Annotated in this window: 48 protein-coding genes and 2 tRNA genes (2 of these 50 only partly in view); 19 read left to right on the top strand and 31 right to left on the bottom strand. The window is 72.5% G+C overall.

Annotation, left to right across the window (positions count from 1 at the left end; all coding sequences use genetic code 11):
- A protein-coding gene (gene leuC, locus QCD66_RS29530) for a 3-isopropylmalate dehydratase large subunit (RefSeq protein WP_364208221.1) crosses the window boundary here: on the bottom strand, positions 1 to 839 show its 5' portion. The gene continues 616 nt to the left of window position 1, outside the view; 839 of the gene's 1,455 nt are visible here — the first part of the coding sequence; the start codon lies at positions 837 to 839; the stop codon falls past the left edge of the window.
- A 49-nt stretch (positions 840 to 888) separates the two neighbouring features.
- Between leuC and QCD66_RS29535 the strand changes: the two genes are divergently transcribed.
- A complete protein-coding gene (locus QCD66_RS29535) occupies positions 889 to 1,575 on the top strand; it encodes an IclR family transcriptional regulator (protein ID WP_344141965.1) in 687 nt (228 codons plus the stop codon).
- A gap of 516 nt (positions 1,576 to 2,091) precedes the next feature.
- On the opposite strand, the gene QCD66_RS29540 is transcribed toward QCD66_RS29535, so the two are convergent.
- The 3 genes from QCD66_RS29540 to QCD66_RS29550 form a co-directional block, all read right to left on the bottom strand.
- A tRNA-Glu gene (locus tag QCD66_RS29540) sits at positions 2,092 to 2,164 on the bottom strand.
- Positions 2,165 to 2,259: 95 nt separating this feature from the next.
- Positions 2,260 to 2,331, bottom strand: a tRNA-Gln gene (locus QCD66_RS29545).
- A 229-nt stretch (positions 2,332 to 2,560) separates the two neighbouring features.
- Positions 2,561 to 3,364 (bottom strand): fumarylacetoacetate hydrolase family protein, encoded by an 804-nt coding sequence (locus QCD66_RS29550; protein WP_357532677.1) that lies wholly within the window; start codon positions 3,362 to 3,364, stop codon positions 2,561 to 2,563.
- A 140-nt stretch (positions 3,365 to 3,504) separates the two neighbouring features.
- On the opposite strand from QCD66_RS29550, the gene QCD66_RS29555 reads away from it, so the two are divergent.
- Both QCD66_RS29555 and QCD66_RS29560 read left to right on the top strand, forming a co-directional pair.
- The gene (locus QCD66_RS29555; protein ID WP_375733886.1) at positions 3,505 to 4,659 is read left to right on the top strand and encodes a hypothetical protein; all 1,155 of its coding nucleotides are present in this window, start codon (positions 3,505 to 3,507) and stop codon (positions 4,657 to 4,659) included.
- Positions 4,660 to 4,762: 103 nt separating this feature from the next.
- Positions 4,763 to 5,653, top strand: coding sequence for a 3-methyladenine DNA glycosylase (locus QCD66_RS29560; protein ID WP_375733885.1), 891 nt, complete (start codon positions 4,763 to 4,765; stop codon positions 5,651 to 5,653).
- Between the two features lie 4 nt (positions 5,654 to 5,657).
- Here QCD66_RS29560 and arfB read toward each other — a convergent pair whose 3' ends face one another.
- The 8 genes from arfB to QCD66_RS29600 all read right to left on the bottom strand — a co-directional run bounded on the left by arfB (position 5,658) and on the right by QCD66_RS29600 (position 12,597).
- Positions 5,658 to 6,083: an alternative ribosome rescue aminoacyl-tRNA hydrolase ArfB gene (gene arfB / locus QCD66_RS29565; protein WP_364208233.1), complete on the bottom strand. Its 426-nt coding sequence runs from the start codon at positions 6,081 to 6,083 to the stop codon at positions 5,658 to 5,660.
- Between the two features lie 165 nt (positions 6,084 to 6,248).
- Positions 6,249 to 7,529 carry a sensor histidine kinase gene (locus tag QCD66_RS29570; protein ID WP_375733884.1) on the bottom strand — a complete coding sequence of 427 codons (1,281 nt, stop codon included), beginning with the start codon at positions 7,527 to 7,529 and terminating at the stop codon, positions 6,249 to 6,251.
- Positions 7,526 to 8,209: a response regulator transcription factor gene (locus QCD66_RS29575; protein WP_364208239.1), complete on the bottom strand. Its 684-nt coding sequence runs from the start codon at positions 8,207 to 8,209 to the stop codon at positions 7,526 to 7,528. The genes QCD66_RS29570 and QCD66_RS29575 overlap by 4 nt, the downstream gene beginning before the upstream one ends.
- A gap of 95 nt (positions 8,210 to 8,304) precedes the next feature.
- Entirely contained in the window at positions 8,305 to 9,198 is an 894-nt protein-coding gene (locus QCD66_RS29580) for a trypsin-like peptidase domain-containing protein (RefSeq protein WP_364208242.1), read from the bottom strand.
- A gap of 130 nt (positions 9,199 to 9,328) precedes the next feature.
- On the bottom strand, positions 9,329 to 10,291 hold the full coding sequence (locus QCD66_RS29585; protein ID WP_357532689.1) for a VWA domain-containing protein: 963 nt from the start codon (positions 10,289 to 10,291) through the stop codon (positions 9,329 to 9,331).
- A 13-nt stretch (positions 10,292 to 10,304) separates the two neighbouring features.
- Complete coding sequence (locus QCD66_RS29590) at positions 10,305 to 11,342, bottom strand: DUF58 domain-containing protein (RefSeq protein WP_375733895.1); 1,038 nt, start codon at positions 11,340 to 11,342, stop codon at positions 10,305 to 10,307.
- Entirely contained in the window at positions 11,342 to 12,379 is a 1,038-nt protein-coding gene (locus QCD66_RS29595) for a MoxR family ATPase (protein ID WP_357533411.1), read from the bottom strand. Before QCD66_RS29595 ends, QCD66_RS29590 begins: the two co-directional genes overlap by 1 nt.
- Positions 12,380 to 12,402: 23 nt before the next feature.
- A complete protein-coding gene (locus tag QCD66_RS29600; protein ID WP_364208251.1) occupies positions 12,403 to 12,597 on the bottom strand; it encodes a hypothetical protein in 195 nt (64 codons plus the stop codon).
- 191 nt (positions 12,598 to 12,788) lie between these two features.
- Between QCD66_RS29600 and QCD66_RS29605 the strand changes: the two genes are divergently transcribed.
- Positions 12,789 to 13,763, top strand: a complete 975-nt coding sequence (locus QCD66_RS29605; protein WP_375733893.1) for an endonuclease/exonuclease/phosphatase family protein — start codon at positions 12,789 to 12,791, stop codon at positions 13,761 to 13,763.
- A gap of 29 nt (positions 13,764 to 13,792) precedes the next feature.
- Here the strand turns inward: QCD66_RS29605 and cimA are convergent, their stop codons facing one another.
- A complete protein-coding gene (gene cimA / locus QCD66_RS29610) occupies positions 13,793 to 15,379 on the bottom strand; it encodes a citramalate synthase (protein ID WP_364208254.1) in 1,587 nt (528 codons plus the stop codon).
- 350 nt (positions 15,380 to 15,729) lie between these two features.
- On the opposite strand from cimA, the gene QCD66_RS29615 reads away from it, so the two are divergent.
- The 3 genes from QCD66_RS29615 (at position 15,730) to QCD66_RS29625 (ending at position 17,431) form a co-directional block, all read left to right on the top strand.
- Positions 15,730 to 16,284: a peroxiredoxin gene (locus QCD66_RS29615; RefSeq protein WP_357532695.1), complete on the top strand. Its 555-nt coding sequence runs from the start codon at positions 15,730 to 15,732 to the stop codon at positions 16,282 to 16,284.
- Between the two features lie 3 nt (positions 16,285 to 16,287).
- Positions 16,288 to 16,818, top strand: a complete 531-nt coding sequence (locus tag QCD66_RS29620; RefSeq protein ID WP_364208258.1) for a carboxymuconolactone decarboxylase family protein — start codon at positions 16,288 to 16,290, stop codon at positions 16,816 to 16,818.
- Positions 16,819 to 16,936: 118 nt separating this feature from the next.
- Complete coding sequence (locus QCD66_RS29625) at positions 16,937 to 17,431, top strand: PRC-barrel domain containing protein (RefSeq protein ID WP_375733883.1); 495 nt, start codon at positions 16,937 to 16,939, stop codon at positions 17,429 to 17,431.
- 72 nt (positions 17,432 to 17,503) lie between these two features.
- On the opposite strand, the gene QCD66_RS29630 is transcribed toward QCD66_RS29625, so the two are convergent.
- Entirely contained in the window at positions 17,504 to 18,790 is a 1,287-nt protein-coding gene (locus QCD66_RS29630) for an MFS transporter (protein WP_375733882.1), read from the bottom strand.
- A 127-nt stretch (positions 18,791 to 18,917) separates the two neighbouring features.
- Here QCD66_RS29630 and QCD66_RS29635 point away from each other — a divergent pair, with 127 nt between their 5' ends.
- Positions 18,918 to 19,613, top strand: coding sequence for a tyrosine-protein phosphatase (locus QCD66_RS29635; RefSeq protein WP_375733892.1), 696 nt, complete (start codon positions 18,918 to 18,920; stop codon positions 19,611 to 19,613).
- 85 nt (positions 19,614 to 19,698) lie between these two features.
- Here the strand turns inward: QCD66_RS29635 and QCD66_RS29640 are convergent, their stop codons facing one another.
- Complete coding sequence (locus tag QCD66_RS29640; RefSeq protein WP_364208264.1) at positions 19,699 to 20,796, bottom strand: branched-chain amino acid aminotransferase; 1,098 nt, start codon at positions 20,794 to 20,796, stop codon at positions 19,699 to 19,701.
- A 240-nt stretch (positions 20,797 to 21,036) separates the two neighbouring features.
- On the bottom strand, positions 21,037 to 22,068 hold the full coding sequence (locus QCD66_RS29645; RefSeq protein ID WP_364208829.1) for a 3-isopropylmalate dehydrogenase: 1,032 nt from the start codon (positions 22,066 to 22,068) through the stop codon (positions 21,037 to 21,039).
- Positions 22,069 to 22,251: 183 nt separating this feature from the next.
- Here QCD66_RS29645 and QCD66_RS29650 point away from each other — a divergent pair, with 183 nt between their 5' ends.
- Positions 22,252 to 23,109: an FAD:protein FMN transferase gene (locus QCD66_RS29650; protein ID WP_375733881.1), complete on the top strand. Its 858-nt coding sequence runs from the start codon at positions 22,252 to 22,254 to the stop codon at positions 23,107 to 23,109.
- 280 nt (positions 23,110 to 23,389) lie between these two features.
- The gene (locus QCD66_RS29655) at positions 23,390 to 23,743 is read left to right on the top strand and encodes a hypothetical protein (RefSeq protein ID WP_364208270.1); all 354 of its coding nucleotides are present in this window, start codon (positions 23,390 to 23,392) and stop codon (positions 23,741 to 23,743) included.
- A gap of 92 nt (positions 23,744 to 23,835) precedes the next feature.
- Here QCD66_RS29655 and serA read toward each other — a convergent pair whose 3' ends face one another.
- From serA to QCD66_RS29685, 6 genes are all read right to left on the bottom strand, one after another.
- Positions 23,836 to 25,434: a phosphoglycerate dehydrogenase gene (serA, locus tag QCD66_RS29660; protein ID WP_364208273.1), complete on the bottom strand. Its 1,599-nt coding sequence runs from the start codon at positions 25,432 to 25,434 to the stop codon at positions 23,836 to 23,838.
- 208 nt (positions 25,435 to 25,642) lie between these two features.
- Positions 25,643 to 26,881, bottom strand: coding sequence for a mannosyl-3-phosphoglycerate synthase (gene mpgS, locus QCD66_RS29665; RefSeq protein WP_364208276.1), 1,239 nt, complete (start codon positions 26,879 to 26,881; stop codon positions 25,643 to 25,645).
- 193 nt (positions 26,882 to 27,074) lie between these two features.
- Positions 27,075 to 28,088, bottom strand: a complete 1,014-nt coding sequence (ilvC, locus tag QCD66_RS29670) for a ketol-acid reductoisomerase (protein ID WP_364208279.1) — start codon at positions 28,086 to 28,088, stop codon at positions 27,075 to 27,077.
- 41 nt (positions 28,089 to 28,129) lie between these two features.
- Positions 28,130 to 28,645, bottom strand: a complete 516-nt coding sequence (gene ilvN, locus QCD66_RS29675; RefSeq protein WP_357532712.1) for an acetolactate synthase small subunit — start codon at positions 28,643 to 28,645, stop codon at positions 28,130 to 28,132.
- Positions 28,646 to 28,673: 28 nt separating this feature from the next.
- Positions 28,674 to 30,530, bottom strand: a complete 1,857-nt coding sequence (locus QCD66_RS29680) for an acetolactate synthase large subunit (protein WP_364208282.1) — start codon at positions 30,528 to 30,530, stop codon at positions 28,674 to 28,676.
- Positions 30,531 to 30,744: 214 nt separating this feature from the next.
- On the bottom strand, positions 30,745 to 33,078 hold the full coding sequence (locus QCD66_RS29685) for a putative bifunctional diguanylate cyclase/phosphodiesterase (RefSeq protein ID WP_375733891.1): 2,334 nt from the start codon (positions 33,076 to 33,078) through the stop codon (positions 30,745 to 30,747).
- 224 nt (positions 33,079 to 33,302) lie between these two features.
- Between QCD66_RS29685 and ilvD the strand changes: the two genes are divergently transcribed.
- Entirely contained in the window at positions 33,303 to 35,150 is a 1,848-nt protein-coding gene (gene ilvD / locus QCD66_RS29690; protein WP_364208285.1) for a dihydroxy-acid dehydratase, read from the top strand.
- Positions 35,151 to 35,462: 312 nt separating this feature from the next.
- Here the strand turns inward: ilvD and QCD66_RS29695 are convergent, their stop codons facing one another.
- The 5 genes from QCD66_RS29695 to QCD66_RS29715 form a co-directional block, all read right to left on the bottom strand.
- Positions 35,463 to 36,362, bottom strand: a complete 900-nt coding sequence (locus QCD66_RS29695) for an ROK family protein (RefSeq protein WP_364208288.1) — start codon at positions 36,360 to 36,362, stop codon at positions 35,463 to 35,465.
- A gap of 131 nt (positions 36,363 to 36,493) precedes the next feature.
- Complete coding sequence (locus tag QCD66_RS29700; protein ID WP_375733880.1) at positions 36,494 to 38,980, bottom strand: glycoside hydrolase family 2 protein; 2,487 nt, start codon at positions 38,978 to 38,980, stop codon at positions 36,494 to 36,496.
- A complete protein-coding gene (locus QCD66_RS29705; protein WP_357532721.1) occupies positions 38,977 to 39,885 on the bottom strand; it encodes a carbohydrate ABC transporter permease in 909 nt (302 codons plus the stop codon). The genes QCD66_RS29700 and QCD66_RS29705 overlap by 4 nt, the downstream gene beginning before the upstream one ends.
- Positions 39,882 to 40,817 carry a carbohydrate ABC transporter permease gene (locus tag QCD66_RS29710; protein WP_375733879.1) on the bottom strand — a complete coding sequence of 312 codons (936 nt, stop codon included), beginning with the start codon at positions 40,815 to 40,817 and terminating at the stop codon, positions 39,882 to 39,884. The genes QCD66_RS29705 and QCD66_RS29710 overlap by 4 nt, the downstream gene beginning before the upstream one ends.
- Positions 40,814 to 42,085, bottom strand: a complete 1,272-nt coding sequence (locus QCD66_RS29715) for an extracellular solute-binding protein (protein WP_364208297.1) — start codon at positions 42,083 to 42,085, stop codon at positions 40,814 to 40,816. The genes QCD66_RS29710 and QCD66_RS29715 overlap by 4 nt, the downstream gene beginning before the upstream one ends.
- 272 nt (positions 42,086 to 42,357) lie before the next feature.
- Between QCD66_RS29715 and QCD66_RS29720 the strand changes: the two genes are divergently transcribed.
- Entirely contained in the window at positions 42,358 to 43,380 is a 1,023-nt protein-coding gene (locus QCD66_RS29720; protein ID WP_375733878.1) for a LacI family DNA-binding transcriptional regulator, read from the top strand.
- Positions 43,381 to 43,401: 21 nt separating this feature from the next.
- On the opposite strand, the gene QCD66_RS29725 is transcribed toward QCD66_RS29720, so the two are convergent.
- Positions 43,402 to 46,047, bottom strand: coding sequence for a putative bifunctional diguanylate cyclase/phosphodiesterase (locus QCD66_RS29725; RefSeq protein WP_375733877.1), 2,646 nt, complete (start codon positions 46,045 to 46,047; stop codon positions 43,402 to 43,404).
- A 129-nt stretch (positions 46,048 to 46,176) separates the two neighbouring features.
- Here QCD66_RS29725 and QCD66_RS29730 point away from each other — a divergent pair, with 129 nt between their 5' ends.
- Positions 46,177 to 46,551: a PH domain-containing protein gene (locus QCD66_RS29730; protein WP_357532728.1), complete on the top strand. Its 375-nt coding sequence runs from the start codon at positions 46,177 to 46,179 to the stop codon at positions 46,549 to 46,551.
- A 19-nt stretch (positions 46,552 to 46,570) separates the two neighbouring features.
- Here QCD66_RS29730 and QCD66_RS29735 read toward each other — a convergent pair whose 3' ends face one another.
- Both QCD66_RS29735 and QCD66_RS29740 read right to left on the bottom strand, forming a co-directional pair.
- Positions 46,571 to 47,497: a 2-hydroxyacid dehydrogenase gene (locus tag QCD66_RS29735; protein WP_364208307.1), complete on the bottom strand. Its 927-nt coding sequence runs from the start codon at positions 47,495 to 47,497 to the stop codon at positions 46,571 to 46,573.
- 96 nt (positions 47,498 to 47,593) lie between these two features.
- Positions 47,594 to 49,201, bottom strand: coding sequence for an ArnT family glycosyltransferase (locus QCD66_RS29740; RefSeq protein WP_375733876.1), 1,608 nt, complete (start codon positions 49,199 to 49,201; stop codon positions 47,594 to 47,596).
- Between the two features lie 129 nt (positions 49,202 to 49,330).
- On the opposite strand from QCD66_RS29740, the gene QCD66_RS29745 reads away from it, so the two are divergent.
- The 3 genes from QCD66_RS29745 to QCD66_RS29755 are packed head-to-tail and all read left to right on the top strand — an operon-like array spanning position 49,331 to position 52,968.
- Positions 49,331 to 49,855: a PadR family transcriptional regulator gene (locus tag QCD66_RS29745; RefSeq protein WP_357532732.1), complete on the top strand. Its 525-nt coding sequence runs from the start codon at positions 49,331 to 49,333 to the stop codon at positions 49,853 to 49,855.
- On the top strand, positions 49,852 to 50,571 hold the full coding sequence (locus QCD66_RS29750; RefSeq protein WP_364208314.1) for an ABC transporter ATP-binding protein: 720 nt from the start codon (positions 49,852 to 49,854) through the stop codon (positions 50,569 to 50,571). The genes QCD66_RS29745 and QCD66_RS29750 overlap by 4 nt, the downstream gene beginning before the upstream one ends.
- A gap of 54 nt (positions 50,572 to 50,625) precedes the next feature.
- Positions 50,626 to 52,968, top strand: a complete 2,343-nt coding sequence (locus tag QCD66_RS29755) for an FtsX-like permease family protein (RefSeq protein ID WP_375733875.1) — start codon at positions 50,626 to 50,628, stop codon at positions 52,966 to 52,968.
- Positions 52,969 to 53,012: 44 nt separating this feature from the next.
- On the opposite strand, the gene QCD66_RS29760 is transcribed toward QCD66_RS29755, so the two are convergent.
- Positions 53,013 to 53,648 (bottom strand): GNAT family N-acetyltransferase, encoded by a 636-nt coding sequence (locus QCD66_RS29760; protein ID WP_375733874.1) that lies wholly within the window; start codon positions 53,646 to 53,648, stop codon positions 53,013 to 53,015.
- Positions 53,649 to 53,861: 213 nt separating this feature from the next.
- On the opposite strand from QCD66_RS29760, the gene QCD66_RS29765 reads away from it, so the two are divergent.
- The 3 genes from QCD66_RS29765 to QCD66_RS29775 form a co-directional block, all read left to right on the top strand.
- Positions 53,862 to 54,947 (top strand): hypothetical protein, encoded by a 1,086-nt coding sequence (locus QCD66_RS29765; RefSeq protein ID WP_364208323.1) that lies wholly within the window; start codon positions 53,862 to 53,864, stop codon positions 54,945 to 54,947.
- Between the two features lie 199 nt (positions 54,948 to 55,146).
- On the top strand, positions 55,147 to 56,322 hold the full coding sequence (locus QCD66_RS29770; protein WP_364208326.1) for a PQQ-dependent sugar dehydrogenase: 1,176 nt from the start codon (positions 55,147 to 55,149) through the stop codon (positions 56,320 to 56,322).
- Between the two features lie 77 nt (positions 56,323 to 56,399).
- Positions 56,400 to 57,671, top strand: partial view of a metallophosphoesterase gene (locus QCD66_RS29775; RefSeq protein ID WP_375733873.1) — the 5' portion only. 339 nt of this gene lie beyond the right edge of the window; 1,272 of the gene's 1,611 nt are visible here — the first part of the coding sequence; the start codon lies at positions 56,400 to 56,402; its stop codon lies off the right edge, out of view.

Here is a 57,671-nt window from a genome sequence, read left to right on the forward strand (position 1 = left end):
TACTCCAGCGCGGCGTCCCAGTCCGCGCCCTGCGGCGCGTTCGGCCGTCCCTTGAGGTACGCGTACGTCGTCTCGTCCGGCGCGATCATGCCGGCCTTGGCACCCCACTCGATCGACATGTTGGCGATCGTCATGCGGCCCTCCATGGACAGCGCGCGGATCGCCTCGCCGCGGTACTCGACGATGTGGCCGCGGCCGCCGCCGGTGCCGACCTGGGCGATCAGGGCGAGGACGAGGTCCTTCGCCGTGACGCCGGGCGCCAGTTCACCGACCACGTTGACCGCCATCGTCCTCGGCCGGGCCTGCGGCAGCGTCTGGGTCGCCAGCACGTGCTCGACCTCACTCGTGCCGATGCCGAACGCCAGGGCGCCGAACGCGCCGTGGGTGGCGGTGTGCGAATCGCCACAGACGATCGTCAGGCCGGGCTGGGTCAGGCCGAGCTGCGGGCCGATGACGTGGACGATGCCCTGGTTGTCGTCGCCGAGCGCGTGCAGCTTGACGCCGAACTCGGCGCAGTTGCGGCGCAGCGTCTCGATCTGGGTACGCGACGTCGGGTCGGCGATCGTCAGCAGGTCACCGCGGCGGGCGTTGAACGACGGATCGTCGTACCCGGTCGGGGTGTTGTGGTCCTCGGTCGCGAGCGTGAGATCCGTACGTCGCACGCGGCGGCCGGCCATCCGCAGGCCGTCGAACGCCTGCGGGCTGGTCACCTCGTGGAGCAGATGCAAATCAATGAAGAGCAGATCCGGCTCACCCTCGGCGGATCGCACCACGTGAGCGTCCCAGACCTTCTCGGCCAGGGTCCTGGGCGATGTTGGCTTCGGAGTGACTCCCACCATCTGGACATCCTAAATTCTGGGAGGTATGTTTCGGCTTGTGGGACACAGTATGAGCGGTGTCGGCGTTCTCGACAAGGCGGTCGTCATCCTCGCCGCCTGCGTCGACGGCGCCAGCCTGGCCGAACTCGTCGACCGTACGAAGCTGCCGCGGGCCACCGCGCACCGCCTCGCGCAGGCGCTGGAGATCCACCGGATGCTGGTCCGCGACACCCAGGGACGCTGGCGCCCCGGCCCCCGGCTCGGTGAACTCGCCAACGCCGCCCCCGACGTGCTGCTGACCGCCGCCGAGCCGCTGCTCGCCGCACTGCGCGACGCCACCGGCGAAAGCGCCCAGCTCTACCTGCGCCGCGCCGACGAACGCATCTGCGTCGCCGCCGCCGAACGGGCCAGCGGGCTACGCGACACCGTCCCGGTCGGCTCCGTACTGCCGATGACGGCCGGCTCCGCCGCGCAGATCCTCCTCGCCTGGGAGCCGCCCGAGGCGGTCATGCCACTGCTGCCCCGCTGCAAGTTCACCGGCCGCACCCTGGCCGAGGTACGCCGCCGCGGCTGGGCCCAGTCGGTCGCCGAACGGGAGGCCGGTGTGGCGAGCGTCTCCGCCCCGATCCGCGACCGGACCGGCCGGGTCATCGCCTCGATCAGCGTCTCCGGTCCGCTGGAGCGCCTCGGCCGCCGCCCCGGCGACCGCCACGCGATGGCGGTCGTCCGCGCCGGCCAACGCCTGAGCGGCCTCTGACACTCCCCCTCTTTGATCCGCGTGATCAGGGATTGAATCGCGCGTGTCGCCGGCGCGGCGCCTGTCGTACTCCCTGATCACCGGGATCAAGGAGGACACCACCCACCACCGCCCTGCCACCTCGGCCACCGGCCCGCAGTCCGGCTGGCCCGCCGGACTGCCGGACTGCCGGACTGCTGGGCCGCCGGACCGCCAGACCGCCCGCCCGCCGAACCGCTGGCCCCGGCCCGCCGGACCGCTGGGCCGCCGGCCCGCCTCGGCCCACAGGAGCGGTCCAGCCCAGCCGCCACCGGACCAGCCGGCCCTCGGCAGCACTTCGGGGCGCGGACGCCCCGCCAGCTCAGCCTTCCTTGATCCCGGTGATCAGGGAGTACGACACCCGACACACCGGCGACACACGCGACTTAATCCCTGATCACGCGGATCAACGGGGGTGAAGGGGGTATGAGGGGGACGCGAGGGAGTCCAGAGAAACCGAAAAGTCCGTGCCACCGGAGTGGCACGGACTGTCGACTGTAGCCCCGACGGGATTCGAACCCGCGCTACCGCCTTGAGAGGGCGGCGTCCTAGGCCGCTAGACGACGGGGCCAGGACTTTCTTCACTTTTTGCCGTTTTCCCTTGCGGTCCAACGGTGCTGAACTCTATCAGAGGCCAGCGCCGGCGCCCTATTCGGACATCGGTTGCTGGGGTACCAGGACTCGAACCTAGACTAACTGAACCAGAATCAGTTGGGCTGCCAATTACCCCATACCCCATTGGTGCCTATGGCCTTCCTGCTCACAGCGTTCCCACTTGTTGCGCTGTTACTCAAGTCGGTGTGACTTGATGCAACGCGACTGATGCAACTCGTGGTCCTGCTGCTTGCGGCACCGGGGGTGAACTTTACCGGACCCGGTGGAGGGTGCCAAATCCGATCCCCCCACCGGCCCCCAAACCACCGTGGCCTGCGCCGGCGCACCGCGCCGGCAGGGGCACGGGCCCGACTCAGTCGAGCGCGACGACGGGGTTGGCCAGCTCGCCCAGCCCTTCGATCCGGACGACCACGGTGTCGCCGGCCGTGACGGGACTCACCCCGGCCGGGGTGCCGGTCAGCACCACGTCGCCGGGCAGCAGCGTCATCACGTGCGAGATGTACGACACCAGGGCCGGCACGTCGAAGACCATGTCCTTGGTCCGGCCTAGCTGGCGTACCTCCATCTCCTCGGGCTTGCGCCCCACCTCGCAGCGGACCTCGAGGTCGCTGACGTCGAGGCCGGTGACGATCCACGGCCCGAGCGGGCAGAACGAGTCGAACCCCTTGGCCCGCGTCCACTGGCCGTCGGAGCGTTGCAGGTCCCGCGCGGTGACGTCGTTCGCGCCGACGTACCCGAAGATGGCCTTCTCGGCCGCGGCCCGGTCGGCGCGACGGGCGCCCGGCGGGCCGATGACGACGCCGAGTTCGGCTTCGTGCTCGACCTGCTTCGACTGGACCGGCAGCCGGATCGCGTCGCCGGGGCCGATCACCGACGTCGACGGCTTGAGGAAGAGCAGCGGCTCGGCCGGGACCTCCGCGCCGTGCTCGGCGGCGTGGTCGGCGTAGTTGCGCCCGACACACACGACCTTGCTGGGCAGGATCGGCGAGAGCAGGCGTACGTCGGCGAGCGCCCACCGCTGGTTGGTGAACGTGATCCGGCCGAACGGGTGTCCCTCGATCTCGGCGACGGTCAGCCCTTCCGGGCCGGCTCCGGCCTCGCCTTCGACGACCCCGAACGACATTCCACTGGCATGGGCAAAACGAGCGATTCGCACCTGCCCAATCTAGTCCGCCGGGCCGGTGGCCTGGGCGGCGGAGCGTACCAGCGGGGCCCCGGGCGGTTTCCGGAACAGACCTTTCTCGCATAACGCACCGACGTCCGGCCTAGCGTCGGTGCGGGAGGTCCCGAACCGAGATGACCCGATCCTCGCTCCGCCTGGCCGCGCTGACCGTCCTGGCGTCCGTCGCCATCCCGGCCACAGCCGTAGCGGCCGGCTCCACCCAGACACCGACCAGCGCGGCGCGGACCGGCGCCCACGCCGTCACCGTCAAGGTCTCCAGCAGCGGCGGCTCCGCCCCGTACTACCGCGCCGAGGTACACAACGAGAGCCCGGAGCCGCTCGACGTGGTCGTACGGCAGGGTGTGCCGGCGGGCACCGCCGTCGCCGCGGTGAGCGACGGCGGCTACCCCGCACGTGACGAGGTCACCTGGCGGGTCCGGCTCGTGCCGGGCGAAACCCTCCAGCGCAGTACGTCGCTCGCCCCGGCCGGCACCATGCGCGAGGTCGTCGTACCCGTCTGCGCGTACCCGACGCAGGGCGACCAGCCGTACGACTGTGCCTCCGCGACCTGGGCCGCACCCCCGCTCCCCGTCGTGAAAGCGGCGCCACCGTGGTGGATGACGCTGCCCGCCCTGATCGCCTCGATCGGCGTGGTGCTGCTCGCCGCCGCGATTCTCACCTGGCGGCGGTGGAGCAAGCCCCGCCGGCTCGCCCGCGCCGAACGGTTCCGCCGCGAGATGCCCCGCTACACCTGGCGGTACGGCCCTCCGGTGTGGACACTCGTGCTGCTGTCGGCCGCGCTGGTGACCGCCGTCGGCGCGCTCGCCGCCTGGCAGGGCGTGGTCCGGTTCAACCGGGCCAGCGAGACGACCCGGGCCGCGCTGGAGGAGGGCAAGGGCTGGATCGGCGACACCACGCTGGGCCAGCTCGGCGCACCGATGCGGGAGCAGTACTTCGAGTTCGCCGTCTACCGGATCACCTGCGAGCCGCCGGCGGGCGGCAAGGGCCGGTGCCTCGCGGTCGTCGGGCTGCGCAACGTCAGCGGCGAGAGCCAACCCTGGTACGGCATGCTCCAGCGGGCGTACCAGCCGAACGGCAACTGGGTCAGCGTCGACGAGGAGGCGACCCGGGCGGTCAACGGCGGCCGGGACCTGTTCGCCACCCCGGTACCCGCCGGCGAGAAACTGCTCTTCCCGCTCGCGTTCACCGTCGACGGCGGGACGCGGCCGGACCGGATCGAACTGCGCGGCGGGGTCTTCTCCGCCGGGGTCACCGTCCGCCTGCCGTAGCCGCGGCACCGCCGGCCACGCTGCCCATGGGGCGCAAGGCCCGCCCCGCCGGTGCCGGAAAGGCCCGCCGGGTACGGCGATCCGCCCGCCGTACCCTGGGTGGGTGACCGCTCCCGCCGCGACCGTCGCCGTGCTGCCACCGGCAGTGTGGCGGGCCCGGCGTGCCGCACACGAGGAGCGCGTCGACCGGTGGCTCACGCCGCACCTGGAGCGTCGCCGGACCGGGGTGCGGCATCCGGTCGAGGACTTCCTGTTCACCTACTACTCCTACCGGCCGGCGCAGTTGCGGCGCTGGCATCCCGGCGCCGGGGTGGCGCTCGACGACGCCGACGTGGCCGGGTTCGGCCGCGACTACCGGGTCACCCCGGACGGGGTGACGGTCGACACCGAGGCGCTGCGGGGGCGCCGGGCCGAGTCGGTCGCCTGGATCCACGACCTGCTCACCCGCACCGCCGGCCGGCCGGCGCACCTCGGCTGTTTCGGCATGCACGAGTGGGCGATGGTCTACCGCCAGACCCAGGACGAGATACGCCACAACGCCTGGCCGCTGCGGCTGTCGCCGGCGGAGACGGCGGCCACGGTCGAGGCGAACCGGATCCGGTGCAGCCACTTCGACGCGTTCCGGTTCTTCACCGCACCGGCCCGGCCGCTGAACCTGTTGCAGCCGACCCGGGCGGCGCAGGCCGCCAACGAGCAGCCCGGCTGCCTGCACGCCAACATGGACCTCTACAAGTGGGCGTACAAACTGTCGCCGCTGGTGCCGGCCGAACTGGTGGCGGACTGCTTCGAGCTGGCCCGCGAGATCCGGACGCTCGACATGCGGGCGTCGCCGTACGACCTGGCGGCGCTCGGTCATCCGCCGGTCCGGGTGGAGACCCCGGAGGGCCGTTCCGAGTACGCCGTACTGCAACGCGGCTTCGCCGAACGCGCCGCCCCTCTGCGGGAACGTCTCGTCGCGGAGTGCCGGCGGCACCTTCCCGCGTCGGACGGGTGAACCGCTACTCGCCCACCGCCCCGCGGCCGCGCTTCAGTTGGGACTGGCGGCGTTTGGCCTCCAGGCGGCGTTCCTTGGCGGCCCGGCTCGGCCGGGTCGGCTTGCGGGCCGGCGGGGGCGGCGCGACGGCGTCGGCGAGCAGGGCGGCCAGCCGGGCCCGGGCCGCCTCCCGGTTGGCGAGCTGGGCGCGGTGCTCGCGGGCGGTGATGGTCAGTACGCCGTCGACGAGCCGGCCGGACAACCGGTCGAGGGCCCGTTCCCGCATCCAGTCGGGCAGGGTCGGCGAGGAGCCGACGTCGAAGGAGAGCTCGACGCGCGAGTCGGTGGTGTTCACCCCCTGGCCGCCCGGACCGGACGACCGGGAGAAACGCTCGCGCAGCTCACCACCGGGGATGGTGAGCCGGTCGTTGATCCTCAGTTCGTCGGCCATGCTCCGAGCATGCCCTACCCCGCCAGTGATTAACCGCGCGCCCGACCGCCGCGCTGATCAAGGGGATCATCGTCCCGAAGCGGGCGGGATTCCCCACGGTTGCTCCTCGATCGACGCGCCACCGGGCATGGACGCGCCGGAGGGCATCGACGCGCGAGAAGACGGTCAGCCGGAGGGTTGGGCGGGGATGCGGCCGAGGTCGATCACGGCGTCCGGGCGGGGACCCCGCGTCCCGTCCAGCGGTGACGACGCCGGCGGTGGCAGCTCGTCCGCGCGGTCCGCGGCCGGCAGCCACAGCAGGAACGTGCTCCCGCGGCCCAGCGTGGAGAAGACCGCGACCTGCCCGCCGTGCGACTCGGCGATCTGCCGCACGATCGCCAGCCCCAGCCCGGTACGCCGCTCCCGGGAACCCGACGGGCCGCTCTCGCCGCGCCAGAACCGGTCGAAGACGCGGGGCTGGTCGGCGTCGGCGATCCCCGGCCCCTCGTCGGTGACGGCGAGCCACAGCCAGCCGCCCGTCCGTCCGGTGGTGACGGTGACCGCGCCACCGGCCGGGGAGAGCCGTACGGCGTTGGAGAGCAGGTTTCCCGTGGCGCGGCGCAGCGCGTCGTGGTCGCCGATGAGGTCGAGGCCGTCGCGTACGGCGTACCGCAGGTCGATCCGGCGTTCGGCGGCGACGGCGGCGAACTCGTCGGCGGCCTCCCGGGCGACGGCGCCGAGGTCGACGTCGGTGTCGGCGAGGCCGGTGGCGTCCCGGCGGGCGGTGGCGAGCAGATCCTCGACCAGCCGGGACATCCGGTCGGTGGCCCGGTCGATGACGGCGATGGCGCGGTCGCGTTCGGCGCCGGTCGCCTCGGCGGCGTCGATCAGGGAGGCGTCGAGGTTGGCCCGGATGATGGCGAGCGGGCTGCGCAGTTCGTGGGAGGCGTCGTCGATCAGCTGGCGCTGGGCGCGGAAGGCGTCGTCGAGGCGGTCGAGCATCGAGTCGATGGTGTCGGCGAGTTCGCGCAGCTCGTCGCGGGCGCCGTCGAGCCGGATGCGCCGGGACAGGTCGGTGGCCTGGATCTCGCGGGCGGTACGGGCGATGGCGCCGACCGGGCGCAGGGCCCGGCCGGACAGCACCCAGCCGATGCCGAGGCTGGCGACGAACAGCCCGCCGAGCGCGATCGCCGAGTAGTTGCGCATGGTCTTCAAGGTGTTGAAGTTGACCGCCGACTCGATCTCGTCGACGTCGGCGACATCGACGGTGCCGACCGGGATGACCTGGCCGTCGGACTTCTCCTTGACGATGCGGGCCTGCTGGGCCGTGATCGGCTTCGGGTCGGTGGTGCGTTCGACGGCGACGTACGTGACACCGAGCGCGGTGGCGGCGAGCGCGAACAGCAGCGTCGAGTAGAGCAGCGTCAGCCGGAACCGGATCGACTGGAACAGGCGCGGGGTCCTCACATCGCCTCCTTGAGGCGGTAGCCACGCCCGACCACGGTCTCGATGAGCTGGGTCGGGCCGAGCTTGCGGCGCAGGGTGCCGACGGTGACCCGTACGGTCTGGGTGAACGGGTCGGCGTTCTCGTCCCAGACGTGTTCGAGGAGTTCCTCGGCGGAGACGACGTGGCCGGGCCGGGTCATCAGATACTCGAGCACGCCGAACTCCTTCCGGGTCAGGTGCAGGGCGTCGCCGTCGAGGCTGGCCGCGTGCCGGGCCGCGTCGAGCCGCAGGGCCCCGACCTGCACGACGGCGGTGGTGCCGCCGGTGTCCCGGCGCAGCAGGGCGCGTACCCGGGCCAGGAGTTCGGCCAGCGCGAACGGTTTGACGAGATAGTCGTCGGCGCCCTCGTCGAGGCCGCGGACCCGGTCGTCGAGGCCACCGCGGGCGGTGAGCATCAGCACCCGCAGGTCGGCACCGCCCTGCACCTCGATGGCGCCGGAGCGGATCTCGCGGCAGAGGTCGAAGCCGTTGTCGTCGGGCAGGTTCAGGTCGAGCAGCATCAGGTCGTACGCGTTGACGGCCAGCCGGTCCCGGGCGCCGGCGGCCGCGCCGGCCACGTCGACCGCGTAGCCGGCGCGTACCAGCCGCAGGCGGACCGCCTCCGCCAGGTCTTCCTCGTCTTCCACCACCAGCAGGCGCATCCGCGCAACCCTCGCCTTCCGCACCGCCCCGCTCCCGGGCCGTCGCACCACCCGGGTCCGCCGCCGCACGGCGGCGGACCCGGGACCTTCCGAAACTAGCCGCCCCGACCGATGATGCCGTCCGCCGACTGTTGGGCCCGTTCGATCGGGATCGCGAAGCCGATTCCGATCGAGCCGCCGCCCTCCAGGGTGGCGATCGCCGTGTTCACCCCGACGACCTCGCCCCGCGCGTTGACCAGCGGGCCGCCGGAGTTGCCCGGGTTGATCGACGCGTCGGTCTGGACCGCCTTCTGCCGCCCGCCGGTGCCGAGCCTCACCTCGCGGTCCAACGCGCTGACGATGCCGGCCGTGACGGTTCCGGACAGACCGAGCGGTGACCCGACGGCCAGGACCGGTTCGCCGACGCTGGTGGTGCCGGGCGCGGCGATGGCGAGCGGGGTCAGGTTCGCGGCCGGGTCGACGCGCAGGACGGCGATGTCGCTGCCCGGGTCGCGGCCGACGACCTCGGCGGGGAACGTCCGCCCGTCCGGTGCGACGACGATGACGTCGTCACCGCTGCCGGCGTCGAGGATGTGGTCGTTGGTGATGATGTGCTGCTTGTCGTCGATCGCGAACCCGGATCCGCCGGCGGTGCCGCCGTTGCCGCGTACCTGCACCGAGACGACGCCGGGCAGCGCGGTCGCGGCGGCCGCGACCAGGTCCGGTGGCACGTTGGCGACCGCCGGCGTCGGGCTCGGCTGGGCGGCGACGCTGGCCCCGGGCCGGGGCGGGTCGCCGCCGCTGGCGACGTAGCCGCCGGCGAGCGCGCCGGAGACCGTCGACAGGGCGACCACGGCCAGGCCGGCGAGCAGGGTCCGCCGCCACCGCGCGGCCCGCGCCACCGCCGGCTGCTCCTCCGGTACGTCGACGCGGGGCGGCCCGTACGGGTCGATCCGGGGCGAGACGAACCACGGACCACGCGGCTCGCCGAGCCCGGTTGGTGTGCTCATCGATCCCCTCCTTCGTGGGATGCCGTGGGGGCGGCGGGGCGGGTTCTGTCCGGCGGCCGGGCCGGGTCAGGGTGGCCGGGCGGACCGGCCGGGTCGGGTCAGGGCGGCCGGGCGGGCCGGCCGGGTCGGGTCAGGGCAGCCGGGAGAACCAGAGCATCGAGCCGGCCCCGGCGGCGAGCGCGAGCAGCAGCCCGAACCCGATGAACCGGGCGGAGACGTCCTGGCGTTCGACCTCGTAGCCGACCGAGCTGCCGATGTCGGCGTAGACGGCGCGCAGTTCCTCGCTGCTGCCGGCCTCGTAGTAGCCGCCGCCGGTCTGTTCGGCGACGTCACGCAGGCTCTGGCCGTCGACCGGTACCCGCATCGGCCGGCCGGTGCCCTGGCTGATGTAGCCGGAGTCGGTGCCGAACGAGATGGCGTCGACCGGTACGCCGGCCGCGACGGCGTCGGTCGCCGCCTCGTCCGGTTCCCGGCCGGAGGTGTTGGCGCCGTCGGAGAGCAGCACGATCCGGGCCGGCGGCGGGTCGTCGGCGGCCTTGGCGTCCAGCGAGCGGATGGCCTCCAGCGAGGTGTTGATCGCCTCCCCGATGGCGGTGCCCTGGATGCCGGTGCTGCCCTCGGCGAGCCGGTCGATGCCACCGGCGATCGCCTCCCGGTCGGTGCCGGGTGCGACGAAGACGGACGCGTTCCCGGCGAAGGCGACCAGTCCGACGTTGAACTGGTCGGGCAGCCCCTCGACGAAGCTGAGCGCGGCCGACTTGGCGGCGGCGAGGCGGTCCGGGCTGACGTCGGTGGCGAGCATCGACGTGGAGACGTCGACGGCGATGACGACGGTGGTGCGTTCGCGCGGCACCTGTACGTCGTCCATCGGGCGGGCGAAGCCGACGACGAGCAGGGCCAGCATGGCCAGGAAGAGGCTGGCCGGCACGTGCCGGCGCCAGGCGGGCTGTTTCGGGGCGACCCGGTCCAGCAACCGCAGGTTGGTGAACCGCACGGCGTAGCGGCTGCGGCGGCGCTGCATGAGGACGTACCCGCCGGCCAGGGCGAGCACGCCGAGCAGCAGCCAGAGCCGCTCGGGTGACTGCCAGTTCATCTCGATCCCCCTCTCATGCCGCACCGCCGGGATCCGAGCCGGGCGTACGGCCGCGCGGGGTGCCGGCGAGGCGGCGCTGTGCCTGCACGTGCCGTACGAGGTCGGCGACCCAGTCCCGGTCGGTGCGCAGCGCCAGGTGGGTCGCGCCGCTGCGGCGCAGTGCCCGGCGGACGAGCTGGCGCTGCCGGGTCGCGGCGGCCGCGTACCGCTCGCGCAGCCGGCGGTCGCCGGTCGACACCTCGCGCCGCTGTCCGCTCTCCGGGTCGACCAGGGTGATCAGGCCGACGTCGGGCAGTTCGAGTTCGCGCGGGTCGGTGATCTCGACGGCGAGCACCTGGTGCCGGGCGCCGAGCCGGCGCAGCGGTGTCTCCCACGCCGGTTCACCGATGTCGTCGTCGGGCAGGCCGTCGAGGAAGTCGGAGACGACGACCATCAGCCCGCGCCGGGCGGTGGACCGGTGCAGGCCGTCGATCGCGCCGGCCAGCGCCGGGGCCGGCCCGGCCCCGTCGAGCCGCGGGGCGGCGAGCAGCAACCGCAGTACGGCGAGCAGGTGGTTGCGGCCGCCGCGGGCCGGGAACCGGCGTACGGCCTCCTGGGTCACCACGTGTGCGCCGAGCCGGTTGCCGATCCCGGCGGTGAGGAAGCCGACCGCCGCGACGGCGGCCACCGCGAGTTCGCGTTTCTCCAGGTCGGCGGTTCCGAAGTCCATGCTCGGGGTGCCGTCGACGAGCAGCCAGGTGGACAGTTCGCGGTCGGCGTCGACCTGCCTGACGTGCGGCACGGCCGTACGGGCGGTGACCGCCCAGTCCATCCGGCGCACCTCGTCCTCGCCGGGCCGGTACTCGCGGCTGCCGGCGAATTCGCTGCCGGAGCCGGGCAGCAGGCCGAGGTACTGGCCGTGCAGCAGCCCGTCGAGCCGCCGGGTGATGGTCAGTTCGAGCCGGCGCAGCCGCCGTTCGGGAGCCAGCTCGTGGATGGTCGCCGGGCCGTCGCCGCCCGCCGCGCCACCGCCGCGGGTCCCCGCCGGGCCGCGGCCGGCCGTCCCGGGCATCATGCCGCCGCCGGCATACCGACGCGGCGGACGTCCTGGGCCGGGGCGATCCGGGGCGGCGGGACGACCTCGACGACGCGGCGCACGATCGACTCGGCGGCGACGCCGTCGGCGACCGCGTCGAAGGAGAGCACCAGCCGGTGCGCGACGACGTCGACGGCCAGTTCCTTGACGTCCTCCGGCAGCACGTAGTCGCGGCCCCGCAGCAGGGCCAGGCCGCGCGCGGCGGCGACCAGCCCGAGGGTGGCCCGGGGACTCGCCCCGTACGCCAGCAGTGGCACCACCTCCGGCAGGCCGAACCGGGCCGGGTCGCGGGTGGCGAGCACCAGCCGTACGACGTACTCGGCCAGCGCGTGGTGCACGAACACGCCACGGGCCGCCTCCTGGAGGGTGCGCAGCCGGTCGGTGTCGAGGACCCGGCGCGACGCCGGGCGGGCGGTGCCCATCCGGTAGAGGATGCCGAGTTCCTCCTCGTCGCTCGGGTAGCCGACGACGACCTTCATCAGGAACCGGTCCCGCTGCGCCTCCGGGAGCTGGTAGACGCCCTCGGACTCGATCGGGTTCTGGGTGGCCAGGACGAGGAACGGGTCGGGCACCGGATAGCTGCGGCCGCCGATGGAGACCTGGCGTTCGGCCATCGCCTCCAGCAGCGCCGACTGCACCTTCGCCGGGGCCCGGTTGATCTCGTCGGCGAGGACGAGGTTGGCCATGACGGGGCCCAGCTCGACATCGAAGTCCTCTTTGGACGCCCGGTAGATGCGGGTGCCGACGATGTCGGACGGCACCAGGTCGGGGGTGAACTGGACCCGGGAGAAGGTGCCGCCGACCGCGGTGGCCAGGGTCTGCGCGGCCAGCGTCTTGGCCACCCCGGGTACGCCCTCCAGCAGGCAGTGCCCCTCGGCGAGCAGCGCGGTGAGCAGCCGCTCGACCAGCCGGTCCTGCCCGACGATGACCCGCTTGACCTCGAAGAGGGTCTGTTCGAGTTCGGTGGCCGTACGGCCGTCGGTCTTGGCCCGGTCGATGGTGGCGACCGGGATCTCGCCGGTCGCGTCGGCGGCGCTCACAGGTCGGCCGCCGGGGTGTCGGTGGCCTTCCCGGGGCAGTCGCGCCCGGCGCCCGGCTCGGGCGCGTCGGTCACGATCTGCAGCACGGGTTCCGGGTGCCACTGGTCGGCGGCGTGGGCGATGCCGCCGAAGGTCCCGGCCGCGGCGGCCGCCCCGGCGAACGCCAGCCCGGCGATGGTCTTGATCCGCATCGTGTCGGTTCCCCTCCGTCGCGCGTGTGGCGCCCCCGGCCGGCAGGCCGGTGCGCCCGTCTGCCACATGTCACCAGGACGGACCGAAAGCGGGCCGAAGGAAGCGGGACGGTTTCCCGGCCGGGCGGATGACGGGGTCGGCTACCGTGCGCCGGGTGAGCGTGGATGTGGGGCGGGCGGGCGTCGAACGGGTGTCGGCGCGGCCGGCCCGCCGGGGCGCCCGGGCGCTGGCGGTGCTGTGCTGGCTGGTCGCCGTACCCGGGCTGCTCTGGGCCGTCGTCCGGCTCTTCGGGCTGGAGCGGGGGCCGCTGGTGCAACTGGTCGCCTTCACCCCGTACGTGGCCGCGTGGAGCGTGCTGCCGGTGGTCCTGGCGCTCGCGCTGCGCCGGTGGTGGGCCGCCGGCGTGGCGGCGGTCGCCGCGCTGGCGCTGCTGGGCGTGGTCGTGCCGCGGGTCGTGCCGGACCGTGGACCGGTGCCGGACGGTCCGGCCCTCAGGGTGCTGACCAGCAACGTGCTCGCCGGGGCGGGCGATCCGGCGGCGGTGCTCGCGCTGGTGCGGGCGGAGCGGGTGGACGTGCTGGCGGTGCAGGAGTTCAGCCCGGAAACGCAGGCCGCCCTCGACGCGCTGGGGGTCGCCGACGTGCTGCCGCACCGGGTGACCAACCCGATGGTCGGCACGCAGGGTTCCGCGCTCTACTCCCGGTTCCCGTTGACCGACACCGGGATCCGGTGGAACGACGGCGGCTTCAGCCAGGCGTACGGCACGGTCCTGGTGCCGGGCGGGCCGGCGGTGGTGGCCGAGTCGGTGCACCCGGCGGCGCCGTACGCCCTGTCGGTGATCGACGACTGGCGCACCGACCTGGCGGCGCAGCCGGTGGCCACCCCGGACGGGCCGCTGCGGGTGCTGGCCGGCGACTTCAACGCCACCCTCGACCACGCCCCGCTGCGGGACCTGATCGACACCGGGTACGTCGACGCGGCCGCCGCCCGGGGTGCCGGGCTGCTCGGCACCTGGGGCCCGTACGACGGCGACCCGATCCCGCCGGTGGCCATCGACCACGTGCTGGTCGACCGGCGGATCGGGGTGCGCGCGGTCGCCGTGCACCCGGTGGCCGGCAGCGACCACCGGGCGGTGCTGGCCGAGCTGGCCCTGCCGGCCGGATAACGCCCGTCCGGCCGGCAGGGCCGTGGGCGTCAGGCCGCCGGGGTCCGGGCCAGCCCGTACGTCAGCGCGTCGACCAGCGCCCACCAGCTCGCCTCGACCACGTTCTCGTGCACGCCGACCGTGGTCCAGTCCCGACCGCCGTCGTCGGCGGTCTCGACCAGCACCCGGGTGATCGCGCCGGTGCCGTGCGTGCCCTCCAGGATGCGGACCTTGTAGTCGGCGAGTTCGAAGCCCTTGAGCTGCGGGTAGTGGCGCAGCAGGGCCAGCCGCAGCGCTTCGTCGAGGGCGTTGACCGGGCCGTTGCCCTCGGCGGTCGCGATGACGCGTTCGCCGCGTACCCGGACCTTGACGGTCGCCTCGGAGACGACGGCGCCGTCCTCGCGGTGCTCGACGATGACCCGGTAGGACTCCAAGGTGAACGGCCGGACCACCTCGGCGCCGGGGAGTTCGGAGCGGACCAGCAGTTCGAACGACGCGTCGGCGGCCTCGAACGACCAGCCGCCGGCCTCCATGTCCTTGACCCGGTTGGTGACCCGGGAGACGGCTTCGGGATGGCCGGCCAGGTCGAGCCCGAGCTCGCGGCTCTTCAGCTCGATGCTGGCCCGGCCGGCCATCTCCGTCACCAGGATCCGCATGTCGTTCCCGACCACCGCCGGGTCCACGTGGTTGTAGAGCAGCGGATCCACCTTGATCGCGCTCGCGTGCAGCCCGGCCTTGTGGGCGAAGGCGGCGGCCCCGACGTAAGCCTGGTGGGTGTCGGGGGCGATGTTGGCGATCTCGGCGATGGCGTGCGAGACGCGCACCATCTGTTCCAGGCAGCCGTCCGGTAGGACGGGCAGCCCGAGCTTGAGTTGCAGGTTGCCGACGACGGCGAACAGGTCGGCGTTGCCGGGGCGCTCGCCGTATCCGTTGGCGGTGCCCTGGAAGTGGGTGACGCCGGCCTCGACGGCGGCGACGGTGTTGGCGACGGCGCAGGCGGTGTCGTTCTGGCAGTGGATGCCGAACCGTTCGGCGGGTACCCCGAGCCGGTCGACCAGTTCGCCGATCACCCGGGTCACCTGCGACGGCAGCATGCCGCCGTTGGTGTCGCACAGGACCACCCGTTCGGCGCCGGCCGCCAGCGCGGTGGCGACGACCGAGCCGGCGTACGCCGGGTCGTGGCGGTAGCCGTCGAAGAAGTGTTCGCAGTCGAGGAAGACCCGGCGGCCCTGCGCGACGAACCAGGCGACGGTGTCGCGGACCATGTCGAGGTTTTCCGCCCCGGTGGTGCGCAGGGCCCGTTCGACGTGCCGGATGTCTGACTTGGCGACCAGGCAGACCGCCGGGGTCTGCGCGTCGAGCAGGGCGCGTACCTGGGGGTCGTCCCCGACGGCGACGCCGGCCTTGCGGGTGGCGCCGAAGGCGACCAGGACGGCGTGTTTCAGGTCGAGTTCGGTGCGGGCGCGGCGGAAGAACTCGGTGTCCTTGGGCATGGCCCCGGGCCAGCCGCCCTCGATGAAGCCGACGCCGAACTCGTCGAGCAGGCGGGCGATGGCGAGCTTGTCGGCGACGGAGTAGCTGATTCCCTCGCGCTGTCCCCCGTCGCGCAGCGTCGTGTCGTACACCTGGTAGGTCATGGGAGGTTCCTTTCGAGCCGGTTGGGCGGCGATTCGCGGCGGGTCCGGACCAACAAAAAGACCCCCCGCGGATGCGGGAGGTCTGCGCGCTCGGCGAGGGGGCTGCCGGCGCGCTAGGTGCCAATAATGAGGGCGAGGCTGTTCACCCGTCACACTCTGCCACCTCCGCCAGGATTCGAGAGCAGGAATCCATATTTCGGGAAGCCCGATTCGGGACGCAGTGGACCCCGTCGATCGGTCCGTTTTGTCAGCCCGTGACAGGATTCACACTTCATCACTGCACCATCGGACCGAAACAGGAGCCGGGCAAAATCTGGATCGAATCCAGATACGGCCCACCAGGAGGTACCGTGCTCACCGTCGGTGACCACTTCCCGCAGTACGAACTCGCCGCCTGCGTCTCGCTCGACGCCGACGACGCCTTCACGACGATCACGAACAAGAGCTACGAGGGCAAGTGGCGGGTCGTCTTCTTCTGGCCGAAGGACTTCACGTTCATCTGTCCGACGGAGATCGCCGAGTTCGGCCGCCTGAACGGCGAGTTCGCCGACCGCGACGCCCAGGTGCTCGGCGTCTCGGTCGACTCCGAGTTCGTGCACTACGCCTGGCGCAAGGACCACCCGGACCTGCGCGACCTGCCGTTCCCGATGCTGAGCGACATCAAGCGGGAACTGTCCGCCGCCGCCGGCGTGCTCGGCGAGGACGGGGTGGCCCAGCGGGCTACGTTCATCGTCGACCCGAACAACGAGATCCAGTTCGCGATGGTGACCGCAGGTTCGGTCGGCCGCAACGTCTCCGAGGTGCTGCGGGTCCTCGACGCGCTGCAGACCGACGAGCTGTGCCCGTGCAACTGGAACAAGGGCGGCGAGACCCTCGACGCCAAGAAGCTCCTCGCGGGCGCCTGATCCATGGGCCTCGACGTCATCAAGGCGGCCCTGCCGGACTACGCCAAGGACATCAAGCTCAACCTCGGCTCCACCGTGGGCACCTCGACCCTGAGCCCGGAACAGTCCTGGGGCACCGCACTGGCCTGCGCGGTGGCCGCCCGCAACCCGGTCGTGCTGCGGGAGATCGCCGCCGAGGCCGCCGGCACGCTCAAGCCCGAAGCCGTCGAGGCGGCCAAGGGCGCGGCGGCCATCATGGCGATGAACAACGTCTACTACCGGGCCAAGCACCTGATCGGCGACGAGTCGTACGCGACGATCCCGGCCCGGCTCCGGATGCAGATCATCGCCCGGCCCGGCGTCGACAAGGGCGACTTCGAACTGTGGTGCCTGGCCGTCTCCGCGATCACCGGCTGCGGGGTGTGCCTGGAGTCGCACGAGAAGACGTTGCGCGGCACGGGATTCACCCGTGAGCAGGTGCACGAGGCGCTGCGGATCGCCGCCGTCGTGCACGCCGCCGCGGTCACCCTCGACGCCGAGACCGCCCTGGCCTGACCCCGACGCGTCCCGGCCCGGCGGCACGTCCGTCGATGAAGATGTGTCGCCGCGGCCGGACCGGGGTAGGAATCCTCTCGACCGAGGAAAGTCAACGTCGAGAAGAGGAGGCAGCCAGATGACCCGGCTCGACCCTCAGACGACCCCGTACGGCACCCAGGATCCGGTGCACCCGACACAGGACCCGATGTACGACGGCGCCCAGGGCGTCGTTCCGGGCGGTCCTCCCGCGGGCGCCTTCGATCCATGGAGCTACCGCGAAGACGCCGGGGTCACCGGTGCCGACCTGGTCGGCTACAAGGTGGAGGCCACCGACGGCGGGATCGGAAAGATCGATTCCGCGAGCTACGAGGTGAACTCGAGCTACCTCGTGGTCGACACCGGACCGTGGATCTTCGGCAACAAGGTGATGTTGCCGGCCGGCGTGGTCAACCACGTCGACCACGATGACCAGAAGGTCTACGTCAACCAGGACAAGGCACACATCAAGGCCGCACCCGAGTTCGACCCGGACCGGCACCACGATCCGGCGTACCGGGAGAAGCTGGGTGGCCACTACGGCGACTCGTACGGCTCCCCCGGCACGACCGCCCTGCCTCCGCAGATCATGTAGGCGGCGGACCGAACCTTCGACGGCCGGCGGGGCCTCGCCCCGCCGGCCGTCGGCGTCTCCCGAACTGTCCGCTCAGGCCGCCGGTACGGCGACTTTGGCCGCCGCCGGGGCTGGCTCGGCGGCCGGCCCCGGATCGCTCAGGCGCATGTTCCGTACGCCCGGCGAGCACAGGGCCGCCAGCGTCGACAGCACGATCAGCCCGGCGCAGGCGATCAGCGTCGGGCGGGCGCCGAACACCGCCGCCGCCGGGCCGGCGACCAGCAGCCCGACCGGCCCGAACATCAGCGAGCCCAGGGCGTCGTACGAACTGACCCGGCTCAGCGCGTCCGGCGGGATCTCCCGCTGGAGGCTGGTCTCCCACAGCACGCCGAAGATGTCGAAGCAGATGCCCATCACGACCGCCCCGAGCACCACCATCCACAGTGGTGCATAGATCCCGAGCAGCAGGTAGGGCAACGCGGTCGGCACGGTCAGCAGCACGGACACCAGCATCGGCCGGCGCGGCCGGATGCGGATCGCGATCACCACTCCGACGACCATGCCGACCGCCTCGCCGGCGAGCACCGCCGACCAGGCCGCCGCCCCGCCCATCTCCTCCTTGGCCACCACCGGGCCGAGCACCCCGTGCGCCGCCTGCAGCGCCATGACGAGGAACGCGAACTGGAGCACGATGACCCAGATCCACTGCCGCGAGACGAACTCCCGCCAGCCGTCGCGCAGATCGGCGAGCGGGTTCGTCCCCGTTCCGGTCGCCGACCGTACCCGCGCCGGCAGCCGCAGCGCGGCGATCAGCAGGGCCGACCCGGCGAACATCGCGGCGCTGACGGCCAGCGCCGGCCCCGCCCCGACCAGCACGACGGTGGCGCCGGCGAGGGCGTACCCGGCGATCCGGGCGAAGTTCGTGCCGAGCCGCAGCAGCCCGTTGGCGGCCTGGAGGCGTTCGGCGGCGACCACCTCCGGCACGATCCCGACCAGCGACGGGTAGAACAGCGCCACCCCGATCCCGGACAGCACCGCGCCGACGACCAGGCCGGGCAGCGGCGCCCACCCGGTCACCAGCATCGCGGCGAGCACCGTGTACGCCGCCGCGCACAGCACCTCACCGGCGATCATCACCCGGTAGCGCGGGAAGCGGTCGGCGAGCACCCCGCCGGCGAGCATGAACACGACCTGGGGAATGGCCTGGGCGGCCAGCACCACCGACAGGGTGGTGGCGTTCGCACCGGCCAGTTCCAGTACGCCGAAGGCCAGCGCCACCGGGGCGAAGGCGCTGCCGAGCACGGAGACCGTACGGGCGGCGAGCAGGAGGGCGAAGCGCCTGTCGCGCAGCAGTTGCAGGTCCCGGCGATAGCTGTGCACGACGTACGGTAAGCACCGGACGGGGCCGCGGTCATTCCGTTTTCCGGTGTCCCGCACCACACCCGGCCGGCGCTACGGTGAGGGCGTGGATGTCACCCCGGTCAACCGTTCCCTGTCCTTCTCGACCATGTTCAATTTCCGCGACATCGGCGGCTACGCCGGTCTCGACGGCCGTACGGTCCGCTGGAAACGGCTCTACCGCTCCGACTCGCTGCACCGCCTCGACGGTGCCGACCGCGACGCGTTCGCGCTGCTCGGCGTCAGGACCGTCATCGACCTGCGGCGGCCCACCGAGGTGAGCCGCGACGGGCGGGTGCCCGACTTCGTCGGCCTGGACTACCGGCACATCCATCCCGAGCACCGGGACTGGATCGAGATCCCGTACGACGAGACGCTGGGCGTCGGCCGCTACCTCGCCGACCGCTATCTCGAACTCGCCGAGACGGGTGCGGCCGGGGTCGGCCGGGCGGTGGGGATCGTCGCCGACGCCGACACCGCGCCGGCCGTGGTGCACTGCGTCGCCGGCAAGGACCGGACCGGCGTGGTGTGCGCGCTGACGCTGTCGACGCTCGGGGTGAGCGACGAGGACATCGCCGCCGACTACGCGCTGACCTCGGCCGCGTCGGAACGGTTCGCCGCCTGGATCCGCGGCAAGTTCCCGGACCACCCGATCCCGGCGCCGTTCCTGGCGTCGCCGGCCCAGGCGATGCTGCTGTTCCTCACCGAGTTGCGGACCCGGCACGGCTCGATCGAGAACTACCTGCTGGGCGCCGGCGTCACCCCGGCCCAACTGGAGGCGATGCGGACCCACCTCCTCGAATGACGAAGATCCCCGTGATCAGGGACCTTTTCCGGCGCGTCGTCGGCGCGCCGCGCGACAAGGTCCCTGATCACGCGGATCAAGCGGATCAGAACACCCGGTGGACCCAGCCGTACGGGTCGTCGGTCCGGCCCCGCTGGATGTCGACCAGCCGCTGCCGGATTCCCATGCTGACCTCGCCCGGCCCGCCGTCGGCGACCGCGAACTCGCCCTCCGGGAACCGCACCCGGCCGATCGGCGTGATCACCGCGGCGGTCCCGCAGGCGAACACCTCCCGCAGCCTGCCGCTGGTCGCGTCGGCCTGCCACTCGTCGAAGGCGACCGGCCGCTCGACCACCTCGTGCCCGGCCTCCCGGGCCAGGGTGATCACCGACTCCCGGGTAATGCCCGGCAGGATCGTCCCGGTCAACGGCGGGGTGACCAGCGTGCCGTCGTCGTAGACGAAGAAGATGTTCATCCCGCCGAGTTCGTCGACGTAGCGACGCTCGACGGTGTCGAGGAACACCACCTGGTCGCAGCCGTGCTCGATCGCCTCGGCCTGGGCGACCAGCGAGGCGGCGTAGTTGCCGCCGCACTTCGCGGCCCCCGTGCCGCCGGGCGCCGCCCGGGTGTAGTGCGGCGACACCCAGACGGTGACCGGCTTGACGCCGCCGGAGAAGTACGACCCGACCGGCGAGGCGATCAGCACGTACAGGTATTCGGCGGCCGGCCGGACCCCGAGGAAGACCTCGCTGGCGTACATGAACGGGCGCAGGTAGAGGCTGCCGTCGTCGCCGGCCGGGATCCACTCGCGGTCGACCTCGACGAGGTGCCGCAGCGAGTCCAGGAACGCCGGTTCGGGCAGCGGCGGCATCGCCATCCGGCGGGCCGAGGCGGTGAACCGGGCGGCGTTGGCCTCCGGGCGGAAGAGCGTCACCCCGCCGTCGCCGGCGTGGTAGGCCTTGAGCCCTTCGAAGATCTCCTGGGCGTAGTGCAGGACCGCGGTGGCCGGGTCCATCGGGATCGGCGCGCGGGCCTCGACCCGGGCGTCGTACCAGCCTTTGCCGTCGGCGTAGCGGATCGTGACCATGTGGTCGGTGAAGATCCGGCCGAATCCCGGGTTGGCCATCAGCGCGGCTCGTTCGGCGGCGGATACCGGCGCAGGATTCGGACGGATCTCGAAGTCGAGCTTGTCACCACCGCTCATCGCGTTTGACCTCCAGATTGCTGGGCGCGTGCGAACACGGGCACGCCAGGGGAACGGGACTGGTGCCTGGAATCTACCCCGAACGGTCGTTCATGGGCGATGGCCCGGCCAGGTGCGTCGACGGCGCGGTGACGGTCGCGGACGGCCGGTGGAGTCCCCGGTCGGGGTGGGCGAAACAGATCGGTACGGGCCGGCCGGACCGTGGTCCGGCCGGCCCGGCCGGCGGTTTGCGGGGCGGGGTCAGCCGGCCGCGTGGGCGGCGAGCCGGTCGCCGACCTCTTCGGTACGCAGCGGTGCTCCGGGTACGCGGGCGGCGAGTTCGGCGGCGACCGCCTCGGATACCCGGTGGGCCGCCTCGGGGTGGCCGAGGTGGTCGAGCAGCAGCCCCGCGGACAGTACGGCGGCGGCCGGGTCGGCCACGCCCTTGCCGGCGATGTCGGGCGCCGAACCGTGTACCGGCTCGAACATCGACGGGTAGGCCCGCTCGGGGTTGATGCAGCCGCTGGCGGCCAGCCCGATGCCACCGCTGACGGCGGCGGCGATGTCGGTGAGGATGTCGCCGAAGAGGTTGTCGGTGACCACGACGTCGTAGCGCTGCGGCTGGGTGACCAGGAACATCGCGGCGGCGTCGACGTGCTGGTACTCGGTGGTGACGTCCGGGTGCTCGGCGGCGACCGCCTGGAACGCCCGGGCCCACAGCGAACCGGAGTGGGTCAGCACGTTGGTCTTGTGGACCAGGGTCACCTTGCGGCGCTCGCGGCGCTCGGCGCGGGCGAACGCGTCCCGGATGACCCGCTCGACGCCGTGCCGGGTGTTGAGGCTCTCCTCGGTGGCGACCTCGGCGGGGGTGTCGCGGTGCAGCGAGCCGCCCGCGCCGGTGTACAGCCCCTCGGTGCCCTCGCGGACCACGACGAGGTCGATCTCGCCCGCCTTGACACCGGCGAGCGGGCTCGCGGTGCCCGGCCACAGCCGGGAGGGGCGCAGGTTGACGTACTGGTCGAAGGCGAAGCGGAGCCTGAGCAGCAGGCCGCGCTCCAGGACGCCCGGCGGGACGCTGGGGTCGCCGACGGCGCCGAGCAGGATCGCGTCGTGTCCGGCGAGTTCGGCCAGCACGGAGTCGGGCAGCACCTCGCCGGTGCGGTTGTAGCGGGCGGCCCCGAGGTCGTACTCGGTCGCCTCCACTCCGGGCAGTACGGCGTCGAGGACCTTGCGGGCCTGGGCGACCACCTCGGTCCCGATGCCGTCACCGGCCACCACCGCGATCCGTGCCACCGACACGTCGAACTCCTTAGCCCTCGCTGTTTACCGAACGTTAGGCGATCGTCCCGTCCTCCGGTACGCGCTTCCCAAGGTTTGGAAAGTTCTGCCGTACAGAAGCTTCACAGCGAAAATCCACCACGAGGTCACGTCCGGCGCCTAGGTTGGGTGACGTCCGGCAGAGGGGGGCCGAAGGCAATGCCGATCCACCGCACCACCCGCAACACCGACACCGTCCGAACCATCGCTCCCGGTGACCAACCGGCCAGACCCGACGTACGCCTCGGCGGCCCGGCCGCGAGGTCCCGGCCAACGAGTGCCGGCGCCGGTCCCGACCGGCTGGTCGCCCGGCACACCGTGCAGACCTCGACTGCGGACTACTCGCTGGTCCTCAACGGGCCGGCCTGGATGACCCGGCGGATGCTGAGCGAGGCGATCGGTGACGCGGTCGCCGAACTGCGGGCGATCGACGTGACCTACAGCCCGCTGCGCGAGGGCAGCCTGGTGTCCCGGCTGCGCCGCGGCGAGGTGGCCCCCGAGGCCTACCCGCCGCTGCTCGACATCGTCGAGCGGTGCAACGCGATGCGGGCGGCGACCGACGGCTGGTTCGACGCCTGGGCGGTGCCGGGCGGGTTCGACCCCAGCGGCCTGATCAAGGGCTGGGCGGTCGAGCGGGCCGCGGCCCGGTTGCGCGCCGCCGGCATCGAGGACTACGCCGTGGTCAGCGGGGCCGACCTGACCGTACGCGGGCACGCGCCGCACGGCGGGCCGTGGCGGGTCGCGATCCACCACCCCTACCAGACGAAGCGGCCACCGATCATGCTGGCGATGACCGGGGGTGCGGTCGGCACCTCGGGGGTGGCCGGCCACCAGAACCACGTCGTCGACCCGCACACCGGCGAGGCGGTCCACCACCTCGCGGCCGCCACCGTGACCGGCCCGGACCTGGCCGTCGCCGACGCCTACGCGACGGCGCTCTTCGCCGCCGGCCGCGCCGGACTGGCCTGGTTTCCCACCGCGGACGGCTACCGGGCGCTGCTCGCCCCGACCCGCTGAGCGGACGGTCGGCCGCCCGGAAAGACGACCGGCCCCCACGATCTCGGCAACAGATCGCGAGGGCCGGTCGAAGACGAGTACGCGTGGCTCGCGCACAAGTGTCGGCACGCACCCGACGTGGTGTCCCATCACCCGAAGACGAGCCCACGCCCGGGAATCGCTGCGTAACCGCGCGGATACGCTATCGATTGCAGCTCACCGAGCGCAAGAGGTACGTCCACCGCGTGTCGATCCGGGGTTGCGCGAAACCTGACCCCGGTCGGATGGCAGTCTGTGGCGCGTGAGTTTCGATCTGGTCGTGTGGGCCCTTGACGCAACGGGCGCCACGGCGGCGAATGTGCGCGCCGCCCACGAGTCGTGCCGGCGGGGCGAGCACCGGGCGGGGCCGCCCGATCGCCGCATCCTCGCGTTCCACGCCGCGTTGACCGCGAGCTATCCGGAACGGGCCGCCAACTCCCCGTGGGCGGTGACACCACTGCATCTGGCCGCCGACCACCTGGAGATGAACCTGACCGAGACCTGTGCCGACGAGGTGCTGCTGACCGTGGAGCGACTCGCCGGCGTATACGGGTTGCTGCTGTTCGACCCGCAGGACGGCTCGGTGTATCCACCACCGGCCACCGTAGGACGCTGATCACGCGCCGCCGGACCGGGGCGCCGCCGGCCGCGGCGCAACGGGCCGGCGGGTGACCGACCGCGGTCGGACACCCGCCGGGTCGCCGTTGCCTACTCGTCGCGCAGGTCCGCCGCGCTCGCGGCGACGGCGCCGACCGCGTCGGCGGCCGAGGCGAGCAGTTCGACGCCGACCGCCGAGTCGACGGTGAGGGTCATCAGCGCCTCACCGCCGGCCTCGCGCCGGGCCACCTGCATCGCGGCGATGTTGACGCCGGACTCGCCGAGGATCGAGCCGATCGTGCCGACCACGCCCGGCCGGTCGACGTAGCGCAGGAAGAGCAGGATGCCCTCGGCGCCCAACTCCAGGTCGAAGCCGTCGACCTCGGTGAGCTTGATGACCTCGCGGGTGCCGCTGACGACCACGGTTCCGGAGACGGAGACGGTACGGCCGTCCGGCAGCGCGCCGCGCACGGTGACCAGGTTGGGCTGGTCGGCGGTGTCGGCGAAGGTGGCCAGCTCGACGGCCACGCCCCGGTCGGCGGCCAGATGCGGCGCGTTGACGTACGTCACCTGCTCCTCGACCACCGAGGTGAACAGGCCCTTGGTGGCGGCCAGCTTGAGCACCGAGACGTCGTTGGCGACGATCTCGCCACGGACCTCGACGGTGACGCTGGCGGCGATCCCGCCGGCGACCGCGGTGAAGACCTTGCCGAGCTTCTCGGCGAGCGGCAGCAGCGGCCGGACGTCCTCGGCGACGACGCCGCCGGCCTGGACGTTGACCGCGTCCGGCACGAACTCGCCCTGGAGCGCCAGCTTGACGCTCTTGGCGACGGCGAGGCCGGCCTTGTCCTGGGCCTCGGCGGTCGAGGCGCCCAGGTGCGGGGTGGCGACGACGTTGTCGAACGCGAACAGCGGCGACGCCGTGCACGGCTCCTTGGCGTAGACGTCGACACCGGCGCCGCCGACCCGGCCCTCGGCGATCGCGTCGGCCAGGGCCTGCTCGTCGACCAGGCCGCCGCGCGCCGCGTTGACGATCCGGACGCCGGGCTTGACGATCGCGAGTTCCTTCTCGCCGATCAGGCCGACGGTCTCCGGGGTCTTCGGCAGGTGGATGGAGATGAAGTCGCTCTCGCGCAGCAGCTCCTCCAGGCCGACGAGCCGTACGCCGAGCTGGGCGGCGCGGGCCGGCTGGATGTAGGGGTCGTACGCGATCAGGCGGGTGCCGAAGGCCGCGATCCGCTGGGCGAACAGCACGCCGATGCGGCCGAGCCCGACCACCCCGACGGTCTTGCCCTGCACCTCGACGCCGGTGTACTTGGAACGCTTCCACTCGCCGGCCTTGAGCGCGGCGCTGGCGCTGGCGGTGTTGCGGGCCACGGCCAGCAGCAGGGCGACGGCCTGCTCGGCAGCGGAGACGATGTTGGAGGTGGGCGCGTTCACCACCATGACGCCGCGGGCGGTGGCGGCCGGCACCTCGACGTTGTCGAGGCCGACGCCGGCCCGCGCGACGACCTTGAGCCGCGGCGCGGCGGCCACGGCCTCGGCGTCGATCTGCGTGGCACTGCGCACGATTACCGCGTCGGCCTCGGCGAGCGCGGCCAGCAGGGCGACCCGGTCGGTGCCGTCGACGTGCCGTACGTCGAAGTCGTGGGCCAGGACGTCGAGCGCGGCGGGGGCGAGCTCTTCAGCGATCAGTACGACAGGAGTCATCGGTCCTCGTAGATATCGTCAGGGGCGGGTGGTGTGCGGCGGCGGGGGCGCCGCTCTGCGCCCAGCACTCCCCCGAGCGGGATACACAACGGGGATGCGGCCTACCGCGATCGTAGGCGCCACCGGCGCCACCACGGCCCGCACCCCCGCGTGAGTGCCCTCACAAACCCGACCTAACGCCCGCGCAACCGCTTCCAGGTGAGCCCCCTCACGCGGGGCTTGCGGTCTCCGGAGTGCGGCCTCGCGGGCTCGGTCTTTCCACGGCTGGACCGGTGCCGACCTGCCGGAAACTGTTCGCCTCGGCGGTCAGCGTGTCGAAGAACAGGTCGAAGTCCAGCGACCCCACCGGCGGGTAGATCCGCTCCCGGGGCGGCTCCTCGCCGGGGGCCAGCGCCCCCTGGGCGACCATGAAGTCGAGGATCGCCTCACGCACCGCCGGCAGCGACACCGGCGAGTGGTAGAGCACGTTCAGCGCCTGCATCCGCATGCCCTGGACGTGGTCCTCGCCCTTGTTGTCGTGGAAGTGCGGGTTGCGGGTCTCGATCTGCAGGACCGGCACCGAGCTGGTCATGACCTCGGGATAGGAGGCGGGCAGCACCCCGCCGAACTGCTCGAAGAGGTCGACGTACTCGAAGGGCTCGACGGCGAACCCGCCGGCCAGGCGCATCCGCAGCCCGAGGTCGAGGCTGAGCGCGTGCTCGCCGGCGTTGCCGGTCGCGATCACCTCGGTGCCGAAGCCGGAGTATTCGGCGACCAGCCGGTTGAGGAACTGGTTGGTGATCTCGGAGCTGCGGCCGCGTCGGCTGAAGAAGAGCCGCCCGTCGCGCAGCTTGGGCTTGGAGTGCCAGGAGATCCGGACCATGGCGTACGGGTTGGCGGCCAGGTGCAGGCCGGCGGCGTAGACCTTGACGTATTCGTGCACGGCGCCGGGCACGTAGTTGTCGGCGTCCACGTAGCCGATGTAGGCCCGTCCGGTCATCGCGGCGACGGCCATGCCGATCAGCATCGCCTCGCCCTTGCCGGCGCGGACCATCCCGTCGTCACCGACCAGCTCGGGCATCCCGGCCGCCTTGAGGGCCGCGGCGAGACCCGGGTCGCGCTGGTGGATGGTGATCGCGGGGCGCTCGGCCGACTGGCAGAACTGTTCGACGGTCTGCGCCTCGATCTCGAACCGGTCGACCGGATGTCGGTCGCTGTTCGAGACCAGCACGATCAGACAGTCGTGCGGGATACCGGAGAGCACACCCTCGATCACCCTCCGTGTCTCATTCATGCACGGAATGACAATTACCATCTCGCGCTCGATGGCGCGGATGGCATCGTGCGAGACGATGCCACTGCCCCGGGCCCCCGTGGCATCCCCGGAGTCCAGCTCGATAACGCGCTGAAGTTCGTGGATGCGAACGGCGCCGAAGCGTTCGGTACGGTGCGAGTGCTCCAGACGCATGCGGCGACAGTACCGGAGACTTAGATTAACTGGTTGTAACCAACGGTCAAATAGGCACAGCGCTCGACTTCCGCCACGAACGGACGCCGAATCGCAACCTGGACGTAACGCACAATGATCGAGGCGTTCCCGTTGCCGCCCAGGCGACATGTCGGGAACGCCTCGATGAAGTGCCGTTCGCTGCCCTTGGGCGTCAGGCGGTCTCGGTGATCGGTCGATCGACCCAGCTCATCATCCCGCGCAATTTCCGACCGGTTTCCTCGATCGGGTGCGCGGCGCCCTCGGCCCGCCACTTGTTGAAGTTGGGCCGGCCGGCGTCGTCCTCGGCGATCAGTTCGCGGGCGAACTCACCCGACTGGATCTCGGCCAGGATCTTGCGCATTTCCTCCTTGGCCCGGGCGTCGACCACCCGCGGACCACGGGTGTAGTCGCCGTACTCGGCGGTGTCGGAGACGCTGTAGCGCATCCGGGCGATGCCGCCCTCGTACATCAGGTCGACGATCAGCTTCAGCTCGTGGAGGCACTCGAAGTAGGCGACCTCCGGGGCGTAGCCCGCCTCGGTCAGCACCTCGAAGCCGGTCTGCACCAGCGCCGAGGCGCCGCCGCAGAGCACCGCCTGCTCACCGAACAGGTCGGTCTCGGTCTCCTCCTTGAACGTGGTCTTGATCACACCGGCCCGCGTGCCACCGATGCCCTTGGCGTACGACAGCGCGAGCGCGAGCGCGTTGCCGGTCGCGTCCTGCTCCACCGCCACCAGCGCGGGCACGCCCTTGCCGTCGACGTACTGCCGGCGGACCAGGTGACCCGGCCCCTTCGGGGCGACCAGGGCCACGTCCACGTCGGCCGGCGGCTTGATGAGGTCGTACCGGATGTTGAGGCCGTGACCGAAGAACAGCGCCTTGCCGGCCGACAGGTGCGGCGCGATCGACTCGGCGTACAGCGAACGCTGCACGGTGTCCGGCGCCAGCACCATGATCAGGTCGGCCTCGGCCGACGCCTCTGCCGGGGTCAGCACCCGCAGGCCCTCTTCCTCGGCCTTGGCCCGGCTCTTCGAGCCCTCCGGCAGGCCGATGACGACCTCGACACCCGAGTCGCGCAGCGACAGCGCGTGGGCGTGCCCCTGGCTGCCGTAGCCGATCACCGCGACCTTCTTGCCCTGGATGATGCCCAGGTCGGCGTCGTCGTCGTAGAACACCTCAGCGGTCATGACTTCCCTTTCCTGCGACGGGCCCCTGCGACCCGCCGTCACTAAGCGGCACGCAGCGCCGGGCCGGTGGTGATCGAGCGCGAGCCGCGCCCGATCGCCACGAGGCCGGACTGCACCATTTCCTTGATTCCGAACGGTTCGAGGTCGCGCAGCAGCGCGTCGAGCTTGTCGGGCGTGCCGGTCGCCTCGATGGTGAGCGTGTCCGGGGCGACGTCGACGACCCGCGCCCGGAAGAGCGCGACCGTCTCCAGCACCTGCGCCCGCGCCGCCCGGTCCGCCCGGACCTTGACCAGCAGCAGCTCGCGGGCGACCGCGGCCCCCGGGTCCAACTCGACGATCTTCAGAACGTTGACCAGCTTGTTGAGCTGCTTGGTCACCTGCTCCAGCGGGGACTCGTCGGCGTTGACGACGATCGTGATCCGGGAGACCTCCGGGTGCTCGGTCTCCCCGACCGCCAGCGAGTCGATGTTGAACCCGCGCCGGGAGTAGAGGCCGGCCACCCGGGCCAGGACGCCGGGCTTGTTCTCCACCAGCACCGACAGCGTGTGCTTGCTCATGCCTTCTCCTCGAACTCCGCCGGCGCGGTCACAGGTCGTCTTCGTCGAACGTGGGGCGAACCCCACGGGCGAACATGATCTCGTCGTTGCTGGTGCCGGCGGCGACCATCGGCCACACCATGGCGTCCTTGCCGACCACGAAATCGATCACCACGGGGGCGTCGTTGATGGCCATCGCCGCCTCGATCGTCTTGTCCACGTCGGCGGCGTTCTCGCAGCGTAGCCCGACACACCCGAGCGCCTCGGCGAGCTTGACGAAGTCGGGGATGCGGTGCTTGTGGGTGCCCAGGTCGGTGTTGGAGTAGCGCTCGTTGTAGAACAGCGTCTGCCACTGGCGGACCATGCCCAGGTTGCCGTTGTTGATCACGGCGACCTTGATCGGGATGCCCTCCAGGGCACAGGTCGCCAGCTCCTGGTTGGTCATCTGGAAGCAGCCGTCGCCGTCGATCGCCCACACGGTGGTGTCCGGCATACCGACCTTCGCGCCCATCGCGGCCGGCACCGCGTAGCCCATCGTGCCGGCACCGCCGGAGTTGAGCCAGGTCCGCGGCTTCTCGTACGAGATGAACTGGGACGCCCACATCTGATGCTGGCCGACACCCGCGGCGTAGACCGCGTCGGGGCCGGCGATGGCGCCGATCCGCTGGATGACGTACTGCGGGGCCAGCGTGCCGTCGGCCGGCTCGTCGTAGCCCAGCGGGTAGCGGTCGCGCAGGTCGTCGAGCTGCGCCCACCACTCGGTGCGGTCACCGGTCCGGCCGCCGCTCTGCTCGACGGTCGCCGCCGCGATCAGCTCGTCGATCACGTGCCGGGCGTCACCGACGATCGGCACGTCGGCGGCCCGGTTCTTGCCGATCTCGGCCGGGTCGATGTCGGCGTGCACGATCGCCGCGCCCGGGGCGAACGAGTCCAGGTTGCCGGTCACCCGGTCGTCGAACCGCGCGCCGAGCGCCACGATCAGGTCGGCCTTCTGCAGCGCGTAGACGGCCGCGACGGTCCCGTGCATCCCGGGCATGCCCAGGTGCTGCCGGTGCGAGTCGGGGAAGGCGCCCCGGGCCATCAGCGTGGTGATCACCGGGATACCGGTCAGCTCGGCCAGCTTGCGCAGCCCCTCGGTCGCCTCGGCCTTGAGCACGCCGCCGCCGACGTACAGCACCGGACGGCGGGCGGCGTTCATCAGCCGGGCCGCCTCGCGGATCTGCTTGCCGTGCGGGTGCAGGGTCGGCCGGTAGCCGGGCAGCTCCAGGGTGGGCGGCCAGGAGAACGTCGTCTGCGCCTGCAGCACGTCCTTGGGGATGTCGACCAGGACCGGGCCCGGCCGGCCGGTGGAGGCCAGGTGGAACGCCTCGGCCAGGATGCGCGGGATCTCCTCCGGCGTCTGCACCAGGTAGTTGTGCTTGGTGATCGGCAGGGTGATGCCCTGGATGTCGGCCTCCTGGAAGGCGTCCGTGCCGATCGCCGGACGGGCGACCTGACCGGTGATCGCCACCACCGGCACCGAGTCCATGTAGGCGTCGGCGATCGGCGTCACCAGGTTGGTCGCGCCCGGACCGGAGGTGGCGATACAGACCCCGACCCTGCCGGTGGCCTGCGCGTAGCCGGTCGCGGCATGGCCGGCCCCCTGCTCGTGCCGGACCAGGATGTGCCGCACCGTCGAGTCGTAGAGCGGGTCGTACGCCGGCAGGATGGCGCCGCCCGGAATGCCGAACGCGACCTCGACGCCGAGCGCCTCCAGCGACCTGACGAGCGAACCCGCACCGGAGACCTGGGCCGGGCCGGGCGGCGGTACGGGCACGGCCGCCGAGCCGGACCCGGTGGCGAGGGTGGCCGGGCTGGGCGTCGCGTGGACGCGGTTGGCGAGCGTCTCTGGCGTTGGTCTAGTCATCGCAATTCTGGCCTTCGGTCGGTGCGGCACGCTCTACGCGTGATGCGGGTTCGGCGCGGACCGGTGCCCGCGCGGGCGGACCCGCGCCCGGACGGGCGACGGGTGGCTGGCCAATAAAAACGGCCCACGTGCAGATGCACGGGGCCAGCGCACTCTCGAACGATGAGAGTGCGCTCAGATAAGTACTCGAAACGACCTGGTCGGCGACATGGGGCTAAGCCTGACGCATCTCACGCGCTGAGTCAACTGATCTCACATCCTGGTCACCGCGTGTCGGATTCCGCTGGTCAACCTCGTGCGACGACTGCGCCGGGTCCGCGTCCGGCGTACGGTTCACCGGCGCGCCCACGCCCCCGTCGGCCCGCCCGCCGATCTGCCGGGGAACGGCCGGCACCGCCCGCGCGCCCGGCGACGTCGCCGACTCCAGCAGCGCCTCCAGGTGCTCGGCGGGAACCCCCCAGCCGAAGAGCTGCCCCTGCCCGAAGCGGCAGCCCGCCTCGACCACGGCCGCCATCTCGGTCTGGTTGGTCACCCCCTCGGCGATCACCTGCAGGCCGAGCTGGTGCCCCAGGCGCATCACGACGTCGACGTACGGGGCGAAGACCCGGTCGGGCCGGCCGTCCACCGGCGACTTCTGCTCGGCCACCAGGCTGTGGTCGATCTTCAGGATGTCGATCGGCAGGTGCCGGAGCTGGCCGAGCGACGAGTAACCGGCGCCGAAGTCGTCCAGCGCGATCCGTACGCCGATGGCCCGCAGCGCCCGCAACCGCTTGATCAACTCGTCGAGGTCGGTGGCCACGGTGTGCTCGGTCACCTCCAGCACCAGCCGCTGCGACGGCACCCGGTGGGCGCGCAGCGCCTCGGCCACCTGCTCGACGTATTCCGGGGCGTGCAGCTCGCGCGGCGACACGTTGACCGACACCCACACGTCGTGGCCGGCCGCCCGCCACAGGGCGAGCTGGTGGCACGCCTGGTGCAGCACCCACGACCCGAGCGTGGCGATCATCCCGCACTCCTCGGCGAGCGGGATGAACTCGTCGGGGCGTACCTTGCCCAGCCGCGGGTGGGTCCAGCGCAGCAGGGCCTCGGCGCCGACCGGCCGGACCGCCGGGATCTCCGCCACCGGCTGGAACACCAGGTGCAGCTCGCCGCGCTCGACCGCACCGCGCAGTTCGTGCTCCAGGGTCGTCCGCCGGCGCAGCAACTGGTCGTAGGCGATGTCGTACTGCTCGACCCGGTTCTTGCCGCGCTGCTTCGCGTAGCGCAGTGCCAGGTCGGCGTTGCGCAGCAGGGTGGGCACGTCCGACCCGCCGGTGCGCCGGGCGATACCGATGCTGACCGACAGGAAGACGATGCCGTCGCCCTGCTCGTACGGCCGGCACAGCACCCCCAGCAGCCGGTCCGCCGCCCGCTGCGCCTCGGCCGGCCCGGTGCGCATCAGCACGGCGAACTCGTCACCGCCCAGCCGGGCGGCGAGGTCGCCCGGCCGCAGGTTCTGCCGCAGCCGGGCGCCGACGTCGCCGAGCACCGCGTCGCCGACGTCGTGGCCGCGCATGTCGTTGACGTACTTGAAGCCGTCGAGGTCCAGGGCCAGCAGGACCACCGGTACGTCACGTTGGTGCACCCGGCGCAGTTCCTCCAGCAGTCCGCGCCGGTTGGCCAGCCCGGTCAGCGCGTCGGTGTGCGCCAGGTCCCGGTAGTGCGCCTCGCTCTCGGCCAGCCGGTGCGCGTACGCCCGCACGTCGAGCAGCGCGACGTACTGCCGGGCGACCAGCGCGAACCCCTCCGCGATGCCGGCGGCGATCCCCGGCGCGGTGAACCGGCCCTCGAGCAGCAGGTGGTAGACCGCCGAGGCGGCCATGCCGAGCATCGGCAGGAAGGCGTAGGCGGTGCCCCGGCGGATCACGTCGCCGTGCGGCTCGCCGGGGGTGTCGGGGAACCGGACCGCCCAGACGAGGACGAGCACGCCGACCGGCACCGCCACGGTGCTCGCCAGCACCATCGCCGTGCCCGGCTGGCAGACGCCGGTGGCCACGCCGAGCCCGCCGACGGCGGTGGTGACGATGCCGGCACCGGTCAGGATCAGCCCACGGCGCGGCCGGGCGGTGCGCAGCACGGCGACCACGGCCACCCCGACCACGATCGCGACCGCCACGCTGGCCAGCAGGATCGCCGTGCAGGTGGTCGGGGTCGCCGCGCCCAGGATGCGGGTCGGCTCGGACAGCAGCACCCAGCCGACGAACCACAGCGCGGCCCCGACGACCACCGCGTCGAGCAGGTGGCGGGCCACCGTGCGGGTGTCACCGGCGAGGCCGGGCATCCGCAGCAGCCCGACACTGAACAGGACCCCGCTGAGCACGACCCCGATCGACACGACACCGGCCAGGGTGACCCGCTGCTCCCGGTATGCCGACCAGTCCGGAACCATCGCGACCAGGCCGACGAGACCGACGACCAGGCTGGCGGCGGCCACCCCGGCCCCGGCGGCGAGCACCAGGCGGGCGCGCCGGCTCGCGCCGGAGTGCCGGCGGGCTGACCAGACCAGCATCACCGTGCCGATCACGGCGGTGAACCCACCGGCCACGGCGGCGATCTCGACACCCGAGGGGAAGTGCACACATCAACTCTGCCGGATGGCGACCTGGCGTGGGGGGACGGGGTGTGCGACAGCGGGTCCGGCGGCTATGGCGGACACCACACCTTTTCCCGAGTGGTGGACCCGCCGTACGGCGCGGCGGCCGGTGGACGGGTCGCGGTGCAACACTGGGGGGCATGCCTGACCTGCGGTCCAAGACCTCCACCCACGGGCGGACGATGGCTGGAGCCCGCGCCCTGTGGCGCGCGACCGGCATGACGGACGACGACTTCGGCAAGCCGATCGTCGCCATCGCCAACAGCTTCACCCAGTTCGTGCCCGGGCACGTACACCTCAAGGACCTCGGCGGGCTGGTCGCCGACGCGGTCGCCGCGGCCGGTGGGGTGGGACGCGAGTTCAACACGATCGCCGTCGACGACGGCATCGCGATGGGTCACGGCGGAATGCTCTACTCGCTGCCGAGCCGCGAACTGATCGCCGACGCCGTCGAATACATGGTCAACGCGCACTGCGCCGACGCGCTCGTCTGCATCTCGAACTGCGACAAGATCACACCGGGGATGCTGCTGGCCGCGCTGCGGCTCAACATCCCCACGGTCTTCGTCTCCGGCGGCCCGATGGAGGCCGGCAAGACGGTGGCGATCGAGGGCATAGTCCACGAGAAGATCGACCTGATCGACGCCATGATCGCCTCGTCCAACGACGCGGTGACCACCGAACAGCTCGACAGCATCGAGCGGTCGGCCTGCCCGACCTGCGGCTCCTGCTCGGGCATGTTCACCGCCAACTCGATGAACTGCCTCACCGAGGCGATCGGCCTGGCGCTGCCCGGGAACGGCTCGACGCTGGCCACCCACGCCGCCCGCAAGGACCTGTTCGTCCGGGCCGGCGGCCTGATCGTCGAGATCGCCCGGCAGTGGTACGAAAACGACGACGCCTCGGTGCTGCCCCGCGCGCTGGCCAACCGGTCGGCGTTCGAGAACGCGGTCGCGCTCGACGTGGCGATGGGCGGCTCGACCAACACCGTCCTGCACCTGCTGGCCGCGGCCCGCGAAGCCGAACTGGACTTCGGCGTCGCCGACATCGACGCGATCTCCCGCCGGGTGCCGTGCCTTGCCAAGGTCGCCCCGAACAGCCCGAAGTACCACATGGAGGACGTGCACCGGGCCGGTGGCATCCCGGCCATCCTCGGCGAACTCGACCGGGCCGGGCTGCTGCACCGCGACGTACGCGCCGTGCACTCCCCCGACCTGGACACCTGGCTCGGCGACTGGGACATCCGCGGCGGCAAGGCCCGCCCGGAGGCCGTCGAACTCTTCCACGCCGCGCCGGGCGGCGTACGCACCACCGAGCCGTTCTCCACCACCAACCGGTGGAACCGGCTGGACACCGACGCCGAGGCCGGCTGCATCCGCGACCGGGCCCACGCCTACACCGCCGACGGCGGGCTGGCCATCCTGCACGGCAACCTCGCCCCGGACGGCTGCGTGGTCAAGACCGCCGGCGTCGACGAGGAGCTGTGGCGGTTCAGCGGGCCGGCCCGAGTCTTCGAGTCCCAGGACGACGCGGTCAGCGGCATCCTCGCCAAGGAGGTGCGGCCGGGCGACGTCGTGGTGATCCGCTACGAGGGTCCGAAGGGCGGGCCGGGCATGCAGGAGATGCTCTACCCGACCTCGTTCCTCAAGGGCCGCGGGCTCGGCAAGGCATGCGCGCTGATCACCGACGGCCGGTTCTCCGGTGGCACCTCGGGCCTGTCGATCGGTCACGTCTCGCCGGAGGCGGCCGGCGGTGGGCTGATCGCGCTGGTCGAGGACGGTGACGAGATCGTCATCGACATCCCGGCCCGGTCGCTGCGGCTGAACGTGCCGGACGAGGTGCTCGACGCGCGCCGGATCGCCCAGGACAAGCGGGACCGGCCGTACACGCCGGTCGACCGGCAGCGCCCGGTGTCCGCCGCGCTGCGGGCGTACGCCTCGATGGCCACCTCGGCCAGCGACGGCGCCTACCGCCGGGTGCCCGAGTAACACCTTCGTCGCGAGTAACACCTTCGTCGCGGGGCCGGGAGCGTCGCTCCCGGCCCGGACGACGTCCACCGGGTCGGGAGCGCCGTGATCGTGCGGCCGCCCGGCGGGTACTGCTGTCGCGGTCCACAGCGAAATCGGCGTATCGACAGCGAATTCGCTGTGGCGCGCGACAGCGACATACCCGGTGGCCCACCCCCGGTCGCCCGCCACGGGGACACCGACGATCGTCTGCTGTCCGACCGGACGACACGCCGTCCGAGGCCGGCGGAGCAGCAGACGATCACGCGGCGCGGGCGATCCGCGCGGCGTGGGTCAGGCGCGGGCGGCCTCCATCGCCAGTGCGGCCGCGCCGAGCAGCCCCGCGTCGCCGCCGAGGGTGCTCGGGTGAATCCGTACCCGGGTCACGAACGGCAGCCCGGCCAGCTCCGCGACCGCCGCCCGCAGCGGGTCGAAGAGCACGTCGCCGGCGCCGGACACGCCGCCACCGATCACCACGTCGTCGAGGTCGATCAGCGCGGCGGCGGAGACGATGCCGGCGGCCAGGGCGAGCGCCGCCCGGTCGAAGGCACGCCGCGCCACCGGGTCGCCGGCCCGGGCGGCGTCGGCCAGGGCCCGGGCGTCGGCCGGCCGGTCTCCCGGCGACCAGCCCTGCTCGACCGCCCACCGGGCGATCGCCGGCCCGCTGGAGAGCGCCTCCACGCAGCCCCGGCCGCCGCACGCGCAGTCGGGCCCGCCCAGGTCGACCACGATGTGGCCGATGTGCCCGGCGTTGCCGGTGCCGCCGGAATGCACCCGGCCGCCGATCACCAGGCCGCCGCCGACTCCGGTCGAGACCACGATGCCCAGCACCGAGCGGTCGCCGTACCCGCCCCGCCAGTGCTCGCCGAGCGCCATGCAGTGCCCGTCGCCGGCCAGCACCGCCGGCCGGCCGGGCAGCACGTCGCGCAACGCGTCGAGGATGCCGAAGTCGCGCCAGGCCGTGATGTTGACCGGGCTGACCGTGCCGGCCAGCGGGTCGAGCGGCCCGGCCGACCCGACCCCGAGACCGACCAGCCGCCGGCTCGGCCCCCGCTCGGCGACCTCGCGTACGAGCCCGTCGAGGGCGGCGGCCACGGTCTGCGCGTCGGGGCTGACGGGGGTCGGTACCACCGCGCGGGTGGCGATCGTGCCGTCCGGCTCGACCACCGCCGCGGCCAGTTTCGTGCCACCCACGTCAACAGCTAGAACGGGACCCGTCACACCGTCACCTCGCTCCGTCCGGTCGATCCGTCACGACCTACGACGCAGGCCGCCGGTCGTCCCGGCCCCTGACCTGGTCACACCGTGTTCCCGAACGGACGGGTTCATACCGTGCCGGCGGTGAGGTCGTTGACGCAGCGTAGAACCGGACGGGCGGCCAGGGCGGCCGGGTCCACCGGTCGGGACGTACGGACGGTGAAGCCCACCGACTCGCCCGGCAGCAGGGTGACCAACGCGTCGTCGACGACGGCCGCCGGGTCGAGCCGGTCGGCCAGCACGGTCAGGTCGCGCAGCACCGTACGGGCGGTCACGGTCAGCCGCAGGCCGCCGTCGACCGGCTCGACGGTCGTGTCGTAGGCCGCCGGCGGGTAGGCGATCTCCCGGTCGGTGGCGAAGAACCACCAGGCCCGCAGGTCACCGCTGGCACAGACCAGCAGTTCGCGCCGGGGGTCGCCGGGCTGGGCCAGGTCCGCCGGCAGCGGCACGGTCGCCGTCGCATACGGCGCCACGTCCAGTTCCACGACCGCCTTCGCCCGAGGTTCGCCGTCGAGCCCGTACCGGGCGACCGTCACCCGGGCCGTCCAGCGTCGCCCGCCGTCGTTGACGGCCACCAGGGCCGGTACGCCGTCGCGCGGCTGGACGGTGAGCAGCCGGTCGGCGTACGCGCGGCGCAGGGCGTACCACAGGGGTTTGCGGCGCCCGTCGCCGTCGACGGCCGACCAGGAGGTGACCGGCCAGCAGTCGTTGAGCTGCCACACGATCGTGCCCATGCAGACCGGCCGGTGCGACCGGAAGTGCTCGACCCCGAGCGTGATGGCACGGGCCTGGTTGACCTGGGTGAGGTAGTGCCAGTCGTCGAAGTCGCGGGGCGCGGGCAGGTGGGCGTCGAGGCCACGGCGCAGCTTGGCGTCGCCGTCGGCGGCCTTCTGGTGGTGCCGCAGCCCGGGCGAGTCGGGGGCCAGCGGATCGTCGCGCAGCGCCCGGCGCAGGGTCGCGTACGCCGGCGGGGCCTGGTAGCCGAACTCGGCGACGAACCGGGGCACGTATTCCCGGTAGCGGACGTAGTCGTCGGTGTTCCACACGTCCCAGATGTGGGTGCTGCCGTGGGCCGGGTCGTTGGGGTGCCGGTCGTGGTCGCCGGACCACGGGCTGCCCGGCCAGTACGGCCGGGTCGGGTCGAGTTCGGCGACGACAGCCGGCAGGAGGTCGAAGTAGAACCCGGCACCCCAGCTCCGGTCGCCCAGCGGCTCCCGCCAGTCCCAGTCGTGCCAGCCCCAGATGTTCTCGTTGTTGCCGACCCACATGACCAGGCTCGGGTGGCTGGCCAGCCGGGTGACCTGCTCGCGGACCTCGGCGGCGACCTCGGTGGCGAACGGCTCCTCCTCGGGATAGGCGGCACAGGCGAAGAGGAAGTCCTGCTCGACCAGCAGCCCGAGGGAGTCGGTGAGGTCGTAGAAGTCGTCGGACTCGTAGCGGCCGCCGCCCCAGACCCGGATCAGGTTGACGTTGGCGTCGCGGGCCTGGGCGAGCCGCTGCGCGTAGCGCTCCCGGGTTACCCGGGTCGGGAAGACGTCGTCGGGGATCCAGTTGACGCCGCGGACGAAGACCGGCACGTCGTTGACGACGAGGGTGAAGGCGCTGCCGTGGGCGTCGGCGGTGGTGTCGAGGCGTACGGTGCGGAACCCGATCCGCCGCTGCCAGGCGTCCAGCGGGTCGCCGTCGGCGGCGTGCAGGGTCACCTCCAGCGGATACCGGGTCGGTTCGCCGTACCCGTGGGGCCACCACAGTTCCGGGTCGGCGATGGTCAGGGTCAGCACGGCGGTGTCCCGGCCGGCGTCGACCGTGGTCTCGCCGGTGGCACCGGCGACGGTGGCGCGTACGGTGAGCGGGCCGGTGCCGGGGTCGGCCCGCTCGATCCCGACGTGCACCTCGACCCGCCCGGCGCCGGCCTCGACCGTCGTGAGTGGACGCACGTGGGCCAGTCGGGCGACCCGCCAGGTGTGCAGCCCGATGCCCTGCCAGATGCCGGCGGTGACCAGGGTCGGCCCCCAGTCCCAGCCGAAGTTGCAGGCCATCTTGCGGATGAAGTTGAACGGCTCGGGATACGAGTTCGGCCGCTCCCCCAACTCGTCGCGACGGGCCAGCGCGTAACGGTAGGCGGAGTCGAACCGTACCCGCAGGGTGTTGTCGCCGGCCCGCAAAGCGGGGCGGGCGTCGAAGCGGTAGCCGCGGTGCATGTTGGCGGTGCGGCCCAGTTCGACGCCGTTGAGGCTCACCGTCGCGACGGTGTCCAGCCCGGCGCAGACCAGGTCGGCGCGGCCGGCGGCCGGCCCGGCCGTGAACGTCGTCTCGTAGATCCAGTCGGTGTGCCCGATCCAGGCCAGCCGGGTCTCGTTGTCGTCGAGGTACGGGTCGGGGATGCGGCCGGCGGCGAGCAGGTCGGTGTGCACGCAGCCGGGCACCGTGGCCGGCAGGACGGCGCCGGCGACCTCCTCGGGCACACCGGCTCCGGGGTCGCCGCCGGGCACCGCCCGCAGGGTCCAGCCGTCGTGCAGCGGTCGCAGGCCCGCCGCGTTCGCACCGTGGGTCAAGACTTCACCGCGCCTTCCATGATTCCTCGGACGATCTGACGTCCACCGATGAACAACATCACGAGCAGTGGCAGCGTGGCCACCAGCGCGCCGGCGAGCACCCGGCGGTAGAGCACGTAGTTGCCGCTGGCCAGGTCGGACAGGGCCACCATCGAGGTGGGGTAGTCGGTGCCGCCCAGCGTGATCAGCGGCCACTGGAAGTCGTTCCAGGTGGCCACGAAGGTGAGCAGGCCGAGCACCGCGAGGGCCGGCCGCACCGCCGGGAGCACGACGCTCCACCAGATCCGCATCGTCGTCGCGCCGTCGATCCGGGCCGCCTCGATCAGCTCGTCCGGTACGGCCTCCATCGTGAACTGTCGCATGTAGAAGACGCCGAACGCGCTGACCAGACCGGGCACGATGACCGCGAGCAGGGTGCCGTTCCAGCCGATCTCCCCCATCAGGATGTAGAGGGCGACGACGCCGAGCTGGTTGGGCACCGTCAGGGTGAGGACGACGAAGACCATCAGCGCGTTGCGGCCCCGGAACCGCAGCTTGGCGAAGGCGAACCCGGCCAGCGAGCAGAAGAACAGCACCGAGAACGTCACGACGCCCGACACGATCGCGCTGTTGGCCAGCGACTGCACGAAGTACACGTCCTGCATCGAGAAGACCTCGCGCAGGTTGGTGAGCAGCATCCCGCCGGGCACGACCCGGGGCGGGATCTCGGCGAGGGCGGCGTCGGTGCTGGTGGCGACGACGAACATCCAGTAGATCGGGAAGGCCGAGAACAGGATCACCACGGACAGGAACAGGTAGCTCCAGAAACCGGCGGCCCGGTGGCGTGGTGCCCGCCCGGCCGGTCCGGCCCCGCCGGGATCGCCGGACCTGCGGGTGTCGGGCTTGCGCGTCGTGACGGTCGTCATCGGCGGCCTCCTCCGAGCCGGTTCGTGACGACCGCGTTCAGCACGGCGACCACGATGATGATCAGGAACAGCGCCCAGGACATCGCGGCGGCGTACCCGAGGTTGAGGTCCTTCCAGCCGACCTGGTAGATCAGCAGGGCGATGGTCTGCCACTCCCGGTTGGCGCCGCCGGTGGCGGCCGCGGTGTTCTGCTGGAAGAGCATCGGCTCGGTGAAGAGCTGCAGCCCGCCGATGGTGGACAGGATGACCGTGAAGATCACCACCGGCCGGATCATCGGTACGGTGATCCGCCACAGCTGGCGCCACGGCCCCGCCCCGTCGACCGCCGCCGCCTCGTAGACGTCGCGCGGGATGGACTGCATCGCGGCCAGGTAGAGCAGCGCGTTGTAGCCGATCCACTTCCAGTTGACCATCGTGGCGATGGCGATCCACGACGACCACTTCGCCGCCCGCCAGTCGATCGGCTCGGCCATCCCGAGCACCGACAGCACCCAGTTGGCGACCCCGGTGTCCCGGGCGAACACCACCGCGAAGATCAGCGTCGAGGCGGTCAGCGGCGTGACGTACGGCAGCAGCACGCCCACCCGGAACCAGGTCTGCGCCCGCAGCCCGCGGTTGAGCAGCCCGGCCACGATCAGGGCGAGGGTGAGTTGCGGCACCGTCGAGAGCAGGAAGATGCCGAACGTGTTGAGCAGGGCGTTCCAGAACGCGTCGTCGGCCAGCAGCCGCTCGAAGTTGGCCCAGCCGGCCCAGCCGGTCAGGGTGGGGTCGTCGAGCCGCCAGTGGCGCAGCGCGACGACCCCGTTGAAGACGATCGGGAAGATCCCGAAGACCCCGAAGAGCAGGAAGAACGGCGCGATCAGGAGGTACGGGGTGTAGCGCAGGTCGAAGCGGAGCAGCCGGTTGCGCCAGCCGTGCGGCTGGGTCGTCACGCCTCCGCCGCCTTCTGGGCCTCCTTGACCGCCTCGGTCCACGCGTCGGCCGCCTTGCCCTTCAGGTCGCCGCTGGCGAGCCGGTTGAGCACGTTCTCCACCGCGACCCGGGTCGGCCCGTTACGCCGGCCGAGGTACTGCGGGGTGAGGTTCTCGGCGGTGCCGCTGAAGATCTGGCCGACCGGGGCGTTGCCGAAGAACGGGTTGGTGAAGTCGCGGATCGCCGGGTCGTCGTAGAGCGCCGGCTGCGAGGGCAGGTTGCCGACCTTCTTGAAGATCTCGATCTGCTGCTCGGGCTGGATCAGCCACTCCAGGAACTTGTACGCCTCGTCGATGTTCTTGCCCTGCTTGGGGATGGTCAGGAAGGAGCCGCCCCAGTTGCCGCCGCCGCCGGGGATCGCGGCGATGTCCCACTTGCCGCTGGTGTCCGGCGCGGTGTTCTGGATGTGTCCCTGCATCCAGGCGGGGCAGGCCAGCACCGCGAAGTCGCCCTTGACGAAGCCGGCGTTCCACTCCGGGGAGAAGGCGGCCAGGTCGGCCGAGAGCCCGGCGCCGATCGCCTTGGCGGCCACGTCGAACGCCACCTTCGGGCCGCCCTCCATCCGCAGCGTCTCGCTCTGGTCGTAGAAGCCGACCGGCTGCTGCCCGAGCACCGGGTTGAAGATGTTGGTGCCGGCGTCGATGAACTTGCGGCCGGTCCGGCCGGTGTAGGTCTGGCCGGTGGCGATGAACGCGTCCCAGGTGGGCCAGAGCGCCGACACCTGGTCGCGGTCGGTCGGCAGCCCGGCCGCGGCGAACAGGTCGGTGCGGTAGCACATGGCGAGCCCGCCGACGTCGGTGCCGAGCCCGATCTGGGTGGCGCCGTCGGGCGACAGCGTCTGCTGCCACTTCCAGGGCAGGTAGCGCTCCTGGTACTGGCCGGCGCCCTGGTCGAGCAGGTTGACGAACTTGTCGGCCTGGCCCCGGAACTGGATCACGAAGCCCTCGTCGATGGCGGCGATGTCCGGGGCGCCGGAGCCGGCGATCAGCTTCTTCTGGAGATCCTCGTGCTGGGCGTTGTACTCGCCGGTGTTGAGGCTGATCCGGACGTTCGGGTTCGCCGCCTCGTAGCGGCCCTTCAGTTCGTCGAGGCCGAAGTCGCCCCAGAAGTTGATTTTCAGCGTGACGGTGCCGTCGCCGCCACCACCGCTGTTGCCGCTGCATCCGGTGAACAGGAGCAGGCCGGCCATGCCGGCGGCGGCCATCCGGACGATCCGGGATCGTTTCATGTCATCCTCCGAGCACATCATGGGAACGCTCCCAAGATCGAGGAGCGTTGACTGAACCGGATAAGTGACGACACCGTACGGGCGGCATCGGAACATGTCAATCCCGTGTCCTGCGCATGCCGAACTGGTAACCTGCCTCGGTCCCATCACTGCTTAACCGAGAAAGGTCAACTGACCGGTGGGCCGGGCCGCCCCGGACCGGTAACCTGATGGGCCCGCCCGGTGCCGGGGCCGTCGACGGCCCGGCCGCCCGCGACACCGAGAGGAGACCGGTGAAACGGCCGACGATCGCCGACATCGCCCGGCGGGCCGGGGTCTCCAAGGGCGCCGTCTCCTACGCGCTCAACGGCCTGCCCGGGGTCTCCGCCGCCACCCGGCAGCGGATCATCGCGATCGCGCAGGAGATCGGCTTCAACCCCAACAGCGCCGCCCGCGCCCTGTCCGGCGCCGCCGCCAACGCCGTCGGGCTCACCCTCTGCCGGCCGGCCCGCACCCTCGGCATCGAACCGTTCTTCATGGAGCTGATCAGCGGCGTCGAGGCGGAACTGTCCGCCCGGTCGTACGCCCTGACCCTCCAGGTCGTCGCCGACCCGGAGGCCGAGATCGCGGTCTTCCGGCGCTGGTGGGGCGAACGCCGCGTCGACGGCGTGTTCGTCTGCGACCTACGCGTCGACGACCGGCGGATCCCGGTCCTCGAACGGCTGCAACTGCCGGCCATGGTGATCGGCGGCCCCGGCCACACCGGCACCCTGGCCAACGTGTGGTGCGACGACGGGGCGGCGCTGGTGGAGGCCGTCGAATACCTCGTCGCGCTGGGACACCACCGGATCGCCCGGGTCGGCGGCCTGCCCGGCCTGCTGCACACCGAGATCCGCACCCGCGCCTTCACCGACCTGTGCGCCCGGCTCGGGCTGTCGCGGGCGGTGACCGTGCCGTCGGACTACACCGGCGAGGAGGGCGGGCGGGCGACCCGGCGGCTGCTCAGCTCGCCGGAGCGGCCGACCGCGATCCTCTACGACAACGACGTGATGGCCATCGCCGGCCTCGCGGTGGCCCAGGAGATGGGGCTGTCCGTACCCGCCGACCTGTCGATCGTGGCCTGGGACGACTCGGCACTGTGCCAGCTCGTCCATCCCGCGCTGACCGCACTCGGCCGCGACATCCCGGCGTACGGCGCGAACGCCGCCCGCCGGCTGCTCGCCGTCGTCGCCGGCGACCCGGTCGACGACTTCCAGGACCAGACCGCCCACCTGACACCACGCGGCAGCACCGGTCCCCCGCCCCGCGACACCTGACCGGCCCCCGGCCGGATCAGCTCACAGGGACGGGGACTGGAAGGACTCCAGGAACGCCTCCATCCGCTCGGCCGGCGCCGGGCGGGACAGCGCGAAGCCCTGCCCGTAGCGGCAGCCCGCGGCACGCGCCTGGTCGACCTGCCCGTCGGTCTCCAGCCCCTCGGCGACGATCTCCAGCCCGAGCCGGCGGCCGAGGCTGACCACCACGTCGATCAGGGGCTTGCTCTGCGTGCCCCGGCCGGAATCCGCCACCAGGGCCCGATCGATCTTGAGGATGTCGACCGGCAGCCGGCGGAGCTGGGCCAGCGACGCCTGGCCGGCGCCGAAGTCGTCGAGCGCGGTGCGTACGCCGAGGGCCCGCAGGCCGGCGAGCTGCGTGACCACGGTCGGCACGTCACTGGCGACCCGGGCCTCGGCGACCTCGACGACGAGCTGCTCCGGGGCCAGGTGGTGGGCGGCCAGGGTGGCCGCCACGGTCGACACGAAGTCGGGCGCGGCCAGCTCGTGCGGCGTCACGTTCACCGCCATCCACAGTGGGCGGCTCGGGTGCGACCACGTGGCGAGCTGGCGGCACGCCCGGTCCAGCACCCACCGTCCGATCTCGACGGCGATGGCCAGGTCCTCGGCGACCGGCAGCAGCTCGGCCGGCAGCACGGTGCCCAGCGCCGGGCTGCGCCAGCGCAGCAGCGCCTCCACCCCGACCGGCTGACCGTCGTGCAGGCCCAGCACCGGCTGGTAGACCAGGTCGAGTTCGCCCCGTCCGGCGGCACCGGACAGCTCCCGTTCGAGGTCCATCCGACGAACCAGCTGCTCCTCGAGGTACGCGTCGTACCACTCGATCCGGTTGCGGCCGAGCTGCCGGGCCCGGCGGCGGGCCAGGTCGGCCCGGCGCAGCACGTCGTCGACGCCGTCCCCGCCGGCCAGCTCGGCCAGGCCGATGCTCAGGTGCAGGTGCACGACCGCGCCCGGCAACTGGTAGGGCTCGGTGAGGGCGGCGAGCAGCCGGGTGCCCAGGGTGTACGCCAGCATCGGCCCCTCGACCGTGACGATCGCGAACTCGTCGCCGGCCAGCCGGGCGGCGACGTCGTCACGGTCGATGGTGGCCCGCAGCCGCCGCCCCACCTCGATCAGCACCGCGTCGCCGACCTCCCGGCCGCGTACGTCGTTGATACCGGCCATGCCGTGCAGGTCGATGACGAGCAGTGCCCCGGTGTGCCCGGACACCGACCGCTGGGTGACGATGGTCCGCATCAGCTCGCGGCGGTTGGCCAGCCCGGTGAGCTGGTCGGTGAACGCCATCTCGTGCAGCGTGCGTTCGAGGTGGCGGCGCTCGCCGACGTCGCGTACGTGCACCACCAGCGCGCCCACCTCGGGCACGCCGCGCTGGTCGCTGATGGTCGACTCGGTGTCGCGCAGCACCCCGTGCCCGTCGACCAGCCGGGCGGTGACCAGCGGCGGGCGACCGCCGTCGGCGGCCCGCCGGGTGAGGACCCCGGTCAGTGCCGAGGTCACGTCGGCGGCGTCGTCGGGATGCATCAGTTCGGGGAACGCCCGGCCGAGGACGTCGGCGTCGGAGAGTCCGAACAGGCGCGCCGCGGCCGGCGACTGCCAGCGGATCAACAGGTCCTCGCCGACCACCAGGGTCAGGTCGTTGGCGCCGGAGACCAGCGACCGGAAGTGCGCCTCCTGTTCGGCGAGGCGGCGGGCGTACCGGCGGACGTCGAGGGCCGAGAGCACCTCGCGCACGACCAGGGTCGGGATCACCGCGAGGCCGAGCACGATCGAGGTCACGTTGAAGGACCCGACGGTGACCAGGTGGTATGCGGCGGCCAGGGTGGCGATCACGGCCGGCACGGTGAGCAGCGGGTAGGCGGAGAAGTTCCCCTCGGCCTCACCGTGCGCCAGGGGCCGGCCACCGACCTCGGTGCGCGACGCCCCGATCCAGGTCAGCAGCGGCGCGCCGGCCAGCACGGCACCGGCCGCCAGCAGCGTGGCGGGCGGCGCGTCGTACGCGAGCAGCCAGGTAAAAATGGTCATGCCGAGTACCGTCGCGCTGGCCCCGGCACCGGAAAGCAGTGCGGCCCGCCGGAAGCGGGCCGCGCGCAGTGCCGTGATCACGATGATCGACAGCCCGGCCGCCGCGACCAGCCCGGCCGCGAGCGCCGTCCCGGGAGTCGCCCCGTCCGGATGCAGCAGCCACCCGGCGAAGGCGAAGCTGGCGCCCATGCTCAGGCCGTCGAAGCCGCGCCGCAGCCGGACCGAGATGGTGACGGCCGCGCCGGGCAGGAGCAGCAGCCCGAGCACGCTCAGCACGGTGGCGGCGGCAAGGCCCGCCAGCGCCACCGACGGCAGCCGGCCGGCCGGCACCAGCGGCAGGGCGGCGGCGGTCAGGCCGGTGGCGAGCACGCCGAGGCCGAGCAGGCCGGCACCCCGGCACCCGCCGGTCCGCTTCTCGATGGCCCGGAAGGACAACGCGAGCCGGATCAGGCGGGCGGCGCAGACCGCGGCGACCGGTACGACGGCGGCGGCCACGGCCACCAGCACGGACACCGCCCCGGAAAGGGCGGCCGCGATCGCGAACGGCGCCACGACGGCGGGGGCGAACAGGGTCACCAGGCGGATCGGCACAGGGCGGGCGGGGGCACGCAGGAGGGGTTCCACTGACACGGCGGCGGTCACCTTCGCGGAGGGGGCGAGGGTTTCGTGGTGCGGCGGCACCGCACCTATCAACGGGTCAACGAGGAGTGCGGCGACCAGGTTACGCCCCGGCGCCGTGGCGGGTGGCAGGATGGTGGGGTGACCACTGCCCGACCAGTCCAGTTCCGTTATCCGCAGGCGATCCTGGTGGCGGCGATCGTCGGATTCGTCGGCGCGATCCCGCTGGCCAGCGTCTCGTGGTTCCTCGCGCCGATCCTGCTGGTGCCGCTCGCGCTGGCGATGTGGGCGTGGCGGGCCGGCACCGACGCCGATCCGGCCGGCATCCGGATCCGGGCGCTGCTCGGCGGCCGGCGTATCGCCTGGTCGCAGATCCGGGAACTGGCCGCCGACCGGCGCGGGCGGGCGATGGTGCTGCTGGCCGACGGGCACGCGGTCGGCCTGCCGGCGGTCCGGGCCGCCGACCTGCCCCGGCTCGTCGAGGCGAGCGGCAACCGGGTCGACGCGACCGGCTGACCGCCGGCCCGCGCGGGTGTCAGTATCCGTCGGCGACCTGGTTGACCAGCGGTTCACCGCCGGCGAACCGGCGCAACTGGGCCCCGGCGAGCCGGTAGGCCCGCGGGAGCACGCCCTTCACCGAACCCGCGACGTGTGGGGTGATCAGCACGTTCGGCAGCGTCCACAGCGGGTGGCCGGCCGGCAGCGGTTCCGGGTCGGTGACGTCGAGCGCCGCGCCGATCCGGCCGGTGGACAGTTCGGCCACCAGGGCCGCCGTGTCGGCGACCGGGCCGCGGGCCGCGTTGACCAGCAGCGCCCCGTCCGGCAGCGCGGCGAGGAACCCGGCGTCGATCAGGCCCCGGGTCTGGTCGGTCAGCGGCACGATCACCACCACCACGTCGGCCGTGGGCAGCAGGGCGGGCAGGTCGGCCACCCCGTGGACGCCCTCGTCCGGCCGGGGCGTACGGGCCACCCGGGTCAGCTCGACCTCGAAGGGCGCCAGCCGGGCCGCCAGTGCCGCGCCGATCGAGCCGGCGCCGACGATCAGCACCCGCTTGCCGGCCAGCTCGTCGGTGGGGGTGAAGTCCGCGTACGCCCACTCGCCGCGGGCCTGCGCCCGGATGAACGGCGGGAACGCGCGCAGGTACGACAGGATCGCGGTGACCGCCCACTCGGCCGTGGACGAGTCGTGCACACCCCGGGCGTCGCAGAGCGTGACGCCGGCGGGCAGCCGGCCGACCCAGGCGTCGGCGCCGGCCGAGAGCAGTTGCACCACCTTCAGGTCGGGCAGCTTCTCCGCGAGGCGTACGGTGCCGCCCTGGGCGAGGAACGGCGGGACCCAGAACGACACCCCGGCGGGGTCCGACGGCAGCCGGTCCGGGCCGGTCACGATCTCGACCGTGACCCCGTCCGGCAGCCCGCCCATCAGCCCGACGCCGTGCTCGTGCGCGACCCAGACCTTCACGACAGCACCCGTGTGATCATGACCCGACCCTAGTCGCCGGCCGCCGGCCCCGGCCGGCCAGGTCGGCCGGCGGTGGACCGGTTCGACCGGGGTTCGTCAGCGGCGGGGCAGGCCGACCCGGCCGGCGGGCTGGTGGATGTCGTGGCCGGCGACGGTCGTGATCGTCGAGGGCACCCCCGCCGCGGCGATCGCCGCGCCGACCGCCCGGCTGGCCGGACTGCCGGCCGGCAGGACGTACGCCGGGTCGGGGGCGGCTGCGACCAGGTCCCGGTGCGGGCCGTAGCGGTCCCAGCCGGGGCGCAGGTCGTCGTCGATGACCGCGCACACGATCCGTTCCCGGGTGGCGAGGGTGATCGGCAGGCAGGTCCAGTAGCCGCCGTAGAAGCGGGTTATCCCGCGCTCGTCGAGTGCCGCGATCAGCTCCGCGCGGGCGTCGGCCTGCCGGCCGTACGCCGGCAGGTGGGCGACGAGCGCGGCCGTCGCGGCGACCATCGTGGCGGCCAGGGCCGCCAGCGTGACGCGACCGGCCACCCGCCACCGCCCCCGCGTGGCCAGCGTCCACAGCGGCCAGAGCAGGGCCGGTAGGGAGATCAGCAGGCAGGACAGGTAGCGGGCGCTCTCCACCGGCGTCCTGCCGGCGGCGCCGCTGGACGCGTATGCGAGCAGGGTCAGCGCCGCGGCCACGACGAGCGCGAGCCGGCCGGCCGGCACGACCCACCGCGGGCCGGGACCGGCATACCCGGCACCGGCCGGTGCCCGGCGCAGTCCCCGCCAGGCGAGCACGCCCGCGACGACCAGCAGGACCGGCGCCAGCACCCCCCACAAGAGCTGCCACGGCGCGCAGCGGCCGGGGTCGCACAGCCCGGTGCCCATCGGCAGGCCGAAGAGCACGCCGCCGAAGAGCCGGTCCGGCCAGGACGCGTCGACCCCACCGCTGAGGTTCGCGTAGACGGCCAGCGACCGGTGCTCCGGCGCGGCGGTCAGGTTGTGGACGACGATCGGCACCAGTCCCACCACCAGCCCGGCCGCGAGCGCGGCGCCGGGGCGGCCCCGCAGCTCACGCCAGCCGGTCACGAGCAGCAGCAGGCCGGCCGCGCCGACGTACGGCAGGACCAGCCAGTCGTCCCAGAGGGTGAGGCCGGCGACCAGACCGAAGACGGCGTACGCGGCGGTGCGGCGGCGTACGACGCCCAGGCCGAGGTTGACCGCGAGCAGCATCAGCAGGGCGCCGGCCGGATTCATCTCGGGATAGCCGCCGCCGGCCACGAGTTGGTTCTTCAGGATCCGGTCGGAGCCCAGCGCCAGCAGGCCGACGGTGAAGGCGGCCAGCCACGGCGAGTAGAGGCGGCTGGTCAGCCGCCACATCAGGGCCAGGAAGGCGGTGTAGAGCAGCAGGTTGGGCAGGCGTACGGCGAGCACCGACGGCCCGGCCAGCAGGAACAGCGGCGTGGCCAGGTAGGACTCCAGCGCCCCCATGTAGTGCTGGCCGTAGAAGAAGAGCGGGAACTCCCGGCCCTGGCTCATGTGGAGGGCGACCAGGCCGGTGGTGGCCTCGTCGCTGTTGGTCGGCGGGGCCTGCGCGAGGAGCACCGCGAGGCGGTAGCCGACGCCGGCCACGGCGAGGGCCAGCGCGACCCCGACGGGGGTGGGTCGCCACCGTCGGCTGGTCACCGGGGCGGGCGCGAGAGCCTGCTCGGTGACCATGCCGGGCAGTCTTTCACGGCTTACCGACCCGGCGGGGGCCGGCTCCCCGCAGTCGCCACCGACCAGACAAAACGCCGTACACACCACGCGTATACGCACGGTGTATACGCGTGGTGTAGTGTCCCCCCCATGGCAATCGGACAGACGTTCCTGGGGCTGCTGGAGTCTCGGCCGTCGCACGGCTACGACCTGAAGCGCACATACGACGAACGGTTCGGCCAGGGCCGGCCACTGGCCTACGGGCAGGTCTACGCGACCCTCTCCCGGCTGCTCAAGAACGGCCTCATCGAGGTCGACGGGGTGGAGCCCGGCGGCGGCCCGGAGCGCAAGCGGTACGCCATCACCGACGCCGGGATCACCGACGTGCAACGCTGGCTCGCCCAGCCCGAAAAGCCCGACCTCTACCTCCAGAACACCCTCTACTCCAAGGTCGTGCTGGCGCTGCTGACCGGACGCCCCGCCGCCGAGATCCTCGACACCCAGCGGGCCGAACACCTGCGCCTCATGCGCGAACTGACCCGCCGCAAGAACAACGGTGGCCTGCCCGACCACCTCATCTGCGACTATGCGCTGTTCCACCTCGAGGCCGACCTGCGGTGGCTCGAACTCACCGCCGCCCGCCTCGACCAACTCGCGCAGGAGGTACGGCCATGAAACACGCGACCGACGCGGGCGCCCGGAGCCTGCCGAGCGAGACCCTGCTCACCGCCGTCGACCTGCACAAGTCGTTCGGTCCCACCACCGCCCTCGCCGGCGCGTCGATGGAACTCGCCGCGGGCGAGGTCGTCGCGATCATGGGACCGTCCGGCTCCGGAAAGTCGACCCTGCTGCACTGCGCGGCCGGGATCGTCGCTCCCGACAGCGGCCGGATCGTCTACCGCGGCCGTGAACTGTCGGGCATGTCGGACGCCGCCCGCAGCGCGCTGCGCCGCAGCGAGTTCGGGTTCGTCTTCCAGTTCGGCCAACTGGTGCCCGAACTGACCTGCCTGGAAAACGTCGCCCTACCGCTGCGGCTGGACGGGCACCGGCGCCGGGCGGCCGAACGCCGGGCCACCGAATGGCTGGAGCGGCTGGAGGTCACCGACGTCGCGCACAAGCGCCCCGGCGAGATCTCCGGCGGCCAGGGCCAGCGGGTCGCGGTCGCCCGCTCGCTGGTCACCGGCCCACGGGTGGTCTTCGCCGACGAGCCGACCGGTGCCCTCGACTCGCTCAACGGCGAGCGGGTCATGACGCTGCTGACCGAGGCCGCCCGGGAGACCGGCGCCGCCGTGGTGCTGGTGACCCACGAGCCGCGCGTCGCGGCGTACTCGGATCGGGAGATCGTGGTGCGCGACGGCCGGACCCGCGAGATGGAGCTGACCGGCCGATGACCGAGCGCGGGTTCTGCCCCGGTCATGCGGCCACCGAGCGAAGCGAGGTGACGCATGACCGAGCGAAGTAGGCGAAGGGTCGGCGTCGGGCGGTGGATCACCGACCTGGTCCTCGGTTGCCGGCTGGCGGTCAGCGGCGGCCGGGAGGGCTGGACGCGTACGGTCCTGACCGCGGTCGGGGTCGGGCTCGGCGTGGCCCTGCTGCTGGTCTCCGCCGCCATTCCCAACATGCTCGACGCGCGCTCGGAACGCACCTCCGCCCGCTCCGACCTGCGCTTCACCCAACAGGAACTGCCCGCCGGCGACGACACGCTGCTGATCGTCGACGTCGGCACCAGATACCGGGGCGAGCACGTCTACGGCCGGATGCTGCAACCCGAGGGGCCCGACGCACCCCGGCCGCCGGGGGTGACCGAACTGCCCGGTCCGGGCGAGATGGTCGTCTCCCCCAGCCTGGAGAAACTGCTCACCGGCCCGGACGGTGCCCTGCTGCGCGAGCGGCTCGACGCCCGGATCGTCGGCACGATCGGTGACGAGGGGCTGGGCGGCGCGCTGGAGCACGCGTTCTACCTGGGCAGCGACAGCCTCGACCCCGATCACGCCCGCCGGATCGACGGGTTCGGGACGCCGGACGACAGCGAAGGGCTGGACCCGGTCCTCCTCATGCTCACCGTGGTCATCCTCGCCGTACTGCTGTTGCCGGTCGCGGTCTTCATCGGCGCGGCCGTACGGTCCGGCAGCGACCGCCGGGACCGACGGCTCGCCGCGTTGCGGCTGGTCGGCGCGGACGGCGCGATGACCCGCCGGATCGCCGCCGGTGAGGCGGCGTTCGCGTCGGTCCTCGGGCTCGGCGTCGGCGCCGTCTGTTTCTTCGCCGGGCGGCAACTGGTGGAGCTGGTCACCGTCGCCGACGTGACCCTTTTCGCCGGTGACATCCGGCCGACCCTGCCGCTCGCCCTGCTCATCGTGCTGGCCGTACCCGCCGCCGCGGTGGCCGTGACCGTCTTCGCCCTGCGCCGGGTGGTCATCGAACCGCTCGGTGTGGTCCGGCACGCCGCCGGCACCCGGCGCCGGCTCTGGTGGCGGCTGGTGCCCCCGGTCCTCGGGCTGGCCCTGCTCACCCCGCTGATCGGCACGATCGACGCGGAATCCGGGGGCGGCAACGAGACGCAGATCGCGGCCGGGGCGGTGCTGCTGCTGATCGGCGTGGCCGTCCTGCTGCCCTGGCTGGTCGAGGCGGTGGTCGGGCGGTTGTCGGGCGGCGCGGTGCCGTGGCAGCTCGCCACCCGGCGGCTACAGCTCAGCAGCGGTACGTCGGCCCGCGTCGTCAGTGGCATCGCGGTCGCCTCGGCGGGCGCGATCGCCCTGCAGATGCTCTTCGCCGGGGTGAGCGCCGACTACGTGGAGGAGACGGGGCAGGACCCCGAGCGGGCCCAGTTCCAGGTGTGGGGCTGGTCCCTGGGCGGCCACTCGGAGACCGAGTCGGCCCTCCGGCGGTTGCGCGAGACGACCGGGATACGCGACGTCTCCGGCTTCAGCACCGTGTACGCCGCCAGCGTCGCCGAGCCCGCGCCGGGGGGCCTGCCGGCCGGGGTGCACCTGGTCGTCGGCGACTGCGCCATGCTGGCCGAGTTCGCCCGGTTGGAAAGCTGTGCCGCCGGGGACGTCTTCATGAGCGAGGCCGCCCAGCCGGTCCCCGACGCGCCGGCGCCGAAGCCGGGTGAGCGGGTCGTGATGAGCGGCGGTACGGCGACGGAGTGGACGATTCCCGCCGGCACCCGGATGGTCGCCGCGCACCCGGACTCACCACTACAGGACGCCGCCCGGCTGTACGTGACGCCGGAGGCACTACCGCCGGACGTCCTGCGACACGGCCGGGTCGAGTTCTACGTCAACCTCGACCCGGCCGAGCCGGACGCCGTCGAGCACCTGCGTACCACCGCGGTCAAGGCGAGCCCCTACCTCTCGGTCATCGAGCGGGTGGCGTTGCGGGAGAACGACCGGTTCGCCGACATCCGGCTGGGCCTGTTCGTCGGCGCCGTGCTGACCCTGCTGCTGATCGGCGCCAGCATGCTCGTGACCACCCTGGAGCAGCTCCGGGAACGTCAGCGGCTGCTCGCCGTACTGGTCGCGTTCGGGACCCGGCGCAGCACGCTGACCTGGTCGGTGCTGTTGCAGACCGCCGTACCGGTGGTGCTCGGGCTGGCCCTGGCGATCGGTGTGGGGCTGGGGCTCGGCGCGGTGCTGATGTCGATGGTCGACCTCTCGGTCCGGATCGACTGGACCAGCATCGGCCAGATCACCGGGGTGGCCGCCGGGGTGGTGCTGCTGGTCACCGTACTGAGCCTGCCGGTCCTGTGGCGGCTGATGCGCCCGGACGGGCTGCGTACGGAATGAGCGGGTGGGCCTGCCGTGACCGGTCCCGGCAGGCCCGCTTCGGCTCAGGTGGCGGTGGGCGGTACGGCCGGAGGGCGGTGCATCGCCCAGACCTGGGGGCCGCCGGGGATCTGGGCCCGGGCCCGTACGGCGAAACCCAGCCGGCGGTAGAAGTCGAGGTTGGCCGGGGCCGACGTCTCCAGGTAGGCCGGTGTGCCGGTGCGGTCCGCCTCGGCGAGTGCCGGCGCGAGCAGCGCCGGCCCGATCCCCCGCCCACGCGCGGAGGGCCGTACGCCGACGGTGGCGAGCACCAGGTGCGGGCTGTCCGGACGCAGTTCGGCGGAGATGGTGCCGGCCAGTTCCATCGCCGCGCGGCGGTCTCCGGCGTACTCCGCCTCCATCGGGGCGAGCCCGGCCCACACCGGCGCGGGTATCTCCCGGTCCGGCCACAGCCACACGGCCGCGCCGGCGATCCGGCCGTCGGCGCCGTCGGCCGCCCAGACCTCCCCGTACGGCACGCCGACCCGCTCGACGGTGAGCTGGAACAGCCCGGTGAGGCGGTCCCGGTGCCGGTCGGCGGCGACCGTCCATCCGGTGAACGGGTAGCCGTCGAACGCCTCGGCCAGCACGGCCGACACGTCGGCGACGGCTTCCGGCCCCACCCGGCGAACCCGCGCGGGCCGCTGGTCCGAGCGTGCCACGTGCTCCCCTTTCCGGGATCGGTGCTGCGACGCAAACCGTACCGCCTGCTGTGACGCCGGGGCAGCCGGCGGTCGGGATCGTGGCGTCGAGGCCCGGGATAGGGGCGGTTGGCGGGTTCGGCACCATGCTGACTGAGCGCAAGATCTGACAGATATAGATAGTTGACAATGTAATGCTCGACTCCCAATCGACCTCATTCGATGGGAGTGGTTATGCGTATCCGTCCCTTCATACTCGCCGCCGCGCTCGTCGCGGCACTGGTGGCCGTCGTACCGACCGGGGCCGCCCCGGCGCAGGCGGCCGCCGCCGACCGCTGGGGCTTCGCCCTCGTCGACAACCCGACCGTGCCCACCTGGTCCATCCTCAACACCACCCGCCAGTGGGGAAGCTGGAAGCCGGGCTTCCCGGGGCTGTGGGCACTGGGCGGCAAGCTCGCCCTCGGCCGGTTCCAGGTCAGGTTCCCCCAGCTCGCCACGTCGGTCCCCGGCATCGTCCACGTGACGCCGGTCAACCGCACCGGCCACTACTGCGAGGTGGTCAGCTCGGTCCCGGCCGGCGGCGACCAGCTCGTCACCGTGCAGTGCCACGCGCCCGGCGGCAGCCCCTCCGACACCGCGTTCACGATCCTCTGGACGTTGAGTTCCGGCGTCGTCCCGGTCAGCCAGGGCACCCACGCCTACGTACGGTCCACCGCCGCCGGCGGCATCGTGCAGGCGTACAACTCGACCGGGGGCGGCGTCGGCGTGCTTCCCGGCCCACCCGGGCAGTACCAGGTCACCCTCGCGGGCGTCGGGGGGACCGCCGGCCCGTCCGGCAACCTCCAGGTGACGGCGATCAACCCGGGCGGTGCCCCGCGCCGCTGCAAGATCGGTAACTGGGGCCCCAGCGGGCTCGACATCGTCGCCATCGTCACCTGTTTCAACCAGGGCGGCGTGCTGACCGCCACCGAATTCAACCTGTCGTACCACCGCGAGCGGTCGGTGATCGGCTCCTTCGCGCCGCCGAAGTACTTCGGTTACTTCTCGCCGTTCGCCGGTCAGACCAACTTCAACTATCTGCTCGGCTTCGGGTTCAACACGCTGTCCGGCGGGCCGATCTGGCAGTTGACCTACCCCCAGCTCGCCTTCGCCGAGACACACGCACAGGTGGTCGCCCAGGGCACCGGCCCCGAGTACTGCCACCTGACGTGGCCGTGGACGTACGTCGGACTCGACGCCAACGTCTCGATCATCTGCTTCAACAACGCCGGCACCGTGGTGCCGTACCGCTTCCTGTCCACCTTCACCTCCAAGGACTGACCCGCGCCGCGCCCGCCCCGCGCCGGGGCCGGCAGGCCCGCTGATCAAGGAGAAGTCGCGTCCGGTACGCGACGAATGCCGGACCACTTCTCCTTGATCGGCGCGATCATGAAGCGCCGGGCGAGAGCGACCGACCCGGCGGGCGGAGGGCGGGACGGGACGTACGGGATCGGGGCGTCACCCGGATAGGGTGGGTGGGGTGAACGCCCGTCCCCCGTACTCCCGTGTCGGCCGCACCCGCGCGGCCGTCGCCGCCGTCGCCGCGCTGGTCCTCCTGACCAGCGGTTGCGCCTTCGGCGACCCGCCCCCGGACCCGGCCGGCGAGCCGCCGACGTTCCCGACCCCGTCGGTGTCGGCGACCCCGCCCGCCGGCGCCGGCCAGGAGGTCGCCTCGACGGTGCTGGCCAAGGGACTGCGCGTGCCGTGGGGGGTGGCGTTCCTGCCCGACGGCGGGGCATTGGTCACCGAGCGGGACACCGCCAAGATCCTGAAGGTCGGTCCGGAGTCGGACACGAACGGCCTCAAGGTCACCACCGTGCAGACCCTCGACGAGGTCGACGCGGCCGGCGAGGGCGGGCTGATGGGCATCGCCGTGTCGCCCGACTACGCCACCGACCAGACGGTGTACGTCTACTACTCGACCGAGGACGACAACCGGGTCGCCCGGCTGACCCTCGGCGGCGAGCCGACCCCGGTGGTCACCGGCATCCCGCTGTCCGGCATCCACAACGGCGGCCGGATCGCGTTCGGCCCGGACGGTTTCCTCTACGTCACCACCGGCGACGCGTCGGAGCGCGGGCTGGCCCAGGACCGGGAGAGTCTCGGCGGCAAGATCCTGCGGATGACGCCGGACGGCAAGCCCGCCGCCGGAAACCCGTTCCCCAACTCGCTGGTCTGGTCGCTCGGCCACCGCAACGTGCAGGGCATCGCCTGGAACGGCGAGGGCCGCCTCTACGCGACCGAGTTCGGCCAGAGTTCGTGGGACGAGATTAATCTGATCGAGCCGGGTAAGAACTACGGCTGGCCCGAGAAGGAAGGCAGGGGCAGCGACCCCAGATTTGTCGATCCGCTGGTCACCTGGCGGACCGACGAGTCGTCGTGCTCGGGCGTCGCGGCGCTGGAGCGGCTGCTGATCGCGGCGTGTCTGCGCGGCGAACGGCTGTGGCTGGTCGAACTGACCGGATCCGGCACCGTGTTCGGGCAGCCCCGGGCGATGCTGACCGGCGAGTACGGCCGGCTGCGTACCGCCGTCACCGCCCCGGACGGGTCGGTCTGGGTCACCACCTCCAATCACGACGGACGGGGGGAGCCGGCGCCGGATGACGACCGCATCCTCCGGTTGGTCTTCTCCGGCGGCGGAGCGGGTAAGAGCTGACGACGGGCAGCCGAGATTCGCGCGCGACGCGCGTTCGTTTCACAAGATCGCCGCGTGGGCAGGGTGATGATGTGAGCATGGAAGAGGACAAAACCGGCAAGGACCGTGCTGCCGAAGGTACGCCGGAGACAGCGGTGCGCGGCCGGCCGCTGCCGGGCGGCGTACGCGCCACAGGCCGGTACCTCCAGCGCGCCGCCGCGTCGCGGGCCAGCCGCCGGATCGGGATGGGGCTGGCCGTCCTCGTCGTCACCCTCGTCGGCGTCGTGGCGGGCGTACTCATCGGGGCCCGCAACCAGATCGACGTCGGGCCGTTCACCGCCGAAATGTCGATCACCCCGTCGACCGACGGCGGCACCACGTTCAGCATCCCGCCGCTGGGCGCCCTGCAACTCGACAGCCACGACGGGCCGGCCCACCTCAACGTCCGGCTCGGGGCGCTCGACCAGCGCCGCACCGAGGCACTCATCGGCGACCCGGCCGGGATCACCCGGGCCAGCCAGACCGCCGTACACGACGTGACCACGGGAATCGTCCGGCTCGGCGCGCAGACGATCGCGGTGTCCGTGCTCTCCACCCTCGTGCTGTCGGCGCTGGTGTTCCGAAACGTACGCCGGGTCGCCTGGTCCGGCGCGCTGGCGCTCGCGATCACCGCCGGCAGTCTCGGCACGGCCGCGCTCACCCTGCGCCCGCAGTCGATCGAGGAGCCACGGTACGAAGGACTCCTGGTCAACGCACCGGCGATCGTCGGTGACGCGCGGCGGATCGCCAACGACTACACGAAATACTCCGAGCAGTTGCAGCGACTGATCGGCAACGTCGGCCGGATCTACACGACGGTGTCGACGCTGCCGGTCTACGAGCCGGCCGAGGGCACGACCCGCATCCTGCACGTGTCGGACCTGCACCTCAACCCGACCGCCTGGCAGATCATCCGCACCATCGTCGAGCAGTGGGACATCGACGCGGTGATCGACACCGGCGACATCACCGACTGGGGCAGCGAGCCGGAGGCGTCCTTCGTCGGCTCGATCGGCCTGCTCGGCGTTCCGTACGTCTACATCCGCGGCAACCACGACTCGCCGACCACCGAGGCGGCGATCGGCGGCCAGCGCAACTCGGTCGTGCTCGACAACACCGTCGCGAACGTCGCCGGGCTGAGCATCGCCGGGATCGGCGACCCGCGCTTCACCCCGGACAAGGAGACGTCCCCGGCCGGATCCGGCCAGACGAAGCAGGCCACGGAGCAGATCCAGGGGGTCGGGCAGCGGCTCGCCGACACGATCCGGGCCACCCCGGAGCCGGTCGACATCGCGCTCGTCCACGATCCGGCGTCGGCCGGGCCGCTGTCC

Origin of the sequence: Polymorphospora sp. A560, assembly GCF_045781765.1 — a bacterium.
In the GTDB taxonomy this organism is placed as follows: Bacteria; Actinomycetota; Actinomycetes; order Mycobacteriales; family Micromonosporaceae; genus Polymorphospora; species Polymorphospora lycopeni.

What these genes read in the sequence shown, in the direction of transcription:
- QCD66_RS29535 (WP_344141965.1), top strand. Translation starts at nt 889, where the DNA reads ATGAGCGGTGTCGGCGTTCTCGACAAGGCGGTCGTCATCCTCGCCGCC.
- QCD66_RS29555 (WP_375733886.1), top strand. Translation starts at nt 3,505, where the DNA reads ATGACCCGATCCTCGCTCCGCCTGGCCGCGCTGACCGTCCTGGCGTCC.
- arfB (WP_364208233.1), bottom strand. Translation starts at nt 6,083, where the DNA reads ATGGCCGACGAACTGAGGATCAACGACCGGCTCACCATCCCCGGTGGT.
- QCD66_RS29575 (WP_364208239.1), bottom strand. Translation starts at nt 8,209, where the DNA reads ATGCGCCTGCTGGTGGTGGAAGACGAGGAAGACCTGGCGGAGGCGGTC.
- QCD66_RS29580 (WP_364208242.1), bottom strand. Translation starts at nt 9,198, where the DNA reads ATGAGCACACCAACCGGGCTCGGCGAGCCGCGTGGTCCGTGGTTCGTC.
- QCD66_RS29585 (WP_357532689.1), bottom strand. Translation starts at nt 10,291, where the DNA reads ATGAACTGGCAGTCACCCGAGCGGCTCTGGCTGCTGCTCGGCGTGCTC.
- QCD66_RS29590 (WP_375733895.1), bottom strand. Translation starts at nt 11,342, where the DNA reads ATGCCCGGGACGGCCGGCCGCGGCCCGGCGGGGACCCGCGGCGGTGGC.
- QCD66_RS29600 (WP_364208251.1), bottom strand. Translation starts at nt 12,597, where the DNA reads ATGCGGATCAAGACCATCGCCGGGCTGGCGTTCGCCGGGGCGGCCGCC.
- cimA (WP_364208254.1), bottom strand. Translation starts at nt 15,379, where the DNA reads ATGACCTACCAGGTGTACGACACGACGCTGCGCGACGGGGGACAGCGC.
- QCD66_RS29620 (WP_364208258.1), top strand. Translation starts at nt 16,288, where the DNA reads ATGGGCCTCGACGTCATCAAGGCGGCCCTGCCGGACTACGCCAAGGAC.
- QCD66_RS29625 (WP_375733883.1), top strand. Translation starts at nt 16,937, where the DNA reads ATGACCCGGCTCGACCCTCAGACGACCCCGTACGGCACCCAGGATCCG.
- QCD66_RS29635 (WP_375733892.1), top strand. Translation starts at nt 18,918, where the DNA reads ATGTTCAATTTCCGCGACATCGGCGGCTACGCCGGTCTCGACGGCCGT.
- QCD66_RS29640 (WP_364208264.1), bottom strand. Translation starts at nt 20,796, where the DNA reads ATGAGCGGTGGTGACAAGCTCGACTTCGAGATCCGTCCGAATCCTGCG.
- QCD66_RS29650 (WP_375733881.1), top strand. Translation starts at nt 22,252, where the DNA reads ATGCCGATCCACCGCACCACCCGCAACACCGACACCGTCCGAACCATC.
- serA (WP_364208273.1), bottom strand. Translation starts at nt 25,434, where the DNA reads ATGACTCCTGTCGTACTGATCGCTGAAGAGCTCGCCCCCGCCGCGCTC.
- mpgS (WP_364208276.1), bottom strand. Translation starts at nt 26,881, where the DNA reads ATGCGTCTGGAGCACTCGCACCGTACCGAACGCTTCGGCGCCGTTCGC.
- ilvC (WP_364208279.1), bottom strand. Translation starts at nt 28,088, where the DNA reads ATGACCGCTGAGGTGTTCTACGACGACGACGCCGACCTGGGCATCATC.
- ilvN (WP_357532712.1), bottom strand. Translation starts at nt 28,645, where the DNA reads ATGAGCAAGCACACGCTGTCGGTGCTGGTGGAGAACAAGCCCGGCGTC.
- QCD66_RS29680 (WP_364208282.1), bottom strand. Translation starts at nt 30,530, where the DNA reads ATGACTAGACCAACGCCAGAGACGCTCGCCAACCGCGTCCACGCGACG.
- QCD66_RS29685 (WP_375733891.1), bottom strand. Translation starts at nt 33,078, where the DNA reads ATGCTGGTCTGGTCAGCCCGCCGGCACTCCGGCGCGAGCCGGCGCGCC.
- ilvD (WP_364208285.1), top strand. Translation starts at nt 33,303, where the DNA reads ATGCCTGACCTGCGGTCCAAGACCTCCACCCACGGGCGGACGATGGCT.
- QCD66_RS29705 (WP_357532721.1), bottom strand. Translation starts at nt 39,885, where the DNA reads ATGACGACCGTCACGACGCGCAAGCCCGACACCCGCAGGTCCGGCGAT.
- QCD66_RS29715 (WP_364208297.1), bottom strand. Translation starts at nt 42,085, where the DNA reads ATGAAACGATCCCGGATCGTCCGGATGGCCGCCGCCGGCATGGCCGGC.
- QCD66_RS29740 (WP_375733876.1), bottom strand. Translation starts at nt 49,201, where the DNA reads ATGGTCACCGAGCAGGCTCTCGCGCCCGCCCCGGTGACCAGCCGACGG.
- QCD66_RS29745 (WP_357532732.1), top strand. Translation starts at nt 49,331, where the DNA reads ATGGCAATCGGACAGACGTTCCTGGGGCTGCTGGAGTCTCGGCCGTCG.
- QCD66_RS29750 (WP_364208314.1), top strand. Translation starts at nt 49,852, where the DNA reads ATGAAACACGCGACCGACGCGGGCGCCCGGAGCCTGCCGAGCGAGACC.
- QCD66_RS29755 (WP_375733875.1), top strand. Translation starts at nt 50,626, where the DNA reads ATGACCGAGCGAAGTAGGCGAAGGGTCGGCGTCGGGCGGTGGATCACC.
- QCD66_RS29765 (WP_364208323.1), top strand. Translation starts at nt 53,862, where the DNA reads ATGCGTATCCGTCCCTTCATACTCGCCGCCGCGCTCGTCGCGGCACTG.